This window comes from Idiomarina sp., assembly GCF_048265525.1.
Lineage (GTDB): Bacteria > Pseudomonadota > Gammaproteobacteria > Enterobacterales > Alteromonadaceae > Idiomarina.
Window position 1 is genome coordinate 1 of record NZ_JBLXBI010000002.1, and the last position, 57671, is coordinate 57671.

General features: G+C 46.8%; 51 protein-coding genes (1 of these 51 running past the window's edge). 16 read left to right on the forward strand and 35 right to left on the reverse strand.

Features of this window, described 5'->3' with window-relative positions; translation table 11 throughout:
* The first annotated feature begins 228 nt into the window (after positions 1–228).
* Positions 229–777 (forward strand): gamma carbonic anhydrase family protein, encoded by a 549-nt coding sequence (locus tag ACN0TF_RS05545; RefSeq protein WP_417441112.1) that lies wholly within the window; start codon positions 229–231, stop codon positions 775–777.
* A gap of 12 nt (positions 778–789) precedes the next feature.
* On the opposite strand, the gene ACN0TF_RS05550 is transcribed toward ACN0TF_RS05545, so the two are convergent.
* Genes ACN0TF_RS05550 through ACN0TF_RS05560 form a run of 3 tightly spaced genes read right to left on the reverse strand, consistent with a single transcriptional unit; the run spans position 790 to position 5895 of the window.
* Positions 790–3909 (reverse strand): error-prone DNA polymerase, encoded by a 3120-nt coding sequence (locus tag ACN0TF_RS05550; RefSeq protein ID WP_417441113.1) that lies wholly within the window; start codon positions 3907–3909, stop codon positions 790–792.
* Positions 3893–5251, reverse strand: a complete 1359-nt coding sequence (locus tag ACN0TF_RS05555) for a Y-family DNA polymerase (RefSeq protein ID WP_417441114.1) — start codon at positions 5249–5251, stop codon at positions 3893–3895. The genes ACN0TF_RS05550 and ACN0TF_RS05555 overlap by 17 nt, the downstream gene beginning before the upstream one ends.
* Positions 5252–5295: 44 nt before the next feature.
* Entirely contained in the window at positions 5296–5895 is a 600-nt protein-coding gene (locus ACN0TF_RS05560; RefSeq protein ID WP_417441115.1) for an ImuA family protein, read from the reverse strand.
* A gap of 118 nt (positions 5896–6013) precedes the next feature.
* Here ACN0TF_RS05560 and ACN0TF_RS05565 point away from each other — a divergent pair, with 118 nt between their 5' ends.
* Entirely contained in the window at positions 6014–6925 is a 912-nt protein-coding gene (locus ACN0TF_RS05565) for an acyltransferase (RefSeq protein ID WP_417441116.1), read from the forward strand.
* Positions 6926–6937: 12 nt separating this feature from the next.
* Positions 6938–8176 (forward strand): mechanosensitive ion channel family protein, encoded by a 1239-nt coding sequence (locus tag ACN0TF_RS05570; RefSeq protein ID WP_417441117.1) that lies wholly within the window; start codon positions 6938–6940, stop codon positions 8174–8176.
* A gap of 1 nt (position 8177) precedes the next feature.
* Here the strand turns inward: ACN0TF_RS05570 and ACN0TF_RS05575 are convergent, their stop codons facing one another.
* The 6 genes from ACN0TF_RS05575 to ACN0TF_RS05600 form a co-directional block, all read right to left on the reverse strand.
* A complete protein-coding gene (locus tag ACN0TF_RS05575; protein ID WP_417441118.1) occupies positions 8178–8795 on the reverse strand; it encodes a thiol:disulfide interchange protein DsbA/DsbL in 618 nt (205 codons plus the stop codon).
* A gap of 38 nt (positions 8796–8833) precedes the next feature.
* Positions 8834–9838: a serine/threonine protein kinase gene (locus ACN0TF_RS05580; RefSeq protein WP_417441119.1), complete on the reverse strand. Its 1005-nt coding sequence runs from the start codon at positions 9836–9838 to the stop codon at positions 8834–8836.
* Positions 9831–11261 (reverse strand): cytochrome c oxidase accessory protein CcoG, encoded by a 1431-nt coding sequence (gene ccoG, locus ACN0TF_RS05585; protein WP_417441120.1) that lies wholly within the window; start codon positions 11259–11261, stop codon positions 9831–9833. The genes ACN0TF_RS05580 and ccoG overlap by 8 nt, the downstream gene beginning before the upstream one ends.
* 66 nt (positions 11262–11327) lie before the next feature.
* A complete protein-coding gene (locus ACN0TF_RS05590; RefSeq protein WP_417441121.1) occupies positions 11328–12560 on the reverse strand; it encodes a Zn-dependent hydrolase in 1233 nt (410 codons plus the stop codon).
* 127 nt (positions 12561–12687) lie between these two features.
* Positions 12688–13215 (reverse strand): carboxymuconolactone decarboxylase family protein, encoded by a 528-nt coding sequence (locus ACN0TF_RS05595; protein ID WP_417441122.1) that lies wholly within the window; start codon positions 13213–13215, stop codon positions 12688–12690.
* Between the two features lie 85 nt (positions 13216–13300).
* Positions 13301–13846 carry a peroxiredoxin gene (locus ACN0TF_RS05600; protein ID WP_011235799.1) on the reverse strand — a complete coding sequence of 182 codons (546 nt, stop codon included), beginning with the start codon at positions 13844–13846 and terminating at the stop codon, positions 13301–13303.
* Between the two features lie 149 nt (positions 13847–13995).
* Here ACN0TF_RS05600 and ACN0TF_RS05605 point away from each other — a divergent pair, with 149 nt between their 5' ends.
* Entirely contained in the window at positions 13996–14910 is a 915-nt protein-coding gene (locus ACN0TF_RS05605) for a hydrogen peroxide-inducible genes activator (RefSeq protein ID WP_417441123.1), read from the forward strand.
* Between the two features lies 1 nt (position 14911).
* Here ACN0TF_RS05605 and ACN0TF_RS05610 read toward each other — a convergent pair whose 3' ends face one another.
* A complete protein-coding gene (locus tag ACN0TF_RS05610) occupies positions 14912–16423 on the reverse strand; it encodes an FMN-binding glutamate synthase family protein (RefSeq protein ID WP_417441124.1) in 1512 nt (503 codons plus the stop codon).
* Between the two features lie 131 nt (positions 16424–16554).
* On the opposite strand from ACN0TF_RS05610, the gene ACN0TF_RS05615 reads away from it, so the two are divergent.
* Together ACN0TF_RS05615 and ACN0TF_RS05620 are read left to right on the forward strand one after the other, a co-directional pair.
* Positions 16555–17688 carry a PQQ-dependent sugar dehydrogenase gene (locus ACN0TF_RS05615; RefSeq protein ID WP_417441125.1) on the forward strand — a complete coding sequence of 378 codons (1134 nt, stop codon included), beginning with the start codon at positions 16555–16557 and terminating at the stop codon, positions 17686–17688.
* A 2-nt stretch (positions 17689–17690) separates the two neighbouring features.
* The gene (locus ACN0TF_RS05620; RefSeq protein WP_417441126.1) at positions 17691–19724 is read left to right on the forward strand and encodes a TonB-dependent receptor family protein; all 2034 of its coding nucleotides are present in this window, start codon (positions 17691–17693) and stop codon (positions 19722–19724) included.
* A 5-nt stretch (positions 19725–19729) separates the two neighbouring features.
* On the opposite strand, the gene ACN0TF_RS05625 is transcribed toward ACN0TF_RS05620, so the two are convergent.
* The 3 genes from ACN0TF_RS05625 to ACN0TF_RS05635 all read right to left on the reverse strand — a co-directional run bounded on the left by ACN0TF_RS05625 (position 19730) and on the right by ACN0TF_RS05635 (position 23304).
* Complete coding sequence (locus ACN0TF_RS05625) at positions 19730–20416, reverse strand: type 1 glutamine amidotransferase domain-containing protein (protein ID WP_417441127.1); 687 nt, start codon at positions 20414–20416, stop codon at positions 19730–19732.
* Positions 20417–20479: 63 nt separating this feature from the next.
* Entirely contained in the window at positions 20480–21820 is a 1341-nt protein-coding gene (locus ACN0TF_RS05630) for a sigma-54-dependent transcriptional regulator (protein WP_417441128.1), read from the reverse strand.
* Positions 21817–23304: an ATP-binding protein gene (locus ACN0TF_RS05635; RefSeq protein WP_417441129.1), complete on the reverse strand. Its 1488-nt coding sequence runs from the start codon at positions 23302–23304 to the stop codon at positions 21817–21819. Before ACN0TF_RS05635 ends, ACN0TF_RS05630 begins: the two co-directional genes overlap by 4 nt.
* A 168-nt stretch (positions 23305–23472) precedes the next feature.
* Here ACN0TF_RS05635 and ACN0TF_RS05640 point away from each other — a divergent pair, with 168 nt between their 5' ends.
* The 3 genes from ACN0TF_RS05640 (at position 23473) to ACN0TF_RS05650 (ending at position 28451) form a co-directional block, all read left to right on the forward strand.
* Positions 23473–23856 (forward strand): DUF4168 domain-containing protein, encoded by a 384-nt coding sequence (locus ACN0TF_RS05640; protein ID WP_417441130.1) that lies wholly within the window; start codon positions 23473–23475, stop codon positions 23854–23856.
* Between the two features lie 236 nt (positions 23857–24092).
* Positions 24093–26663: a TonB-dependent receptor gene (locus ACN0TF_RS05645; RefSeq protein ID WP_417441131.1), complete on the forward strand. Its 2571-nt coding sequence runs from the start codon at positions 24093–24095 to the stop codon at positions 26661–26663.
* A gap of 129 nt (positions 26664–26792) precedes the next feature.
* Complete coding sequence (locus tag ACN0TF_RS05650) at positions 26793–28451, forward strand: acetolactate synthase large subunit (RefSeq protein ID WP_417441132.1); 1659 nt, start codon at positions 26793–26795, stop codon at positions 28449–28451.
* On the opposite strand, the gene ACN0TF_RS05655 is transcribed toward ACN0TF_RS05650, so the two are convergent.
* Complete coding sequence (locus ACN0TF_RS05655; RefSeq protein WP_417441133.1) at positions 28448–29020, reverse strand: glutathione S-transferase family protein; 573 nt, start codon at positions 29018–29020, stop codon at positions 28448–28450. The two genes, ACN0TF_RS05650 and ACN0TF_RS05655, sit on opposite strands and share 4 nt — an antisense overlap.
* 12 nt (positions 29021–29032) lie before the next feature.
* On the reverse strand, positions 29033–29911 hold the full coding sequence (locus ACN0TF_RS05660; protein WP_417441134.1) for a cation diffusion facilitator family transporter: 879 nt from the start codon (positions 29909–29911) through the stop codon (positions 29033–29035).
* A gap of 190 nt (positions 29912–30101) precedes the next feature.
* Between ACN0TF_RS05660 and ACN0TF_RS05665 the strand changes: the two genes are divergently transcribed.
* Both ACN0TF_RS05665 and ACN0TF_RS05670 read left to right on the forward strand, forming a co-directional pair.
* Positions 30102–31241, forward strand: coding sequence for a hypothetical protein (locus ACN0TF_RS05665; RefSeq protein WP_417441135.1), 1140 nt, complete (start codon positions 30102–30104; stop codon positions 31239–31241).
* A 6-nt stretch (positions 31242–31247) separates the two neighbouring features.
* On the forward strand, positions 31248–31646 hold the full coding sequence (locus ACN0TF_RS05670; protein WP_417441136.1) for a phosphate ABC transporter substrate-binding protein: 399 nt from the start codon (positions 31248–31250) through the stop codon (positions 31644–31646).
* A 31-nt stretch (positions 31647–31677) separates the two neighbouring features.
* Here the strand turns inward: ACN0TF_RS05670 and ACN0TF_RS05675 are convergent, their stop codons facing one another.
* Both ACN0TF_RS05675 and ACN0TF_RS05680 read right to left on the reverse strand, forming a co-directional pair.
* On the reverse strand, positions 31678–32619 hold the full coding sequence (locus tag ACN0TF_RS05675; RefSeq protein ID WP_417441137.1) for a GGDEF domain-containing protein: 942 nt from the start codon (positions 32617–32619) through the stop codon (positions 31678–31680).
* Entirely contained in the window at positions 32612–33604 is a 993-nt protein-coding gene (locus ACN0TF_RS05680) for a response regulator (RefSeq protein ID WP_417441138.1), read from the reverse strand. Before ACN0TF_RS05680 ends, ACN0TF_RS05675 begins: the two co-directional genes overlap by 8 nt.
* Positions 33605–33778: 174 nt before the next feature.
* Here ACN0TF_RS05680 and ACN0TF_RS05685 point away from each other — a divergent pair, with 174 nt between their 5' ends.
* Genes ACN0TF_RS05685 through ACN0TF_RS05695 form a run of 3 tightly spaced genes read left to right on the forward strand, consistent with a single transcriptional unit; the run spans position 33779 to position 37372 of the window.
* A complete protein-coding gene (locus tag ACN0TF_RS05685) occupies positions 33779–35860 on the forward strand; it encodes a TonB-dependent siderophore receptor (RefSeq protein WP_417441139.1) in 2082 nt (693 codons plus the stop codon).
* A complete protein-coding gene (locus ACN0TF_RS05690; protein WP_417441140.1) occupies positions 35850–36995 on the forward strand; it encodes a DUF1624 domain-containing protein in 1146 nt (381 codons plus the stop codon). Before ACN0TF_RS05685 ends, ACN0TF_RS05690 begins: the two co-directional genes overlap by 11 nt.
* A 17-nt stretch (positions 36996–37012) precedes the next feature.
* Positions 37013–37372, forward strand: a complete 360-nt coding sequence (locus ACN0TF_RS05695) for a MerC domain-containing protein (RefSeq protein ID WP_417441141.1) — start codon at positions 37013–37015, stop codon at positions 37370–37372.
* Here the strand turns inward: ACN0TF_RS05695 and ACN0TF_RS05700 are convergent.
* On the reverse strand, positions 37363–38595 hold the full coding sequence (locus ACN0TF_RS05700; RefSeq protein ID WP_417441142.1) for a permease: 1233 nt from the start codon (positions 38593–38595) through the stop codon (positions 37363–37365). The genes ACN0TF_RS05695 and ACN0TF_RS05700 overlap by 10 nt on opposite strands.
* A 196-nt stretch (positions 38596–38791) precedes the next feature.
* Here ACN0TF_RS05700 and ACN0TF_RS05705 point away from each other — a divergent pair, with 196 nt between their 5' ends.
* Entirely contained in the window at positions 38792–40564 is a 1773-nt protein-coding gene (locus ACN0TF_RS05705; RefSeq protein ID WP_417441143.1) for a hypothetical protein, read from the forward strand.
* A gap of 5 nt (positions 40565–40569) precedes the next feature.
* Here ACN0TF_RS05705 and ACN0TF_RS05710 read toward each other — a convergent pair whose 3' ends face one another.
* A complete protein-coding gene (locus tag ACN0TF_RS05710) occupies positions 40570–41472 on the reverse strand; it encodes an endo alpha-1,4 polygalactosaminidase (protein WP_417441144.1) in 903 nt (300 codons plus the stop codon).
* A gap of 514 nt (positions 41473–41986) precedes the next feature.
* Between ACN0TF_RS05710 and ACN0TF_RS05715 the strand changes: the two genes are divergently transcribed.
* A complete protein-coding gene (locus ACN0TF_RS05715) occupies positions 41987–42469 on the forward strand; it encodes a hypothetical protein (RefSeq protein ID WP_417441145.1) in 483 nt (160 codons plus the stop codon).
* A 112-nt stretch (positions 42470–42581) separates the two neighbouring features.
* Here the strand turns inward: ACN0TF_RS05715 and glmS are convergent, their stop codons facing one another.
* From glmS to ACN0TF_RS05795, 16 genes are all read right to left on the reverse strand, one after another.
* On the reverse strand, positions 42582–44414 hold the full coding sequence (glmS, locus tag ACN0TF_RS05720; protein WP_417441146.1) for a glutamine--fructose-6-phosphate transaminase (isomerizing): 1833 nt from the start codon (positions 44412–44414) through the stop codon (positions 42582–42584).
* A 3-nt stretch (positions 44415–44417) separates the two neighbouring features.
* On the reverse strand, positions 44418–45788 hold the full coding sequence (gene glmU / locus ACN0TF_RS05725; RefSeq protein WP_417441147.1) for a bifunctional UDP-N-acetylglucosamine diphosphorylase/glucosamine-1-phosphate N-acetyltransferase GlmU: 1371 nt from the start codon (positions 45786–45788) through the stop codon (positions 44418–44420).
* Between the two features lie 121 nt (positions 45789–45909).
* A complete protein-coding gene (locus ACN0TF_RS05730) occupies positions 45910–46326 on the reverse strand; it encodes a F0F1 ATP synthase subunit epsilon (protein WP_011235841.1) in 417 nt (138 codons plus the stop codon).
* A gap of 17 nt (positions 46327–46343) precedes the next feature.
* A complete protein-coding gene (atpD, locus tag ACN0TF_RS05735; RefSeq protein WP_417441148.1) occupies positions 46344–47729 on the reverse strand; it encodes a F0F1 ATP synthase subunit beta in 1386 nt (461 codons plus the stop codon).
* A 42-nt stretch (positions 47730–47771) separates the two neighbouring features.
* The gene (atpG, locus tag ACN0TF_RS05740) at positions 47772–48635 is read right to left on the reverse strand and encodes a F0F1 ATP synthase subunit gamma (RefSeq protein WP_417441149.1); all 864 of its coding nucleotides are present in this window, start codon (positions 48633–48635) and stop codon (positions 47772–47774) included.
* Between the two features lie 54 nt (positions 48636–48689).
* Positions 48690–50231, reverse strand: coding sequence for a F0F1 ATP synthase subunit alpha (atpA, locus tag ACN0TF_RS05745; RefSeq protein WP_011235844.1), 1542 nt, complete (start codon positions 50229–50231; stop codon positions 48690–48692).
* A 14-nt stretch (positions 50232–50245) separates the two neighbouring features.
* Positions 50246–50779, reverse strand: a complete 534-nt coding sequence (gene atpH / locus ACN0TF_RS05750) for a F0F1 ATP synthase subunit delta (RefSeq protein WP_417441150.1) — start codon at positions 50777–50779, stop codon at positions 50246–50248.
* Positions 50780–50796: 17 nt separating this feature from the next.
* On the reverse strand, positions 50797–51267 hold the full coding sequence (atpF, locus tag ACN0TF_RS05755) for a F0F1 ATP synthase subunit B (RefSeq protein ID WP_417441151.1): 471 nt from the start codon (positions 51265–51267) through the stop codon (positions 50797–50799).
* Between the two features lie 37 nt (positions 51268–51304).
* On the reverse strand, positions 51305–51562 hold the full coding sequence (gene atpE / locus ACN0TF_RS05760) for a F0F1 ATP synthase subunit C (protein ID WP_011235847.1): 258 nt from the start codon (positions 51560–51562) through the stop codon (positions 51305–51307).
* Positions 51563–51626: 64 nt separating this feature from the next.
* The gene (gene atpB / locus ACN0TF_RS05765; protein ID WP_153849330.1) at positions 51627–52424 is read right to left on the reverse strand and encodes a F0F1 ATP synthase subunit A; all 798 of its coding nucleotides are present in this window, start codon (positions 52422–52424) and stop codon (positions 51627–51629) included.
* Between the two features lie 12 nt (positions 52425–52436).
* A complete protein-coding gene (locus ACN0TF_RS05770) occupies positions 52437–52823 on the reverse strand; it encodes an ATP synthase subunit I (RefSeq protein WP_114981839.1) in 387 nt (128 codons plus the stop codon).
* A 169-nt stretch (positions 52824–52992) separates the two neighbouring features.
* The gene (locus ACN0TF_RS05775; protein ID WP_153849331.1) at positions 52993–53868 is read right to left on the reverse strand and encodes a ParB/RepB/Spo0J family partition protein; all 876 of its coding nucleotides are present in this window, start codon (positions 53866–53868) and stop codon (positions 52993–52995) included.
* A 19-nt stretch (positions 53869–53887) separates the two neighbouring features.
* On the reverse strand, positions 53888–54679 hold the full coding sequence (locus ACN0TF_RS05780; protein ID WP_417441152.1) for a ParA family protein: 792 nt from the start codon (positions 54677–54679) through the stop codon (positions 53888–53890).
* Between the two features lie 48 nt (positions 54680–54727).
* Complete coding sequence (gene rsmG, locus ACN0TF_RS05785; RefSeq protein WP_255801546.1) at positions 54728–55348, reverse strand: 16S rRNA (guanine(527)-N(7))-methyltransferase RsmG; 621 nt, start codon at positions 55346–55348, stop codon at positions 54728–54730.
* Between the two features lie 9 nt (positions 55349–55357).
* Positions 55358–57253 (reverse strand): tRNA uridine-5-carboxymethylaminomethyl(34) synthesis enzyme MnmG, encoded by a 1896-nt coding sequence (mnmG, locus tag ACN0TF_RS05790; protein ID WP_153849332.1) that lies wholly within the window; start codon positions 57251–57253, stop codon positions 55358–55360.
* A gap of 393 nt (positions 57254–57646) precedes the next feature.
* Positions 57647–57671: the final stretch of a flavodoxin domain-containing protein gene (locus ACN0TF_RS05795; protein ID WP_011235854.1), read on the reverse strand. 425 nt of this gene lie beyond the right edge of the window; the window shows 25 of its 450 coding nt (coding positions 426–450); its start codon lies off the right edge, out of view — the gene reads right to left on this strand; the stop codon is at positions 57647–57649.

Below are 57671 nucleotides of genomic sequence, written 5' to 3' on the forward strand. Positions count from 1 at the left end.
GAAAACTTAGGTTTTCGGCGGCTTCGTTGCCTGCCTTGAACGTGGAGCGCATTTTAGAGATTTAACTCGTCCCGTCAAGCGCTTTTAGCACCTTTCTAACTGTTTCTTTACTGACTGCGTAAAGTTTCAGCAACACGCTGCTTTTCTCGCCAAACTTAGGCCAGACATGACCTATTTACCTCTATCTGCTATAAAGGTTGTAACAGCTTTTAACTCAGGAGCACACTTATGGCAGATATCCGTAGTTACTGTGAATATGAACCAGTTATCGGTGAACGCGTTTACCTGGACCCCAGTTCGGTCATTGTCGGTAATATTACAATAGGCGATGACAGCAGCGTATGGCCTATGGTCGCTGCAAGAGGCGATGTTAACCGTATTACTATTGGTAAGCGTAGCAACATTCAGGATGGAACCGTTCTTCATGTTACGCGTAAATCCAAAGCCAACCCTGATGGGCATCCCTTAGTTATTGGGGACGAAGTTACCGTAGGCCACCATTGTATGTTGCATGGTTGCAAACTAGGTAACCGCATATTAGTAGGCATGTCTGCCGTTATAATGGATGATGTCGTAATAGAAGATGATGTCATTATTGGAGCAGGTAGTCTGGTTCCTCCAGGCAAACGCTTAGAAAGTGGCTACTTATATGTCGGCAGCCCGGTTGAAAAGAAAAGACGCCTTAATAGTGGTGAGACGAGCTTTTTAAGCCAATCGGCACAAAACTACGTTGATTTGAAAAACGACTACCTTTTACAGGTGAGTCCAGTTTCTTAAGTTAATGGAAGCTTAGTGGAAACGACGGCTTTCCAGTCGAGAGAAACTTAACAGGCCGGATAAGTCCTTTAACCGGCCTGCAATAACATGCACCACACCGTCGTGAATTTCGACAATGCCTTTTACCCAAAGTAGGTTGCTGGTCAGGAAGCATTGTCGAAATTGGCGGGCGGTATTCGCCCAGACCACCACATTGCTGTTTCCGCTTTCATCTTCCAAAGTTAAAAAAGTGACGCCGCTACGGGTTCCAGGCCTTTGCCGGCAGGTGACTAAGCCGGCCAAGGTCAGCACTTGTCCTGAGCGGCAGGTCATTAGGTCGCTGGCCATGACACAGTTTTTTAATTCGGGGGTATTTCTCAGCAAAGCTAATGGGTGGCGGCCTAAGGTCAATCCGGTCGATTCATAATCTGCTCTTATATTGTCCGGCTCATCAGGCGCGGGCAGTTGGCGGGCAGGGCGATCCTTAACATTCTCAAACAACGGCATTTGCTGATCGCTCATAGACAAGCTTTGCCAATGTGCCTGATGCCGGTGTCCAGCAATGCTCTTTAATGCGTCGGCGCGGGCGAGGGCGTTGATATCAGAATCCCGCAATCCGCTTTGTCGCAACTCATGCATGCTGGTGAAACCGTCCTCCGGTCTTTGCGTCAACGTATGCTTTATTCTGCTTTCGGATAGGCCCTGAATTTGCCTTAAGCCCATGCGTACAGTCTCATCAGAGTTCGTATCTTCTTTAGGCAACCAACAATAGTCCCAGTCGCTAGCGTTAATATCCGCGGCTAAAAACGCTACGCCGTGGCGTTGTGCGTCCTGTACCAACTGCGATGCCGAATAAAACCCCATAGGTAAACTATTCAGTAAGCCCACATAAAAAGCTGCCGGATGGTAGGTCTTAAACCAGGACGACACATAAGCTAAATTAGCAAAGCTCGCAGAATGCGACTCAGGGAAACCATATTGTCCAAAGCCACAAATTTGCCGGAACAAGCGTTCGGCAAACTCCTGCTTATAACCCCGCTCCAGCATGCCGTTAATAAGCTTATCTTCAAAGCGGGTTAAATGTCCGTTTTGCCCCCACGACGCCATTGCCCGGCGAAGCTGATCCGCCTCACCACCGCTAAAGCCAGCCGCGACCATAGCCAGTTTAATTACCTGCTCCTGAAAAATAGGTACGCCCAGCGTTCTTTCTAATACCGACTTTACTTCGTCGCTAGGGTAATCAACCTCTTCCAGACCTGCGCGGCGACGTAAAAAGGGATGTACCATGTCGCCTTGTATGGGGCCGGGCCGGACTATCGCAATTTGAATGACCAGATCATAGAAGGTTTTGGGCTTTAGTCGCGGTAACATGTTCATTTGCGCCCGCGATTCTATCTGAAAAATCCCCATAGAATCGGCGGTTTGTAGCTGCTGATAAACCCGGCTGTCTTCCTGCGGAATGGTTGCCATGGTCAGTTGCTGGTCATAGCGCGAATTAATAAGCTCCAGCATTTTCCGCAAGGCTGTCAGCATGCCCAGCGCCAGCACGTCCACTTTTAATAAGCCCAGGCTTTCGAGATCAGTTTTGTCCCACTGAATAACGGTTCTGTCCGTCATCGAGGCATTTTCTACCGGAACCAACCGTGACAAGTCATCGGCAGCAATAACAAAACCACCGACATGCTGCGACAAATGCCGGGGAGTACCCATCAATTGCTCAGTAAATTGTAAAAGGTGCTGGCCCCGTACTGAATTTGTGACTTCGGGGTGTTGTTGCGCTAGCTGTTGCTGCCAGTTTTGCTCTTTGTCCCGCCGGTCTAAATTGCGACGAAAATACTGCATTTGCTGTTCACTAAAACCCAGAGCTTTGCCAACATCGCGAAAAGCACTTTTAAAACGGTAGGTAATAACCGTTGCAGCCAACGCTGCGCGCTGCCGACCGTACTTGCAGTAAATGTACTGAATGACTTCTTCGCGGCGCTCGTGCTCAAAGTCCACATCGATATCGGGAGGTTCGTTCCGTTCCTTAGAAATAAAACGTTCAAACAACACCTGAATTTGCGTCGGGTTAACCGCGGTAATGCCCAGACAATAACAGACTACCGAGTTTGCTGCCGAACCACGCCCTTGAAATAAGATTCCCTGCTCACGGGCAAAACGAACTAAGTCATGAATGGTTAAAAAGAAAGGCTCGTAGCTTTGCTCTTTTATCAGGCTAAGTTCTTTTAAATAAAGCACTTTTACCGACTCGGGCACACCTTGCGGATAACGCCAGCGAGCGCCTTGTTCAGTTAACTGCTTTAAATAGCCGGAGGCACTCATACCTTCAGGAACCAGTTCGGCGGGGTATTCGTAACGAAGTTCCGACAGACAAAACTGACACTGCTGAGCAATAACCAGTGTTTCGGCTAGCCACTTTTGCGGGTAGCACTGTTGCAACTCACTCAGGCTTCGCAGATGATGCTCCGCGTTGTTACTGGCTAACCCGGGCTGATGCGCTAAAGAGCCACCATGTTGAATCGCGTTCAGAATATCATATAGCGGCTGTTGTTCAGTGGTTGCCATGCGAACGCCACCAGCGCAGGCGACTTTCACTTTAACGGCCTGTTGAAGCTCAACCATAGCCTGAAAAGCCCTTTCGTCGTCAGGCTGGTAATGCCGCTCGTATAATAACCAAATGCGCTGTTGCCATACCGATTTCAACTTTTCACCAATGGCCAGAAGCTGAGTCTGAGAAAAGTCTGGCTGCCACAATAAAAGACACTGAGAAAATCCTTCGAAAAAATCATCGATATTGGCCTGATAATGTCCTTTTTCGCTGCGACTACGGAACAATGTAATTTTTTTACAAAGCTCAGCATAGGCCTCTCTGGTTGGCGCCAGAACAACCAGCGTACCCACTTCGCTCACCCTGAATTCACTACCCACAATGAGTTTAATATCCCGCGTTTTTGACTCCTGATAGGCTTTTACAATACCTGCCACAGAGCATTCGTCAGTTATTGCTATGGCGTTATAGCCCAACTCATCTGCGCGCATCACCAATTCCTCCGGCGAAGCGGCTGAGCGCAAAAAACTGTAATGGCTTAAACTGTGTAGCTCAGCAAAGGGCTTTCCACTGGAGTCTTTAAACATATCAGCTGAACCAGCCATGCAAATACCATTGTCCGGATTCAAAATAGAGCCAGCCCACACGCTGAAACTTGTCCCGGGCAATCCAGTAATCGCGCGCTATGTCACCGGCATCCCACCAGCCACAGACTTTGCGTTCCGGCCCGTGCCGTAGCTGCCATAAGTCGATTGAGATTGGCTGCGGAGGCTGTAACAGCCAAAGAGGCCGCTTAGGTGTCGCAGATAAGACCTGAGGCTTTTCTCCCGCCGGGCGACGAAATTCGTTATGACCTGGGCGTGGGTCGTCATTCATGGCCGGCGAGAACACGGCATTGTTGCCAAGCTTTGCCTGTAATCGGCCAATGAGCTGCAGTGTTTCGTGCCGGTGTTGCTGCCCCCCAAAAAAGTGACTGTTGTGCTGTTCAGACTGCAATAGCTCGTTAGCCACCAGCGTAATTTCCATAACCGCTTCAGGCAAAGGTATGGATTCCATTTTCAACTGCAGTAACGACAAAAAACTCTGCCCCCGCCAGCCGGGCTCCGCTAAAGCGACGGGAACAACGGAAGGAGGTTCATTGCGGTGATGCAGTTCAATACTGACCTGCTGGGCTATTTTTTGTCGCTGGTAGAGAAAATCTTCCAGCTCACCGAACAGCCTTTTTAACGGGAATAACAACCCTTGCCAGTGAGGAATTTCAGTGACCAGATCCAGACTTTGCCGGAAACGTTCCGGTGGAGTGAAAAAATTATAACTTTGCTGCTGGCGACCCTGAATTTGCTCCAGATATAACTGTGTTTCCAACCCCAACTGCCGGCCGACTTCATCTCCCGATAACTGTATGAGCTCTCCCAGCTGACGAAAACCTGCGGCTTTACAATGCTTCTGTGTTTTTGTTCCTAAACCGGCAGCACCTATAGGCAGCTGAGCCAGCATCTGTGCAGACTCTTTGGGGTTTAACGAAACCGGACAGTCATATTCTGCTAATAATTGAGCTGCTAAAGGGTTGTCTGCGACTGCCAGATGAGCCTTAATTGGCAGCGCATGAATCTCGCGGGATAAAGTATTAAATACCGCATCCATCCCGCCATATAACTGCACCAAACTACTCAACTCAATTGCCAGACCTTTGGGTGGATACAAAACTAACTTAGCTGCCCACTGGTAAAGTCGGGTGGCTAATTGCTGCAATACCTGCTGCTCACGCTCCGGAATATATTCAACGAGTTGCAGTTGCTCACAAAGCGATATTGCCATAACCGTCTGGATAGAGGGTTTGACCCCAGCCTCCCGCGCCAAGGTGTTGCACTGTACTATAACCGACTGGTTACCCTGTAACTGGTAAAGTGCCAGCGGCAGGGTGTTGCTGTCAGGCTGTAAGCGCACCCGATTATCCAGTAGCAGTTGGGGAAAATGACAATATAACCACATTAGTTCAGAGCAACGTGTTCCAGTGGCCAGCCCACTTTGCGTTTTAGTATGTCGAGCGTGACTCCCGCTTCACCAAGCTTTAACCGTACGCGGTTAGAATAAGCCCGCGCCTCTTCATTTAAAGCGGGTTCGCTCAAGACCACGCCCATCTGCCCGGTTTGGGCAGCTTTATACCAACGCCGAACAGATTGAGCTGTCGTCTCTTTTTGTGCAAACCAGCCTAAAACCAGCGCATTTTTTGTCTGCAATATCTGCTCAAACGCCCAGGCAGCTTTCTCTGCACTGGTCTGAACAACCACCTGCATAGACTCATTAAGTCCATAATGATGTAGGCCAGCAGCCGACAACCAGGCCGGAGGGTTTACCCAGAAAACCGACAGCTTTTGTTGCACCGCATGCTGTATTAATGGCAACAATAGTGCCTGTTCCGAAAACGGAGTTTGCAACTGCCACTCATGCAACCCCGGGTATTGCCAGCCGCCGCCCAACGCAGTATCTAACGACGAAAAACCGGAGCTTAAGGTAGCTGCCTGACTGTCGGTAACCTGACCATGCCAAACAAGCCCTTGCTGAATAAGAGCCTGAAGCTTTGTCTGCATAAAACCTCCAAATACTGTACATATATACAGTATCATTAATTTTTACTCGTTACCAACAGACATCATTACTGGCTTCAGTTATCATTTATCTCATTGTTTCTAATTAGGATAGGGCAGCATGCTGACATCAATACTCATTCCCTTCAGAGTTGTTATTAACTTTTCATGGGGATTAATCACCACCGCTATTATTGGTGTTTCGATTATTAGTATTGGTATTTTCAAAGTGTTACTGCCTTTTAAAACACCTCAGCGCATTTGTTCTTTTCTGGGGAATGCTCTATTCAGAGTCTGGGCGTATTGTATGTCAATGATGTTCCAGCTGACTCAACGTATGGAATGGCACATTAAAGGTGACCTCAATATCCACGAAAAAGGCTGGTATATGGTTATGGCAAACCATCGCAGTTGGGTCGATGTGCTGGTGTTAATGCATTTGACTCGTCGCCACATGCCTATGCCGCGCTTCTTTTTAAAGTCACAACTTATGTGGATACCCATTATTGGCTGGGGCTGCTGGGTACTGGATATGCCTTTTATGAAACGCTACTCAAAAGAGTTGCTGGAGAAAAAGCCACACTTAAAAGGCAAAGACATTGCAACGACGACACGTTCTTGCGCCAAATTCCGCCACATTCCTACAACTGTGGTGAATTTCTGTGAAGGCACGCGCTTTACCCCAGAGAAACACGCAAAAAAACAGAGCCCTTTTCGCAACCTGCTGCCACCTAAGGCAGGCGGTACCGCTTTCTCTTTGCAAATTATGGGCGGTCAGTTTGAAGCCATTTTGGACATTACCATTGTCTATCCGGGAACCGATAAACGCCCGGTAGTCTGGCATTTATTAAGCGGACAGTTGAAAAACGTCTATGTTGATATAAAGACGCGGCCTATTACAGATGACTTAATTGGTGATTATGCCAGTGATGAAAAATTTAGAGCCCATTTTCAACAATGGCTGAATCAGCGCTGGCAGGAAAAAGATCAAACCATTGACGAAATGCGTAAGGAAATTCACAGCACCCGATAAGGGAGTTTTATAATGAACTTTGAGTTCGTAAAAGAATGGCTAGCAAAGCTCGGCATTGAAGGGAAATTACCAGAGCTTGATCTGATTGTTAGTTCATTATTGGTTTTAATTGGCTGTTACATTTCCTATGTTGTCGCGCGCTGGGTTATCAATCATGCCATCGACCGAGTATTAAGCAAAGCACCGGAGCGGTGGTATAATTCTTTGGTCAACAGTGGTTTCTTCAAGCGCTGTGCCAACCTGGCTCCTATTATTGTCATTCACAATTTCATCCCGATTCTTTTTATTGATGACTTTGAGAGTTGGCAGTCGCCGCTGCGCACCGTTGTTGGTGTTTACCTCACCTGGGTTATTACCAGTATTCTCACGGCTTTAGCTAACGTCGTTTCCATTGCCTACGACTACTCTTATAAAGCTCGGGAAGTGCCTATTACCGGTGTAATACAGGTGGCAAAGTTAATTCTGGTATTAATGGCCATTATCATTACCGTCGCCATTATTATGAACAAATCCCCCATGTATTTACTCAGCGGCTTTGGGGCAATGACAGCCATTCTCATGGTGGTTTTCAGAGACACTTTAATGGGCTTTGTTGCCGGGGTACAACTGGCTACCAACCGTATGGTCGCCATTGGTGACTGGATAGAGCTGTCCGACCACGGCGTTGATGGCACAGTGCAGGAAGTAGGACTCATTTCCGTAAAAGTTCAGAACTGGGATAAAACCATTGTTTTCTTACCCACCTATATATTGATTCACGAATCATTTAAAAACTGGCAGGGCATGGTTAATACCGGTGGACGCCGCATGCGTCGGTCATTAATGATTGACTTGGACAGCTCCAGAATTCTGTCCGATGAGGAACTGGAAGAAGTTGCCGAAAAGCACTTTGATCAATCGGTTGAGGATTGGCTGAGCGAAAACGAACTGCAAAAGCCCGTCAGTAATTTAACGGTATTTCGTGTCTTTGCTAATAACTACCTGAGAAACCACAAGCAGGTGAGGGAAGATCTCCTGCACATGGCACGTCTGATGCAGCCGACAGCGGCCGGCATACCATTAGAAATTTATGCGTTCGCGAAAGAAACCGAATGGACAAAATATGAGGCAATACAAAGCTCTATTCTGGAGTATTTATACAGTGTTATGGCGGACTTTGGACTGAAGAATTATCAGTATATGAACAATAATCAGGCCTTCTCCGAGCAAAGCGGAGAAGGCACTCATTCTCAAAGTAATTCAGGGCACTGAGTTATTTTTCTAAAAGATAACCAGCTAAATCAGAAAAGTCTTCCTGGAAATTGTCGCTGTCACGGAAACCCTGTGGCAGCATTTTGTATTTACCATTAACGATAAAAGTTGGTGTTGAGTTAACTCCTAAGTTACTTGCCCGACGATCCATGTTGGAAGCCGCTGCACGAACAGTGAAGCTCGCCATGGCTTTATCAAACTCATCACCGGATACATCGTTTACAATAAACACATTACGAATGTCTTCTTTGCTGGTCAGCATGCTATTTTTATTAAAGTTGTAATCAAAAATAGCCGCGGCAATTTCTTCTTCCTTATTCAGTTTTTGCGCAACGACAAAAGCCTGAGTCATGGTCTCGCCCACGTTACCGCGAGGACTAATGAACGACACGTGAGCCTTCTTAAAAGCATCCGGATATTCAGACTTCATTTCTTTTGCAATAGGTTCAAAGCGGTAGCAATGGACACAATAAAACGAAAAGAACTCGGTAATTTCCGGTTTACTGGTCGCTTCATCGGCTATCACTTCGTAATGAACATCTTCTTCAAAATTCTGAGCCTGAGCAAAACCCGCTGCAACCATTAATGCTCCGGCAAAACCCATTAACCACTTTTTCATTATCATTTCCTGTTATCTGTTAAAACTATCTATTCAAATTAGCCATTAAAGCCAAGGTTCAGCGGCGCTTCATCCAGCCCCGCCAGTTGTTCTTTCAGTGCCAGAATCTGCTGCTCCCAATATCGGCTTTCTGCAAACCAGGGAAACGCTCGCTGAAAGGCACTATCCTGCCACCGGCGTGATAACCATGCCATATATTGAATGATTCTGAAACTGCGCAAAGGTTCAATTAATATCAATTGCGCAGTATCGAATTCGCAGAAATCTTCGTAGCCAGTCAGCAGGGCATCCATCTGTAATGTTTGCTCCTGATGCGATCCGTTCAGCATCATCCATAAGTCCTGAACCGCAGGCCCGGAGCGACAATCATCAAAATCGACAAAAGTCAGTTGCTCTTCATACTGCAGAATATTACCAATATGGCAGTCGCCATGCAGACGCTGATACTCGAAGTCCTGCAAAGGTGTAGAACGTAAGCGTTCACTTAAGGGATCAAGAATGGCAAAAAAGGCGTCTTTTAATTCCGCGGGTAATAAAGCGGACTGGTGTAGCTCGGCCACGGACCGTTCCACAAAACCTTCATAGTCAATGGTTTCCCGGACTTTAAACTTGCCCGCCTGAGCCACCGCATGCATACGGCCTATTTGACGTCCCAACCGCTCAAGCTCGTCCAGGTCATTCGGCTCAAAGGCTCTGCCGCCAATGCTTGTATACACACAAAAACGATAGCCTTCAAACTCGTGCAGACGCTTTCCCTGAAGCTTCAGAGCCGAAACCGCCGGAACTTCGGCTTGCGCCAGTTCCTCAACAAATTCCAGTTCTTCGTTAATTTCCTCTGTGCGCCAGCGCTGCGGACGATAGAATTTTGCCACGTAACGTTTGCGATCATCGTCAGCAAACTGATAAACCCGGTTTTCGTAGCTGTTAAGTGCCAGCAAGCCCGATGCGGGATACAAACCGACACTTTCTAAGGCATTAACAACCAGATCCGGCGTCAGTCCCTGAAAAGCAAAGTCCGACGCGTTCTCTGTAAAATCATTCATATAAAAAGCGGCTCTGATGCGTATTAGTTATATCCGCATTATCAACCGCTGTGACCACGAAGTAAAACTCTGTGACCTGACCTTCTAATAATGATGGTGGAACCGCTACCGTTACCGGCAATGTTCCGACTTCACCTGCAGAAACCTGTTTTGTGGAATCGCCAATTAACTCGAACTCGTCAAAGCCTTTAACTTCCACGCGGTAAGTCATGTCCTGTTGCGACTTATTGACCAGCTTTAAGGTAAAGACGTTTTCAATTTGTCCTTCAATGTTTTCTCTGAACAGCTGGTTACGATCACGTAATACATCGACCTCCAGAGGCACACGAGTTGCGACATCCCATACCAGTACACTACTCACCACCAGAACCATAATAAAGTAGCCGATGCTCTTCATCCGCCACGGATTGGTTTTCTCTTTTTTGTTTTTCGCGGCTAAATTACGTTCGGTGGTAAAGCGGATAAGTCCTTTTGGATAATTCATTTTATCCATAACGTCATTACAAGCATCAATACAAGCACCACAGTCAATGCACTCATATTGCAGACCGTTTCGGATATCAATACCGGTTGGGCATACCTGCACACACATATAGCAGTCAATGCAGTGACCTAAGCCTTTTTCAGCAGGGTCGGCCTTGCGCGAACGAGGGCCACGAGGCTCGCCTCGTTCAGCATCATAAGACACGGTGTAAGTGTCTTTATCGAACATAGCCGACTGGAAACGCGCATAAGGACACATGTGCGTACACATAATTTCCCGCATATAACCGGCGTTACCATAGGTACAGAATGCGAAAAAAAGCACACTGAAGGTTGCCCAGAAGCCGGCGTCCAGAGTAAAGAAGTTCAGGAAAAGTTCGCGTATGTCGGTAAAGTAACCAACAAAGGTCATCGCGGTTAATAAAGACACCAGTACCCAGCCGGTCTGTTTACCGGTTTTGCGCCAGAACTTGTCAAAGTCCATTTTGCGTTCATCCAGTTTTATACGCTTATTGCGCGGGCCTTCGAACTTTTTCTCAAACCACATGAAAATAAACGTCCAGGTGGTTTGCGGGCACATAAACCCACACCAGACCCGACCAAAAACGGTTGTCACAAAAAATAACGCAACGGCGGCCACAATGGCGAACCAGGCAACAACAGTGAAGTCCTGCGGCCATAAAGTTAAGCCGTAAATACGGAAGCGCTGCTCCATAATATCGAGCAGAACCGCTTGTTCGCCCTGATAAGTCAACCAGGGAATGAGAGCAAAGACGGCCAGCAGCAGAAAGCCAAACCCTCGTCTAAAATACTCCATGGCACCTTTGGTATCACGCACATAAATTCGGCTACGGGGGGAATAATTATCGTTGTGTTTCTGTCCGTCTGGACGTTGAATTTTGACTTTATCGGCAGACTGAACCGTTATTTTTTGTTCCATGAGCAATACCACATAGTGTCACGGCGAGGTGCGCACAGTATAACGGATCTTAACTGTTTGCGCAGCTCACTGGGCTGAATTAATAATGCAATCTAAAAGTATGTTACAACCAGCTTCCACGTCATGCCAGTGCGACCACTCATCGGGTGCGTGACTGACCCCATTTACAGACGGGATAAATATTAGCCCGGACTCCGTAATCTCTGTAAAAAATTGGGCATCGTGTCCTGCACCACTGGGCATTTTAAGACACGAATAATTTCGAGCTTTGGCTTTCTCTTCTATTTGTTTTGTCAGCTTTTCTGAACAGGCCTGAGGGTTCAGCCAACTGACTTGTTCGTATTCAAACTTCAAACGGTGCTTACGAGCTATTGCTGACAACGCTTTGTTGCAAGAGTCTGCCAGCTCTTTCATTACATCAAGATTCATGTCTCGACCAACAATAGTAAACACCGCTTCACCCGGCACGGTATGCGGGCTACCAGGTTTCAAGTCCACCTTGCCCACGGTAATGCGCGTTTTATCGGTGCCATCTTCGGCAATAATGCGCTCAATTTCGTGAGCAAAATCTGCCAGCCCCATAAAAGCGTCACTGCGCATATTCATTGGTGCTGTACCGGCATGGTCGGCTTTGCCTTTTAAGTGAACTATCCATTTAAACACCCCGGAAATACCTTCCACTGCGCCAATGGTTATCTCTTTTTGGAACAGCACAGGGCCTTGTTCAATGTGCAGCTCGTAAAAGGCTTTTAGCCGTTCCGGAGGCCAGGCAGCGTCCAGCGCATTCATAACGTCCATGCCATGGGCGGCCATTGCGTCCTTTAAGTACACATTATCGGCATCGTGAGCTGACATAAGCCAGTCCGGATTCAGCACACCCGCAATAGCCTGAGAACCCATCATGCCGCCAAATCGACCTTCTTCTTCGGCTGTACCAACCACCCATACAGGATGCGCTAATTTGACGTCATTTTCTTTGATCGAGCGCAAAACTTCGAAGCCTGCTAAAACCCCGAGTGCGCCATCGAATATCCCCCCGGCGGGAACGGTATCGAGATGTGAACCGGTAAGAATAGCCGGTTTTTTTAAGTAGTCGCCAATACCAAAAAACACATTACCGGCGCCATCCATAAAGGTTTTGAAACCTTCGGCTTTAGCTTGCTCCATCATCCAGCGGCGGGCTTCCATATCGGCATCGGTAAAACCCCAACGGTACATACCATGATCAGTTTCGTTATAACCAATTTTGGAGAGCTCCAGCACGGATTTTTTTAAACGGTCAGCATTAATGCTCAGCATAGTCACCTCTTTTGCATTTATTATTAAGCGTAGGACATAAACTAAGGAGCACCAAAAGCGTAAAAAAAAACCCGCACCAAAAGGTACGGGCAAAGGTTGCATGGGGCAAAGGGGAGCCCCTAGAGGGTTACGACAGTTTGCGTGCAGTTAAGGCTGCATTAAGTACCGCCGCCAACTTAATTGACGATTGAATCGCTTGAGCTGAAACGTCGTGTTTCAGCAGAGTTTGTACGTGCGAATCAATACACATACCACAACCATTCAGTGCCGATACCGCCAGTGAGAACAACTCAAAGTCGGCTTTATCCACACCCGGGTTAGCCATTGCGTTCATGCGGAGCCCCGCAGGAAGCTTAGAAAATTGTTTATCGCTAGATAAATGCAGGAAGCGATAGTAAATGTTGTTCATAGCCATTAACGACGCTGCCGTTTTCGCTGCTGTCTTAACGTTTTCTTCAATTTTGCCTTCGGCTTCTTCTTCCACTGCCTGAGTCAGCTCGTCGTTCGACAAGGTGTAAACCAGCGAAAGTGCTGTGCCATAGAACTGGTCGTTCGTTAAACCGGACTGCTCAACGTTTGAGAACAAGCTCGACAGGTTAAGTTTGGTGTCTTTACTGTGATCACCCAGTAACTGTTTGTAGTCTGAAATTGCCATACTTTACTCCTGAAATCCTTTGAAAGTGCGGAACAGGCGCCGATGGCATTGCCATCAGCGCTTAGTTTTGGGGAATAAACACCGATTAAAGGGTGTCGCCGCCCAGTGCACGGTTACAAGGGCACAGTTCATCGGTCTGTAAGCCGTCTAAAATACGAACGATTTCTGCCGGGTTACGACCTACGTTCAGGTTGTTTACCGATACATGCTGGATAACGTTGTGCGGGTCAACAATGAACGTAGCACGCAGAGCAACATTCTCAGCTTTGTCACGAACACCTAATCCGTCGACCAAAGAACCGTCGTCAGCAAAAGAGTACTGGTTCAGGCGGTCAAGGTCAGGGTGCTCACGGCGCCATGCCAATTTCACAAATTCGTTGTCGGTGCTGCCACCCATAACAACTGCGTCACGGTCAGCGAAGTCTTCGTTCAGTTTTGCGAACTCAACAATTTCAGTTGGGCAAACAAAGGTGAAGTCTTTCGGGTAGAAGAAAATGATTTTCCACTTACCTTCAAAGCTGTTGTTGTCGATAGTTTCAAAAGCGCTTTCGCCATTCTCTTCTGGCATGTTGAACTTAGGTTTTGCCGCAATTACGCTGAATTCTGGTAATTTATCGCCTACTGTTAACATAAATTGTCTCCTTGATTGGGATTTAAAATGTATTCGTTCCTTAACGAGTCGAAAGCTAGTGTACGGACGGAGACAGATTGGATAAAACGAATAAAACGGATTATGATAATCGGAAATACCAATTAAACAGATAACGCGACGGATAACCTATGAGTAAATTGCCGAGCCTGAAAAACCTGAGCTACTTACTGGCACTGCACCAGGAACAAAACTTTAATCGTGCGGCAGCGGAATGCAATGTCAGCCAGTCAACACTGAGCAGTGGCATTCAAAATTTGGAAGAACAACTCGATTGCCAACTTATTGAGCGTGACCATAAATCGTTCCTCTTTACCGCTTTAGGCGAGGAAATTGTGGAGAAAGCGCGGGACATTATCAGCGCCTCAGAAGAATTACTCCATTACGCTCAGGGGCAGGGCAATATTATGGAAGGTCCGTTAAGACTCGGTATTATTCCGACCATAGCCCCGTTTGTGATTGGTGAGCTTAGTAAAAATTTACAGAACAAGTTCCCTAAACTGCTGCTGCAACTTTCTGAAGATACCACACAAAACTTACTGCATCGCCTGCGTAACGGCGAACTGGATATTCTTTTGCTGGCGCTGCCTATGGATATTCAAGGGAATCAGAAGTGGATACTGGGTCGTGACCCGTTCAAGTTAGTGGTGCATAAAGAGCTGGCAGAAACCGTCGGCGAACCAGTCGATTACGATAAATTGCCTGATCGCAGTATTTTCCTGCTGGAAAAAGAGCACTGCATGACCGGCCATGCGGTCGCAGCCTGCCAGCTAACCGACTCAATTAAGATGAACCCTTTTACAGCAACAAGCCTGCACAGTTTGGTACAAATGGCTGACGCTCGCTTAGGCGCTACTTTTATTCCGCAAATGGCGATTGATCAAGGGATTTTGGAAAATACCGACCTTGTTGCATTAAAACCCACCGGGCAGGAAGCTTCCCGCGATATTGGCCTGGTATACCGCCCGACCACCAGCCGCCGGCAGACCTTCCGTAAAGTTGCGGAAGAGGTTGCCAGGCTGCTGCCTATCAATACCCTGAACTAAACTAACGACGTCTGGCCGGCGGCAACGGATAACGGTCGGCCAGACTAATGCTTTCCCCGTCGGGCTTAATGACCCGGGCATGACGACGGTTCAACTGACGAGGATCGGTGACACCGCAGGAGTGTGCAATAATATTAACGCCATATTCCATGTATTTATGGTAGTTGGCGACACGTACCGATTTATCTTCTGGATCAAGCCCTCTCATTAACTTAGGGTCGTCGGTAGTGACTCCTGTTGGGCAAGTATTTTTATTACACTGCATAGCCTGAATGCAACCCAACGAGAACATAAAACCTCGCGCCGAGGTGACAAAATCAGCTCCCATTGCAATGGCCCAGGCAACATCAGCAGGTGTGATCATTTTACCGGAGACAACCACGCGAACGCGGCCATGCAACCCCGCTGCGGTGAGCTTATCAATAAGCATAGGTAAGCTTTCTGTCACTCTCAGGCCCACATAATCCATTAACGGCTGTGGTGCTGCTCCGGTTCCTCCATCGGCGCTGTCTAGTGTAATAAAGTCGGGAGCGTATTCTTCTCCGCGAGTCAGGATGCAATCGATCAACTCATCAATCCAGGACGGGTCACCCATAACAAATTTAAAGCCGGCGGGTTTGCCGGTAATTTTGCGCACTTTTTCGATGAAATCGAGCAACTCTTCATTGTTGCTGATTTCCGGGTGCCGGTTCGGACTAATGGCATCTTCGCCTTCTACAAGGCCACGAATTTGTGCTATTTCCTTATTGACTTTTATGCCCGGTAAAATACCGCCTTTGCCCGGCTTAGCGCCCTGACTCAGCTTTATTTCAAACATTTTCACATTGTCGTGGCGGCCCAGCTCAGCAAGACGATTTTCGTCCAGCCGCCCTTCTTTATCCCGTACCCCAAACTTCGCGGTGCCCATTTGGAAGACAATATCGCAATGCCCCATCAAGTGGTAAGGCGATAAACCTCCCTCGCCGGTATTGAGCCAGCAGCCAGCCTTCGCCGCGCCCTGAGACAATGACTTAACTGCAACCGGTGACAAAGCGCCATAACTCATTCCGGACACATGAAAGTAGGAAACCGGAGAATAGGGCTTCTGACAATAAGGGCCGATAATAACAGGCTCTGGAGATGTCGCCTGCTCAGCCATAGGGGGATAAGGAGCGTTACTGAAAATAATGGTACCGATGCGGCTTAAATCGCGGGTGGAGCCAAAAGCGACGTTACGGTCAGCATTTTTTGCAGCGCGGTATACCCAGCTTCGTTGGGCTCGGTTAAACGGCATTTCTTCGCGATCCATAGCAAAGAAATACTGGCGCATGAATTCTCCCATACGTTCGAATAAGTAGCGGAAGCGCCCCACGACTGGATAATTATGGCGAATGGTATGCTTGTTTTGGGTTTTATCGACGACATACATAACGCCAATAGAAATCACCAGCGTAATAATAGCCAAAACAAAAATTGCGGCTAACCATTGTGCTAAAACAAGTAAGGAGTCGGTGCTAAAAACGTTGCCGCTCATGGGTACCTAATACATTTTTAATAATTGATATGAGTATTAACGGTCAAAGCGACAAACAGATCAAGCACAGTGTCATCAAAATTCTGAAGAATGACGTATACTCTAAATAATTCAATAACAAGGAGAGACCTATGTTCAATCCAAAGTTTGTTTTAACGGCAATGTTAACGGCGTCAGTAAGCACTGCAGCCATAGCCGAAGACGTCGAAACCGAACGCCATAAAGTGAGCGTTAGTACACTTGCTGATGGCTTTACTAACCCTTGGGGTATGACCTTTCTTCCTGACAAAAGTATTTTAGTTACCGAGCGCTCCGGCGACATCTACTGGGTATCTGCCGACGGCAGCTATCGCGAAAAGATAAGCGGAACACCGGAAGTAGTCGCACAAGGCCAGGGTGGTATGCTGGATATTACCATTGACCCTGACTTTGATGAGAATAACTGGATTTATATTAGTTATTCTGAAGCCGCACAGGACGATGGAAAAGGTAACAGTACCGCCGTTATGCGTGCGAAACTTGACGATAAAGAATTTACTGATAAAGAAGTTATTTTTCGTCAGGCACCTAAGTACGAAAGCAATAACCACTTCGGTTCTCGGTTAGTTTTTTCACCTGAAGGGCACTTATATATTACTTTAGGTGACCGCTATTCACGCATGGATGACGCGCAAACACTGGATAACCATCACGGTAAAGTGGTTCGTATCTGGCCTGATGGCAGCATCCCGGAAGACAATCCTTTTGTTAACGATGACAACGCTCTGGATGAAATCTGGTCGTACGGTCACCGCAATGTACAAGGTGCCGATATTCATCCTGAAACGGGCAAGCTGTGGACTGTAGAGCATGGCCCACAAGGCGGTGACGAAGTAAATATTCCGGAAGCTGGCAAAAACTACGGTTGGCCAGAAGTCACCTACGGTGTTGATTACGGTGGTGGCATTATCAGCGAAGATGCAGTAAAAGAAGGCACTGAGCAGCCGTTTTATTATTGGGTTCCGTCCATTGCAACGGCCGGTGCAACCTTTTACACCGGTGACGCGTTTCCCGAGTGGAAAGGCGATTTCTTTGTCGCAGCTTTGAAAAGCTCACTGGTTGCTCGCCTGGACTTATATGAAGGCCGCATGATGCATGAAGAGCGTTTATTTGAAGATGCTGTTGAAGCTCGTATTCGTGACATTAACCAAGGCCCTGACGGTTACCTCTATTTATTAACCGACCAGTCTGATGGCGCCATTATTCAAATAAAACCGGCGGATTAATTATGTTGTATTCAGCTGTATTAAAAAAACTCACTTACACGGGGCTGCCTTTATTGGCGGCCTCTTTCGTTGTTCACTCCGCAGACGTAGATGAGACCGTTGTTGTTACAGCGACACAAAGCGAAACCCCATGGCTAACCACCGCGGCCAGTATAGACCGGGTAAGCGTGGAAAATACCTTACCTTCTATGAAAATTGACGCTGGCGATGCTTTAGCCGGTGTGGCCGGTATTCAGGCGGACAGCCGCTACAACTACGCGCAGGATACACGCCTGGTGGTCCGCGGATTTGGTTCGCGTGCAGCCTTTGGGGTGCGGGGTTTGCAGTTAAATGTCGATGGTATTCCATTATCTATGCCGGACGGCCAGGCACAAACTTCGAGCATTTTTCTCGACAGCATTGATTCGCTGGAAGTATTGCGCGGCCCGTTAGCGACGCTTTACGGGAACTCCGGTGGCGGTGTGGTTGAATGGTTCAGCCGCAAGCCAACAGAAACTGCGTTGGAATGGGGTGGACAGTTCAGCGAGAATGATACTCAACGGTACAATGTTAATGCCCAGTGGGCAACCAACACCAATCAGCTTCAAATTCTAGCCTCAGATTTTCAGACCGACGGCCCGCGCAGGCACAACTCTGCCGAGCGCCAGCAGCAGGCGATACGCTGGTATCATCAGTGGGACGACCAGAACCGTTTTGTTATTCGTTACGACAATAACGATGCGCCATTATTACAGGACCCCAGCGCACTAACGCCCGAAGACTGGCGCGAAGACCCAACTCAGACGGTACAGCGGGCGGTTGATTTCAACACGCGGAAAGATATTCACCACCGTCAGGGATCTTTTAGCTGGTTCCACGAACGCGATAATGGTGAGGGCTTATTATCACTGTGGCAGGGCGATCGCGATATTGAACAGTTTCTGCCGTTTGCCGGTGACGGGAACACCAGTTCTGGTGCCGTAATTGACGTTTCCCGTCAGTTTGAAGGTGCCCATGCGCGCTGGCGTCAGCGCGGTGTCAACTGGTCAGCTACCGTGGGGGCGCAATTAGAACGCCAGCAAGATCACCGCTTTGGTTATGTGAATGACAACGGTGAAAAAGGTGACTTGCGCCGCAACGAATTTAACTGGATTGAAAATGCATCAGCTTATCTGCGTTTTCAGTGGCAGTTGTCGGAAGAGCTTTCAGCAACAGGCGGAGTTCGTTACAGCGACATCAATTATGAGGTAGAAGACTATTTTACCGAACTGGATAATTCCGATGACAGCGGCAGCAGCGACTTTAGCGAGACCACGGCAGCAGTTTCAGTTACCTGGCAGTTTCTGCCTACCTCGGCGACTTATCTGAGCATCGGGCAGGGGTTTGAAACGCCGACACTGACTGAGCTGGCATACCGGAATCAGGGATCGGGTCTGAACCGCGAACTGGGCCCTTCGACAAATGATCAGTGGGAATGGGGTATCAAACACCAACTACCACAAGACTGGCGTCTGCATTTCGCTTTCTTCGGTATTAAAAGTGAAGACGAAATACTGGTGGATCAATCAAACGACGGCCGCACGACCTACCGCAACGCGTCGGAAACCTCGCGCGAAGGTGCTGAACTCAGTATTAACGGCGCATTAACGCAACAGTTAGACTTACTGCTTTCATACAGTTACATTGATGCGACCTTTGATAATGGTCCGTTGCAGGGGAATCAGTTGCCCGGCGTAGCAAAAAGTCAGGGGTATTTACGTCTTAACTGGCAGCCCACAGAGCAGTGGCTGGTTCAGTTAGCTGGTCAGTACCGTAACGAGACACCGGTTAATGATGCAAACGATACCTTTGCACCCTCTTATACGACCTGGGATATCGCCGTAAGCCGCGATTGGCAATGGGCTAAGAGCGAGCTGGATGTATGGGCTCGGGTTGATAACATTACGGACAAAGACTACGTCGGAGCTGTTGTGGTTAATCAGGGCAGCGGACGTTCATTTGAACCTGCAGTAGGCCGGCAGGCAAGCGTCGGCATTAGTTGGCGCCGACGCTTTTAAGCCAATTACAGGCTGGCTCTTAACACATCGAGCAGGCGCTGTGCGGTCTGCTCAGATGAAGCAGGGTTCTGACCGGTAATTAACATACCGTCCTGTACAGCGTATGCCTGCCAGTCATCCACCTTACGATAATGGCCGCCTTTGGCGGTCAACTCGTCTTCCAGCAAGAACGGAACCACGTCGGTCAGTTCTACTGCGGCCTCTTCGCTGTTACTAAAACCAGTAACAGTACGCCCCTGAACGAGCGGGTCACCACTTGGGGTTTTCACATTTAGAAGCACAGCCGGTGCGTGGCAAACAGCAGAAACTGGCTTACCCTTGCTCCAGAAATGCTCAATCAACTTAATAGAGTGCTCATTGTTGGTTAAATCCCACAATGGTCCGTGACCACCCGGGTAGAAGATTGCGTCGAAACCCTCAGGATCAACTTCATCAAGCTTACAGGTGGTCTCTAATTTTTGCTGAGCCGTCTCGTCTTTTTCAAAACGCTCGGTTGCTTCAGTTTGCGCATCGGGCGTTGTGCTGTTTGGATCAATCGGTGGCTTACCGCCCTTAGGCGATGCCAGAGTCACATCCACACCAGAATCGGTAAAAACATAGTACGGAGCTGCAAACTCTTCTACCCAGAAACCCGTTTTATGGTCTGTGTCACCGAGCTTATCGTGTGAGGTTAATACCATTAATACTTTCACTTAGTACTCCCGTTAGATGATTCAAAAACTTAGTATAGACTACGTGCTTAAACGCGCGTTTGATCACTCGCCATGCTGTTCCAGCCAACGGTATAAGGTGCGCCTTGTGACTCCGAGAATTTCGGCCGCTTTAGATTTATTCCCCTCGGCATGAGACAGTACCTTACGAATGTACTGATTCTGATATTCATCCAGAGTCGGCCACTCGGTGCCATACTCCACGTCGGGCTCATGCTCACTATCCAGGATCCTTTGCGGTAAATCTTCAACCGCTATTTTATCGTCTCTGGAAAAGGTAAAAGCACGCTCAATAGCATTTTGTAGTTCACGTACATTGCCCGGAAAGCGGTAGCTATAAAGTTGTTCCAGTGCAGCCGGAGAAATACTGCGAACCGTTTTATCGCTGTTCTTCTGCAACTGCTGTAAAAAGTAATTAGCTAAGCGCTCTATGTCCTCACCGCGCTCGCGCAAAGGTGGCACTCGTAAACTAAAGGTTTCCAGACGGTAAAATAAATCCTGCCGAAAGCGCCCGTCTTCTACCTGTTGCTCTAAGTCCTGGTGGGTTGCAGCCAGGATCCGGACATTCACCGTTTCTTCTTCGTCGCTACCCACAGCGCGAATCGTGCCCTCCTGCAAGACACGTAGCAGTTTGGCCTGCAACGCCATTGGCATTTCGCCAATTTCGTCCAGTAACAAAGTACCGCCATCGGCCTGCTTAAGCAGCCCCTGACGTTTTTTCTGAGCACCGGTAAACGCGCCGGCTGCGTGACCAAAGAATTCGCTTTCCATTAAATCGGCAGGAATGCCCGCGCAGTTCACCGCCTGAAAACTCTGCTCAGCACGGTCACTTAACTGATGCAGTGCCTTGGCCACCAACTCTTTACCCGTACCGCTTTCACCGGTAATTAACACGCTACCGTCTGCCGGAGCAATGCGCTCTATCTGGTCATACAGTTTACGCATTGAAGGGCTTTGTCCAACTAATCCCCCGGGGCCTTTTTGTTGCTGGCGATACCGTTTAAGCTCACGCTGCAATGACCGATGTTCTAAGATCCGTTTGACGCTAAGCAATAAATGCTCAACATCCAGCGGCTTGGTTAGAAAGTCATCGGCTCCTTGTTTTAGTGCATCAACCGCCTGATCAACCGTACCAAAAGCGGTGATTAATAACAGCGCGGGCGAGTTATCTTCATTTTTTAAACTTTCTAGTAAAGACAGACCTGACAACCCAGGTAAGCGGATATCGCTAATAACCAAATCCAATGGCGTTACCGATTTTTTAAAGGCTTCAACACTTCCCCAGGCCGTAACTTTATAGCCTTCGGCCTCCAGTTCTTCAACCAATAGCTCCTGCAGAGCAGGATCATCCTCAATTACGCCTATCATGGCTTTTGCTGCGGTCATTCACTACCTCCTTTGGTAACTGCTTGCCGAAGGCATTGCGCAGGTAAACTCAGGGTGACCCGACAGCCACCATTAGGGTTATTTGTTAAAGACAATTCCCCGTTATGATCATTTAATACGTGTTTAACTATGGTTAAACCAAGCCCGGTACCTTTGCCCTGAGGTTTATTGGTTTCAAAAGGCTGTAAGGCTTTATCTTTCATCGACTCGGGCAAACCTTCGCCGTCGTCATCGATGGTGATAATAACGCCCTCATCAGCAAACTCAGCTGCCACTAAAACTTCCGATTCAGCGGCCTGCAAACCATTGCGAAGAACATTCACCAACGCCAGTTCCAGTCGCTTGATATCCACTTTCAGAATAACGTCGACAAGCTCCTTAATGACCACTTTGGCCGATCCTTTATCCTGCTCAAACTCGATGCTGGTCATGGCTGTTGCTATCAGGTCACGTAGAGAAATGGCTTCGCGCTGCTGTACCGGCGTGCGAGAGAAAGCCAGCAACTGGTTTACCAACCCGGTTAACCGCTGCACCTGGCCTCTTACTGCCTTTAGCTGGCGCTGACTGTCTTCGTCTTTATGGTTGCGTAATAATCGGCTTGCGCGTCCGTCAATAACGGTAAGCGGAGCACCTAACTCGTGCGCAACACCACTGGCGACACTCCCAATAGCTGCCATTTTTTCCTGCTCTCGTAATGCCTGTTGCAGAGAGGCCTCGTGCTCCCGACGCTGCTCCAGCTCTTGCTCAGCCTCAGTGATACTATCAAGCATACGGTTGAAACCCTGAGCAACCTCCTGCAATTCTGACGGGCCAGCCGGTGTAACCCGTGTACTGCGATTCCCTTCAGCTACCCGCAACATCGCGTCTTTAAGTGCAACCACGTGCCGACCAACACCGCGATAATGACCAAACACCAACACCGCAATGGTAATTAAGCCGAACGCCGCCCAGCTGAGCCAAGCGTACTGACTCAGTGTTTTAAAGGACTCATCAAAATCACTGGCACGCCGGTTTATTTGTAATAAACCAATAATTCGACCACCACGGTCAACAATAGGCAGGAATTGAGAGAAAACATCTCGCCCTTCTACTCGTCGGTAGTCGTCTTGCTTGACGCCTGTCTGGACGGTTTGCAGCGCCAGCTGACTATTACTTAAATCGGTTTCAGTAATACCTGCTTCCGCTACCTGCTGACCATACACGTTATACACCGAAGCGCCGTAAACCCGGCCAATATTGAACACCGAGTCCAGGTTAGCCTGGACTGTGGACAAATCGTTATTCAGCAACGCATCACTAATGGGTAAGCTAATGGCTCTACCGAGAAGCTCCAGGTCGCTCTTTAAACGCTCATTAGCTTCATCTGATGCAACCTGTAAACCGACACTTATTGCCACGCCGGAAATCATTAGCATAGGCACAACAACATAAATAAGAAGTCGCCGCTGCAGGCTGGATAGTGACCAACTGTATCTTTTTGTCACACTGCCTCCTTTGACTGTGTACTAAGGATACACATTTTTAGGTAGATTTTCTGGCCAAAAACCGCCCATAAATAAAAGTACATATAAATCAGCAACTTGAAAAATTGGCACAGTCTTCGCTTTAGTTAGAGCGTAATTAAAACTGATAAATTCATTTAGGAGATTATCATGCAAAAGACAATTATCGCATTAGCAACTGTATTCGCACTGGGTAGCACTGCCGCAATGGCTCAAGAGCAACAAGCTCAAGACCCAATGGCTCAGCAACAACAGCAGCAAACTCAGGAAATTACTGAAGGTATGCTGGTTAAGTTTGCAACCGCTATGGAAGATGTTCAGGGCGTTACTGAAAAATACCGTGACCAGTTCCAGGAAGCTGAAAACCAGGAAGAAGCTCGTGAGATTCAACAATCTGCACAGGAAGAAATGATTGCAGCAGTTGAAGACGCTGGCCTGACTCCACAAGAGTACAACATGATTATTCAGCAAGCGCAAAACGACGAAGAACTTCGTGGTCGCTTAGAAGAGCTGACTGGTGACGAAAACTCTTAATCGACTCATTGATAAGAACACCAAGACCCGCGACTCGTTTAAGTTGCGGGTTTTTTATTTTTAGCCCGCCAATAACCCATAAAATTACAGTTTCGACTAAAGTCGAATATGTCTTGTTTTAATCCCCGGTATTTACAGTTAATACACTTGACCAAGTGTTACTATAATGTAATAAAAGGCTGTGCCTTGTTCATTTTGCACACAGTTTAATAGTGAAAAACCCAGGGAGAACAATAATGACAACAAGTTTTAAATATTCTCTTTGTGCATTGGCTATAGGTGCAGCTTTCACCGCATCTCCCAGCTTTGCACAACAAGGAAACAGTCAAGCAGACGATGACGACCTTGAACGTATTCAGGTTACTGGCTCAAGAATTTCACGAACCGATATGGAAGGCGCTTCTCCGGTAGAGGTAATTGACAGAGAGAGCATTGAAGCTTCAGGTTTTAACAACCTACAACAGCTATTAGAGCGTTTACCATCGGCAGGTGTGGGAACCTTCTCTACACAAGGCAACAGTCAGGACACCACAGCTAACGGTGCAGCGGCTATCAGTTTGCGTGGCTTTGGTGCGGACTCAACACTGGTTCTGCTAAACGGACGCCGAGTCGCTGTGTCATCATTTGCAGAAGGCGTAGCCAATTCCTTTGTTGATATCAACTCAATTCCGGTAGCTGCCATTGAACGAATTGATATTCTAAAAGACGGCGCGTCAGCAATATATGGGTCAGACGCCGTAGCTGGTGTGGTTAACATCATTTTAAGAGATGACTTTGTTGGTACAGAATTAACCGCCAGTCACGGTGGCACCACTGGTGATGTTAACTACGAAGAAACCAGTATGAGCCTGGTCTGGGGTACTGGCGACGACGACAGTAACACCACAATGATTCTGGACTACTGGAAAAATACCTCAATAACCGGTGCAGAATTTGGCCGGAATGGTACGGCAAATCAGAGCCCATGGGGCGGTAACGATTTCCGTTCATCGCGAGGTTTCCCAGGAAGCTTTATTGTAGACGGTGAAGAGCAAGCGGATCCGGACTGCCCTTCAGACTCATTAGTTGGAACACGCTGTGTTTTCGATTACGGGCCTTATGCTCAAATTTTTCCGGAAGCTGAACGCGTGGGTGCAATTGTTCAATCTCGAAAAGAGTTTTCAAGAGACGTAGAAGGCTATATTGAAATCGCAGCTCAGCACAACCGTTCGAAAGCAGGTGGAGCACCAACTCCTCTCGATGCTGACGCCGGACTCTATGTGCCAGCCGACCACCCTAATAACCCCTGGGGCGAACGTGTTGATATTAACTTTTTTAGAACAGTTGATGCAGGTCCCCGTATTTGGGACGTCGAGTCTGACACCCTCCGCTTTATTGCTGGGCTAAGAGGGAACTTAGGCGGCTGGAACTGGGATGTTTCCTATCAAAAAGGACGTAGTGAAGGTATGCAGACTGGCTCTCGTGAGCAGGGTTGGGTGCGTACCGATTTCTTACAAGAAGAAATTAACGAAGGTAACTACAATCCGTTTGGTGGTACAGTCAATGATCCCGATGTAATTAACGATATTACTACATCACTTGTGCGCCGTGGTAAGTCACACTTGACTGCCATTGATGCCAGTATCGCGGGCGAAGCTTTCCAGTTGGGTGAACGTTGGGTCTCCATGGCCGCCGGCCTTGAATACCGTGAGGAAGACGTTTTCGACCAGCCGGATGACCAGTTTCAGCGTGGTTTAATTTTTGGTACTGAGTCTGTACAAGCTGAAGCCGAGCGCGATCAATGGGCAGCCTATGTCGAATTCCTAATTCCAATTACCGATCAACTAGAAGCAACGGTTGCTGGACGTTACGACGACTACAGTGACTTTGGCTCAACCTTTAATCCACAGTTTAAGTTACAGTGGCGTCCAACTGAAGACGTAACCTTACGTGCATCATACGGTGAAGGTTTCCGTGCCCCATCACTTGCACAAATCGGCCTTGGTCCGTCACAAGTGTCAACTTTCTTCACTGATACCTATCGTTGTGAAGCGGATCAAGAAAGCTGCGTACCACTTGACTACACTATTGTTTTCTCAGGTTCTGAAGGATTAGAGCCAGAAGAGTCTTCGAACTACAACATCGGTGGTGTCTGGCAGGTTAGTGACGCTTTTGATCTCTCTGCCGATTACTGGTCAATTGAACAAGATAACAAAATTGTTCAAAACGACTTTGAGAACGTCTACGCGGAACATTGTAATGACCAAGACAGTGAAATCTGTGAGCGCCGCGACCCATTACCAGGCGATGAGTTGGGTGAGCTAGCAACCCTTTACAATACCTATGTTAACCTTTCCAGCCAAGAAGCTGCAGGGGTCGATTTTTCTGCTAACTATAATTGGGAACTACAAGACATTGGCGATGTTCGCTTAGGGCTTGATTGGTCTTATATGAGTAAGTTTGAAAAAGACGGTATTGATTACGCCGGTGAGTACGAGTATCCAGAACACCGTTGGACTGCCCGCGCGGAGTGGTCTCGTGATGCGTTAGGCGTTAATTTGAACCTGAACTACATTGGCGAGTTTGAAGACTATCAGGCACCAGCTGAAGTTGAAGCGAGTAAAGCTCGTACCGTTGATAAGCAGCTGCTTGTAGATTTACAAGCTTATTACGATGTAACGTCAGAGCTTCGTTTAACTATAGGTGCAACTAACCTATTCGACGAAGAACCCCCAGAAGCATTTAACGATGACCTTTACGGCTATGCATCAAGCGTTCACAACCCTCGTGGTCGCTTTGTTTACTCGAAAGTCAGTTACTCGTTCTAAAATCTGACATTTAAAGTTCTGTAAAATCCGTAATCAGTTAACTCTGGTTACGGATTTTTTTGATCATCTCTCCTATGCTTTACGTAGGCCTAACTAGAAGAATATTCTTTAACGCAAGGAGAAAGCGAAGTGAAAGCATCCGATTTATTCGTAAAAGCACTTGAAAACGAGGGTGTGAAGTACATTTTCGGCATTCCCGGCGAAGAAAACCTGGACTTACTTGAGTCCCTCTCAAAATCCAGCATTGAACTCATTTTAACCCGGCACGAACAGGGTGCTGGCTTTATGGCTGCCACCTATGGTCGACTGACCGGCAAACCCGGGGTGTGTCTTTCTACCTTAGGGCCGGGGGCAACCAACTTAGTTACACCGGTGGCCTACGCGCAACTCGGCGCTATGCCTATGGTTGTTATTACCGGACAAAAACCCATAAAGGAACGTCATCAGGGTCAGTTCCAGATCATTGATGTGGTCGACATGATGACTCCCATTACCAAATACACTCAGGCGATTATTAGCGCCAGCAGTATTCCGGCGCACATCCGTGAAGCTTTTCGCCGCGCTGAAGATGAACGCCCCGGCGCTTCTCACCTGGAGCTCTCGGATGATATCAGTCGTGAAGAGGTCAGCAGCCTTCCGATAGAAGCCAGTCATTCGCGCCGCCCCATTACCGAGCACAAGTCGGTTCGTCACGTACTCAATCTGCTGCGTGAGGCCAAACATCCGGTGCTACTGATAGGAGCTGCTGCCAACCGGAAAATTACGGCGAAAATGCTGCGCGCGTTTGTCGATAAAACCGGTATTCCTTTTATTACCACTCAAATGGGTAAGGGTGTTATTAACGAAGACCACCCACGCTGGCTTGGTAATGCGGCGGTTTCCGATGGCGATTACCCACACCGCGCCATCGAAAAGTCTGACCTGATTCTTAATGTCGGGCACGACGTGGTGGAAAAGCCGCCCTTTATGATGAAAACCGGCGACAACGATAACCGTAAAGTCGTACACATTAATTTTCAGGGTGCTCAGGTTGACTCGGTTTACTTTCCTCATGCCAGCATGATCGGCGATATTGGGAATAGCATTTGGCAATTGAAAGAAGGGATTGAGCCGCAGAGTCACTGGGATTTCGACTTTATGCTGAAAGTTCGCGATCATATGCGCGACCACACTGATGAAGGCGCCCATGATGGCAGCTTTCCGGTGTTACCCCAGCGTCTGGTAGAAGACGTGCGTGAAGCGATGCCAGATGACGGTGTCATTGCGCTGGATAACGGCATCTACAAAATTTGGTTTGCCCGTAATTACCCAGCCCGTCAGCCGAATACTGTGCTACTGGATAACGCTCTTGCCTCTATGGGCGCGGGCTTACCGTCTGCAATGGCCGCTAAGCTGGTTAATCCGGAAAAGAAAGTCATGGCAATATGCGGTGACGGCGGTTTTATGATGAACTCTCAGGAGCTTGAAACCGCTGTGCGCATGGGGCTGGATATTGTTGTCGTTATCTTAAACGACAGTGGCTATGGCATGATCAAGTGGAAACAGCAGCATATGAAACTGAGCGACTACGGCTTAGATTTCGATAACCCGGATTTTGTGAAATATGCAGAGTCTTACGGCGCTAACGGCTACCGCTTAGATAAAACCGAAAACCTGATACCGCTGTTAAAAGACTGCCTGAACAAACCCGGCGTACACCTTATTGATGTACCCGTGGATTATTCACAAAATGACCGGCTGCTGAACGAGGAAATACCCGAACGCAGCCGCGCCATTAAAGATATTTAAGAGCGGCCAGGATCAGTATCCGCGAAGTAAGGATAGTCGTTTAACTTATCGACAAAAGCCTGAAGTCGCGGATACTTATCCAAATTAAAACGCTCGCGGAAAAGCCCCCAGCTTAGGAAACAACCCAACCTCAGTTCACCATCACTAAAAGGATGCGGACCTTCATACGCCACCGCATGGTCTTTATCTTCCATTAACTGCAGTATGTCATCAATACGCTGCTGCTGGCGCTTAACATACTTAACACTGTCCGCTGTTACGCCTTCTCTCTCCAGCAAAAACACGTTAATTGCCGAATCCATCGCCGTATTGACCAAACAATACTGGTCAAAATCTTTTACATCGGCAAAGAAGCGCTCATCCGCCTTGTCCCGCACGTATTTTAGAATGCTGGTAGAGTCGTGCAAGCGTAAGTCATTGTGGTGAAGAAAGGGAACCTTTTTCGCCGGGCTTAATTTGGCACTGGTTTCAAAATCCGTTTCGGTAAATGAAAACTTTGTCTTGGTCTCAAGTAAAGCAATACGGCAATGTCTTACGAACGGCGAGGTATAACTTCCGAACAATTCCATGATCTTCTCCTGTTAATGGTCTCGACAAGCTTCGTCAGGGTATTCCAGTTCAATGGTGGTATGAGCTAACTCAAACACGGCCAACTTTTCCGATATTTGCTGCTTTAAAATTGCGCGCTCTGAACATTCCAGTCCTTTTGATACCACAATATGCGCCGTTAATACATGACGCTCGCCATCCAGTGACCAAAAATGCAAATGGTGGGCGTCTTCAACCAGTTCCAGCGAGGTCAGTTGTTCACGTATTTTCCGGTACACTTCAGGGTCTGGAGAGGCCTGCACAAAGAGCTTCACGGTAGAACCCAGGTGACGAATAACGTTAACCAGAATGAACAAAGTGAAGCCAATAGACAGCAAAGGATCAAGAATAGGCCAGTCGACAAACATTAAAATAATCGACACAATTAAAACCGCCACCCAACCCAGAACATCCTCTAATAAGTGCCAGTTAAGTACGCGTTCGTTTAACGATTTACCATGGGACAACTTAAACGCCGCATAGCCATTCACAATAACGCCGAATACCGCCAGTAACGCCATACCTTCCGCCATCGGCATTACCGGATCCCATAAGCGAGGAATGGCCTCAAATAAAATCCAGATTGAGCCTGCAGTCAGTACAACCGCGTTAATAAAAGCGCCAACCAGAGACAAGCGTTGATAGCCATAGGTAAAGGTCTGCGTGGCATCTTTACGACTGAATTTATCCAGCAACCAGGCCATGCCAATGGAAATACTGTCGCCGAGATCGTGCACCGCGTCAGCTAAAATGGCTGTACTATTGGTTAATATTCCACCGATAAATTCAATCACGGTAAAGCACAGATTAAGGAAAAACGCCCAACCAATTCGCTCCGATGAGCTCTCGTGGTGATGATGGTGATGGTGCATAACGACCTTAATTGTTGATTAATTGCGCTTGTGAAGAATAAAAAATACGCAAAAATGACAGTTTGATTATAATTTAACACTTTTTCGTAGGGCAAATGAACTATTGCCTATAAAAACTTAAACGTGCAGAATCCCGCCAAATTTAGATTTCTCTAAATTACGAAGATGTAAACTTTCTCAGGAGCTTTAAATGAAGTATTATTTATCGGCTTGTATAGGTGCAGCAGCACTGCTTACTGGCCTCCCGTCTCAAGCACAAGATAAAATTAAGTGGAGTGGTTTTGGTAATATTGCCGCGGGTATGACGACCGGCAGCGATGACCAGCTATTCGGCTACGACAATGATCTGGATTTTAATCCGGAAACCCTTTTTGCACTCCAGGCAAAAGCAAATTTGTCCGATAAACTAACCGTTACAACACAGCTTATGTCCCGCGGTTCCGACGACTTCGACCTTGGCGTTGAATGGGCTTACCTGCAATACCAGTTAACCGATTCTACCAGCGTCAATATGGGTAAGTTACGTTTACCACTTTACATCTATTCAGATTCACTGGATGTAGGCTACAGCTACCACTGGCTGCGCACACCGCAAAGCGTTTATCGCGTGGCCTTTGATAATTACACCGGAGTCAGTGTCCAACATAACGCTTTTGTTGGTGACTTCATTTTCAACACGCAAGTTATTGCCGGTACAGTAAAAGACGATGTTGAAGCAGGTGGTAGTGAGCTGTCTCAAGCAGAGCTCAACAACCTGATTGGTTTTAATGCCAGCGCCATCTACAACAATCTGACCATGCGTATTGCGTATTATCAAACCAACGATACCAATGTTCATCTTCAAGAGATTGATACCTTATTAACATCGTTGGAACAAATTGGTGCCGGTGATGTTGCTTCGGAACTGGAAGCTTCTGAAGATAAAGGCTCATTTGCCGGCGTCGGTTTTATGTACGACAACTTCAACTGGTTTGTTGGTGCAGAGTACACACAACTTGAAGTTGAAAACAGTTATATACCCAAACAGCGTTCAAGCTACATCACTGCCGGTAAACGCTTTGAGAATTGGTCATTACACGCCACCCTTGGCCAAACAGACGATGAGATAGTTGACGCTGAGCAACGGTTCACAGTGCCTGCTCCACAATTACAAAACATTGTTAACCAAGTACTAGGCGGTGTTGTGAACGAAGCCACTTATAGTTCCGTTGGTGTTAACTTTAACGTCGCTCCTGGCGCGGTATTTAAATTTGACGTCACGCATTCCGATGACAAGCGCACAGATGCGTCTGACGTGTTGGTTTCCGCTGCTGTTCAATTTGTATTTTAAGGAATTATGATGAAAAAATTAGTCGTACTTCTCATCTTGGTAACGGCATCAATATTCAGCGTTCCAGCATCCGCCCAAAACGGTGTGGTTGTCTCGCAGACTGAAATCGACGATGCCTCTGTGCCACGTATTTATCTTGGTCAGTCTCGTGTATTAAATGGTGTGAACCTGCCGGAAGATTCTGCTGTTCGTAAAGCCTTTGAAGAGAAGCTTTTAGGGCAAAGCGGCGAACAACTGAAGCGTCACTGGGCTAAGTTAAAATTTACCGGTCGCGCTACGCCACTTAATGAATTAAACGGGGACGACGCAGTTCTTGAGTATGTTTTAAACAACCCTCAGGGTATTGGCTATATCTCTGATAAAAGTAAAGTGACAGATAAATTGAATATTATTGCCACTTTCTAACTTCCTGAACCTCCGGTTTTTGCCGGAGGTTTTATTTTGCCACTTGATTTCGCCCATTCTCTTTAGACTTATACAATGCAGCGTCTGCCTTTTCCAACCAATTTTCTGCAGTCGAAAATTCATCCGAAAACTCCGCAACTCCAGCACTAATCGTTAACTGTAATTGTTCATTGTTATGCTCTTTACCCAAAGGCAGTAACGTGTTCTCTACTTTCTCTCTCAGACGCTCGGCCACTAAGACACCTTCATTTACTGAAGTGTGCGGTAAGAGTATGACAAACTCCTCGCCACCGTAACGGCCACAAATATCGGTTTCCCGCTGACTGTCTAATATGATCTTCGCTATCAACTGAATAGCCTTATCACCCAGTTGGTGCCCATAGGTATCATTAACGGCCTTAAAGTGGTCAATATCCATCATGACAACCGAAGCGGTGTCGTCATAACGCTGACAACGAAGAAACTCTTGCTCGAACATATTTTGCCAATGCCCGCGATTAAACAACTGAGTTAAAGCGTCGGTTTGACTGATTGTTTTCAGCTTTAATAAGTTATTGGCTTCATCGCTCACATCGTAAACCAGCGCACAAATGTGGTTAATCTTCTTATCTGTGGAGAACAACGGAAATAGCGTCACGTTCTGAAACATGAGATCAGATTTTGCGGTAAAAGGCCTGGTATTTTCAAAGTTCAGAATATGAGGTTCCTGTTGCCAGTTACAGTGCGCCTGGATCCCCAGCTTTAGTACAGACTCAACTTTGTATTCGAACCAGCTTTCAGGCAGGGTTGGTAGTAACTTGAACAAATTTTTGTCTTTGGCAGCGACGCTGCTTATACCACTGTGGTTTTCCATAAAGCCATTCCATACTTTGACTTCATAATCCCTGTCAAAAACCACCAAACCCACTTCGATATTCTGAAGAATTTGTAGTACCCAATGTAAGTTGCTGATATCTAGTTCATCTTTACTCATCGATAAAGTACCCAGCTCTTTCTTCAAGTGCGGCAATTGAAGCTTCAGTAAAAATAACAAAGAGATCGCAATTAAGATTATAATCAGGGATCTCGTAATCGATGGTGATAATTAAAACCTGTTTATCCTTAACGTCCTCTTTAAAGACATTATTGATCGTTTCGCTCATTCCCAGAAAAGCAGGCTGACTAATGTTTAGCTCTAAATCGAGTTGAGAAGAGAAGCTTTTCAAAAAAGCCGCTATAAGGGTTGAGGCCACATCCAAAAAGACACTTTGGCTATCGTCCTGAAATTCATAACCGTGGTAGTCCGAGAGTTTAGATGGCAAGTCATTAAACGTGCGGTTGTCGACGCATAAAATAGCTTCTCCCGCGATAGCATTACCAACAAAGCCTTCAGACACCATATTAATCCGGTAATTTTCGTCATGAAGTTCATGAATGAGTTGATCGTAAGGCTGCTTAGCGACATCAGGGACCGGCAGTTGAATAAAAGAACCCAACATATCACCAAGCAGCTTAGCGGCATCACCAAGGGCGATATTGCTCATTTCTTTTAAAATATCGGTAGGTTCAATGTGCCCGGTCTTAGCTTCTTCGCGTCGATAATTTTCGGGTGACAGTTCTTTAATGAGCCCGTAGCGCTCAAGTAAACTGTGTAACTCCTCAATTACAATCGGTTTTTTAATAAAGCCTAAGGCGCCTAACTTTTCAACCTCTCGCTGGGAGGCTGCTTGTATATCACCGGAAACGACGATGGTGAGACAGTCCAGCTGCTTTTCCTTAATCCTCCGCAATACCTCAAAACCATCCATTACAGGCATGGTTAAGTCCAGGAAAAGCAGTTCTGCCAAACCCTTTTCTACTAAGTCGAGTGCCTCTTGCCCATTCTCAGCAAAGCGCACCTCAATATTCCAGCCCTTCGGCAGAGCAAGCTCAATACTTTTACGAGCAACTTTCGAATCATCACAAATAAGAACTTTCATAGTCTAAACATGGCATATGAGAGCCAAATGGTTAAGTTATTTTATGGTTTTCTTACCATTAAGTTTTTAGAAAGCTCATGCCTCACACCAGTTTAGAACTGTATAAGGGGCTCGACACGAAAAACTAACTGTTATAATATAACATTACGTTTTTAATTGAGTTGTGTTGCACCCATGAAATACCAAGCAGTTACCCTAAGTTTACTCTCTATCATGAGTACAGGCTCGTTCGCGCAAGAACAGGAGTCTTTCGAACACATTGAAGTCAATTATCGTCAGGCTTACCGCGGAGATGTTCCTGTTTCAGAAATTCCTCAGGCAATTACTACGCTGGACCGCAGCCTGGTGGATGATATTAATATCTCCCGTTTTCGCGATGTTTTGCTGTTTTCTCCGTCAATTGCTTTGCAAAACGACGGCGGTAACTTATGGGATAGCTACTCCATGCGCGGATTCCCGGGTAACGAAAATGTGCCGACCGGTTATTTAGTTAATGGTTTCTCCAGTGGTCGCGGATTCGGCGGGCATCGGGACGTTTCCAATATTGAGTACGTAGAAGTTCTGAAAGGCCCGGGCTCTGCTTTGTATGGCCGCTCGGACCCGGGAGGAGTTATTAACGTGGTTACCCGTAAACCACAATACGCCCCGGAAGGGTACTTGAAGACCTCGCTTGGCAGTGATGATCGCTATCGCCTTGAAGGTGACTACACCAGCGGTCTTAGCGATAGCCTCTCCATGCGGATAAACGGTGCACTACAAGATGACGACAGTTTCCGGGATCATGTCAGCAGTAAGAAAAAGGTGGTTAACCCGTCGCTACGCTGGCAGCTAGATAAAGACACTTCCATACTTTATGCCTTTGAGTTCATGCAGCAGGAGCAGCTGTTTGACCGCGGCATTGTAGTTTTAGATAACAACATTAAAACCGTTCCACGAGACCGTTTTTTGGGTGAACCAAGCGATGACCCGACTAAAATCAGTTCACAAGGCCACCAGTTAACCTTTGAGCACTATCTGCAAAACGACTGGTTTTTAACCGGTGGTATTAATGCCAGAAGCACAAAGTTAGACGGCTACTCGTCGGATGCCGAGCTGTCCGGCTCGCGCCAGAAACTGTTTGAAGACGGTCGCACTCTGACCCGTCAGCACCGCCGTCGTGACTACGACTCCGATGATTTATCATTAAGGCTGGAATTAAGCGGTAACGCGGAATTATTCGGTATGACCCATCACTTATTAATGGGAGCCGACGCATACCGTTATGACTTATACACCTTACTGGCTCGTGCTCGTCCGGAACCCGGTACTTACGAGCTGGATATTTTTAACCCTCAGTATGGTGCAGCTAAGCCAGAACTTCAGACTCAGTACATTAACGATGAGAATCAAAAAGGCTTCGGTTTGTACCTGCAGGATCAGCTTGAGCTTAATGACCAGTGGCACCTACTACTGGGATTAAGACTGGATCAATACACACAAGAAACCTTAGAGCTGGTGTCAGGTACGGAATCTGAACAGGATGAAAGCCGGGTTAGCCCGCGCGTGGCACTGAGCTACCTGCCAACAGATAACCTAACCCTGTACGCCAGTTATTCAGAAGGCTTTGTTCCTATTAGCGGCACCGACTTCGAAGGTCAGGGTTTTGACCCGGAAGAGAGCGACTCGGTAGAACTGGGCATGAAATATTCCGCTAATGGTTTTCGCTTAAACGCCGCTATTTTCGATGCCACCAAAACCAACATTCTTACGGATGACCCGGCTCACCCAGGCTATCCGGCTACGCTGGGCGCTGCAACCAGTAGCGGGTTTGAAATAGAAGGGGGCATGTCGCTAGGCAGTTACACCGACTTACGGGTTGCCTACAGCTACATAGACAGCGAAACAAAAAATGATATTACCGTTTACGACTGGGGCGTGAATGTCCCTGCCGGTAGCGACCTGGTAAATATTCCTCAGAATACCTTTAACGCCATGGTTAAACACGATCTCAGGCACTGGCAAATTAATGCTGATATAGGGCTTACCGCTCGCTATGTGGATGACCGTTTAGGCGCTACGGTCGATCAGTCGTATCGTCTGCCCAGTTATCAGGTGTTCGATTTGTTCTATACACACCGGTTAACCGACAACACCGAATTACAGATAAACGTTGATAACCTTTTTGACGAGTATTACATGTCGAACGCCTACTCTGCGCTTTGGACAACACCAGGAGCCCCAAGACAGTTTTCAATGAGTCTGACTTATGAATTCTAAAACTATCACGCAAAGAATTAACAGTATTGATGCGTTGCGTGGCCTGGTCATTATATTGATGCTGCTGGACCACGCACGGGAACGGTTCTTTTATAACCACCCGGTTGCTGACCCAATGATGCTGGAAACTACGGAACCCGGTTTATTCTGGAGCCGTTTTGCGGCACATTTTTGTGCACCCATATTTGTGTTTCTAACCGGCCTTTCAGCCTGGCTATATCAACAAAAGCATGACGGTTCAGCTAGTGTCGCTCGCGAGTTTTTATGGAAGCGCGGACTGTTCCTGGTGATCTTAGAAGTTACGGTCATTAACTTTTCCTGGTTTGGCGCCTACGAAATACTGTACCTGCAGGTGATATGGGTTATTGGTCTGTGCATGCTCATTCTGGGTGCCTGTGTCAATTTACCGTACCGGCTTCTGTTTGCGCTGGGCCTGCTTATTGTCGCAGGGCACAATGCACTGGACTTTATCCAGCTGAACCCCGGTGAGTGGGGTTATACCGCCTGGACCATTCTTCACGACCGCGGCTATATTTTGCAGTCCGACGCATTATCAATACGAGCCAGCTACCCATTATTGCCGTGGATAGGCGTTATTTTGCTGGGTTACGCAGCCGGACCTTTGTACTCCAAATCCTTCTCGTCCGAGCGCAGAGCCTATTGGTTATTGGGGCTAACAGCCTTTTGTCTCGCCAGCTTTCTGTTGCTGCGTGGTTTTAATATCTACGGCGAGACGCAACTCTGGTCTCAGCAAGAGAGTTTAGCCGCCACTGTGCGGGCTATATTCAATGTGACTAAGTACCCGCCATCGCTGAATTTTCTGCAAATAACCTTTGCCGGCATGTTCGCCATGTTGTACCTAATGGAGCGTTTACAGGGAAAATGGACAGAAGTTCTGACCGCTTTCGGTGGCGCACCCATGTTTTTCTACATAGTCCACCTTTACGTTTTATTGCTGCTTTATACTCTGGCTACCGCAATTTTAGGGGCGCCGGAGGAAGGCTTTATGAGTCTGCCCAACATTTATTGGGTGTGGTTAACCACCATTGTGCTGGCCGCCTTACTGTACAAGCCGACGCAAGTGTTTAACCGATACAAACGTCGCAGCAATAAAGCCTGGGTGAAATATTTATGATGGTTAAGGAGAAAGGAATGAGTGATCGACTCGGTATGTTTTTCTCTGGCCTGTGTTTTGTCCATTGTCTGGCAACGCCAGTAGTGCTTATTTTTCTGGGAGCCAACTCGTTAGTAAGTACTCTGGAAACGCCTTTGTTTCACCGGTTACTATTGCTCCCGGTGTTAACCATGGCGATATTTCAGGGGTACTATGCCTGGAAAAACCCGCAGGCTAAGCTCAGTCGGGTACTACTGCCGCTTGGTTGCTTAGCGGTCGTTATTGCCCAGTTTTTTCATGGCCCAGTTGAAATTTTACTCACTGTTATTGGTTCGCTGACCTTAATTAGTGGTCACTTTTTTCATTTAAAGCACGAGCACTGCGCGGATCAGAACTGACCCGCGCTACTTGTAAGATAAAAGCCCATTCCGCCTAGCAGCCAAAGAACACTGATACCACACAGCCCATTCATAACCTTGTCGCTCAACGAAGAAGAGCCGCCATGGTCATGGTGATGATGATGTTCGTGTTCTTTTTGCTTCTGTCGCCAAAGCACAACCATAACCACGCTCAGCAGTAAGAAAATAAGGTTCAGAACAAAGCCATAGTCCAACTTAAAGTGCTGTTGTTCAGCCGGAGAGGACCACTGCGAGGCTTCCGGTAGTAGATCAAACGCCAGTAAACCATAATGCATAGCTAAAGACGCCGCTACCAGGCAGGTAAATAGCATTAAGGTAATATACAGTGCCATTTTCCAGCCATAATAACGCGCATTAATTTTAACCACCGGCAGTACAATTAAATCGGAGAAAATAAACGCCATAACCCCGGCAAAGGCCACACCTTCACCAAACAAAACGGCCGCTAATGGAATGTTGCCCATAGAACCAATAAAAGTGAAAAATGCAGCCACCGGACCCACTACCGCTTGTTGAAGTAACGACCAGAAACCCGGGTCACCCTCTGTACCCACACCAATAAACAACCATTCAAAAAACGCACTAGGCACAAAGGCTGAAATAACGCCGGCAACGGTAAAACCAATTAGTACGTCTTGCCAGACCATTTGCCATTCCATTACGTACTTTTGGCCAACTTTCTGCCAGGTATCCTTACTGAAAAGATCCGATAATGTGCTCTCGTGTTGATGTTCGTCGTCCTCTTCGTCTTCTTTTCGCGCATTCTTAATCAGGTTTTGAGGGTTGGTTAGCGTAATAAAGAGCCAGACGAATAGAATCAGCAACAACCCGCCAACGTATTCACCCACCACAAACTGCCAGCCAAGGAAAATAGAAATAACAAAACCCAGTTCAATAACCAGGTTCGTGGAGGCCAACATAAAGGCCATTGAAGCACTGAACGCCGCTCCTTTGTTAAACAAAGCCCGGGTGGTTGATAACGCAGCAAAACTGCAGGAACTGGAAATAAAACCAAAAAAGGTGCCAAGCGACACCGACTTCAAGTCATTACCGCCCATAGCCTTGCGCATTCGCCGCTTGGTGATAAGCACTTGGATTAAACTACTGATCAAATAGCCTAATACAAACGCCCACAACGCCATCCAGAAAAATCCCAGGCTGGTGTAAGCCGATTCGCCCCATAGCGATAGAAAGTTCTCCATGCTGGCTCCTTGGTCTGGTTAAATTATTTTAGAATTCAGGCTATTAAAATAAAAGTATGACTACATTCAAAATAGTAGCTTACGTTAAGCCTGTCCAAAATTGATCAAAGCCATTTTCCATAGCAAGCAGATTTTATTCAACTTATTGCTATGCCGGCCGTTAACCTTTATAAACCTTGTTAAAGTGGCTTCTCACGTGACACATATTTCAATGAATGCCTTAAACACTATGCAGCTTAGTGGCAAACTAAAAAGCATGAACCAAAGCAGTTTCGTGGCACCGTCGCCAAGCCCAGCACCTTTGCATGAGACTTTAACAACGCTAGCGCAAGATCAGGCGAAATCCGCACTCAATACGCCTGCTGACCACTCAGAATTTACTCTTAATCGCCCAAAAAGCGACCCTTACGAGCTGTATCAAAATGACCCTGAATTAAGAGCGAAAGCGAAAGTGCTGGCCGAGCGTCTAGATGGACCGATTATTGAGTCCAACAATAATCACTTCTTTTATCAGGGCGGCATGCGAGATTTCTTACGCGCAGGCTTACTGACCAATACTGACTTTATTGATATGACATCTTCTTTAAGCGATAAGGCTTTAGAAGACTTTGCACAAACGATAAAAACTCTATATTTGCCGGCCACAGAGAACTTCACTTCCCACAACGAAGCCAAGCGCACCTATCAGGATAAAGTCGCCCAGTTTACTGACGTTTTATTGAACAGCAACGAAACGGATCGTAACGCCATACTGGAAAAAGCAGCTAGTTATGCTGAACAAGTGGACAAAGGCCATCTGAGGGCGTTTAAAACAACCGTTCTGTCGCAAGATTTTAGCCAACTCAGTAAGCTGCAACGTTATCGTGACGACACCTCTGCGAACAACCTGCACAACTATATCACTGCGGTAATTGATTCGGATAACCCGGTAGCCCTGACTAAACAGCTCGGAAAAATGAGCGATGAGGCACAAGCAGGGCTATTGAGTGTTTCTGGTTTAGATACAGGCCTGGGTGAGCGCTTAGCAAAACTCATGGGCTCAGACGCTAATCAGGTTCCGGAAAGCCTGTTAACTGCGCTTGCCGAAATTATTGGTGAGATAAAAGTGCCGATGATACCACTGAAAAATTATGGCCGTGCATTAACGGGTGATAAAGCCCTATTAAAGGATAACTGGCAAAGTCAGGGCCGAGACTTTGCACTGGACTCTGTCACGAACATGATCTCGATGATGGAGAAATATGATTTCTCGGATAAACAGCTCGAGAGCATGGGCACGGATCTAAACGCGCTCTCCAACCCGGAAAAACGTGCTTATATAGAAATCACCACCACCGGTTTAGATTCCATGCTTAAACAAAAGGTATTTAACCGGATCAACAAGCCAAACCTTGATGAAGCGATGCATATTGTAGACACCCTGCGCCAGGATAAAGACGTTATTTCTTTAGTTAATCGTGCTCAGTATCATGATGTAACCCTGGTTGAGCGCCCATATATTGAGGAAGGGCTGACAGTCGTTGCATTGGAAGGCGCTGCGGTTTTCCAGGATATGAATACCGCGATAGATAATTCGCGGGTACTACTTGGAGCGACAAACAACGTTAAAATGGAGAACGGTCACTCAGTAAAAGGGCATGAGTCTGAAAACCTATACAGTGCCAAAGCCTTTGCTGATTACAAAGCCGATGTTGGCAACTTGGTCACTACATTGGTCGCCTTTGAAGAAACTCGACATGACAGCACAGCTGAAGAGAAAATGACCCTTACTGAGTTTACCGAATCGCTTACAGATATGCATTCCGGCATTCGTGATGAAATGACAGAGCGTGTTAGCACGCAATTCGCTTCTGACGAGTTTCGCTCAAAAATGACAGAAAACACACAATTTGCGTTTTTCTCTAGCCTAGTTCAGCAAATGGTTTTTGAAACTAGGCGCGACTTCGGAGAATCCTCTGGCGTAGAATAACGGTTTTACTCGCCGCAACTCAGAACGTTTTCCCCGTTAAGGTTAAAGCCCTCTTTCCATAAAGCAGAAATTCCAGCTTCAAGGAAGTAAGGGCAGGCATTGTTTTCGAATTCCTGCTGGCTGATTTCGCCCTCAGAGCCGTCTTCATAGTACTCTTGCACAAAAACCGCTTTGTTATTTTTCAGGAAAGTGTCTTCGTAACTGACGCATTCATTCCCGTAGGCATAACACTGTTCGTTTACGGCAAAATCAAAGTCATTAACCAGTTCATTCAGTTGGTCTACATCGTTCTTTAAACCAATGCTTAACCCCCGCGAATGTGCGGCATTTGCTAACCATTTATTGTAATTTAGCTGATCATCGTAAGTGATAATGCCCTTTGTCTCGTCAGTGTTGATATAGCCGTCAACATTGTCAGGTTCAACCGCATCACAACCTGCAGATTGAGCTAGGTCCAGACGCGATTCCATAATAGGTTTGATGTTTTCATTCAGGACAGCTTCGTTATTTATGTCCAGCCATACCTCACCCGGCCAGTCCGCCATTTCACCATCGGCAATAACTGCGTCTTCCGAAAACTCATTGGCATCGGTCCGCCAGTCTTCTCGGGTTCCGGCACTGAAATAACAAATAACCCGTTTACCGTTGGCCTTTAATGAACTGATAATGCTTTCGTCGCCACCCTCTGAACCTTCAAATAAGTCGATATCGAATGCCTCGACGTCCTTGTTTATATTCAGATTGTCGTAGTTCTCGAGCTGCCAATACCAGCTTGTTCCTGGCTTGGGTTGCCATATGCCAGATTCCCCATTATCCGTATTTTCTGACGACGAATCGGAGTTACAGGCGGTCAATTGCGAACAGGCTAAAACCAATAAACTTACAGCAGTCCAGTTTCGGTTAAACATTGGAGTGTTTCCTTAAGTGATCACTCGGGGATTATCAGGCTTTGTCGGGTGGGCGGCAACTCTATTCGCACAACTCTGCCAGCAATTTAATTTATCCTAACGGAACGAGAGTATTCAGAGAGACGACGATAACCTCGAAGATGACAACTCGAGAAACCAAGCATGTCGTTTAAGAGAGTTCGTTGAAGGTATTAGTGATTCAGCTTCCTGAATTAAAGGCACAATGCAGATGCTGGTCGTCTGCTATAAAAAATAGAGCCGGACGATTCAGGTCGCTGGTGGCCATCAACGCTAAAAAACCTTAGCCTGCAAGGAGTTACATCAGATAGCCTAATCTTCTTGGCCTTTCGATTTCAGGATTACATATATAAAAACGAGCAAGGCAGAAATTAAAATAACTAACTGAAACCATAATGGAATTTCAAAAGTTTAGCCATTACATATAGAGTTAGAGTAAAAGGATTTTCAAAAAGGTGGGCCGATTTCCTCCTTAAATCAATTAAGGTATACCTGCATGTTAAGTAAAAAAAGCACCCTGTTTTTGTACGCTTTACCTTTTATTATTAGTTTACTTTCTTACTTTTTTCAGTTCAGTTTCATAAATGAAGTTACTGGAAATAACGGAATAGGGTTGATAGTAACAGGCATCTTGTCACTGTATTTTATCGTCATAACGTTACTCGCTTTTAGTTTAAAAGAAGCAGTCATCCCATTACTGTCGTTAGCTATACTGGCTCTGATGTTTTTACCAGTTAGACAAAATATTTCTGTCGTCAGCACTTTAAAATCAGATTCCAAAATCTATTGGGTAGAGCGCTCGTATTTCACGAGCTTTTTGAGTGTTCATAAAGCCAATAATGAAATTATAATGAAGCCTGAAAGAGTCCGTCTAATAGAAAATATTGTTTACGAGGCTCAGCTTAAAACCATTGAAGGGGAAGTTTACTTAGTCTACAAAGAAAAAAAGGATGACCCTGACATTTCAGAAAAAATCTAAAAATGACTAAATTACAGGTTCGAATCCTTGAAACATTAAAATTTAATAACTTTAATGTTTATTAAGAACTTTAATGTACGCCGACAAAAGGGCCTTTCGGCCCCTTTCTTATTTATTCGACTGTTACACTTTTCGCTAGATTACGAGGCTGGTCCACATCGGTGCCTTTTATCAGAGCTACGTAGTAAGACAGCAGCTGCAAAGGAACGGTATAGACAATAGGCGCTATCACTTCGTCGCAATGGCAGACGTTAAGTACGGTTAACGAGTCATCACCTTTGAAGCGGGCGTTTTTGTCAGCAAAAACGTACATCAAGCCGCCGCGGGCGCGAACTTCTTCAACGTTGGACTTCAGTTTTTCCAGCAAATCGTTGTTCGGTGCCACAACAATAACCGGCATTTCCTCATCAATAAGTGCGAGAGGACCGTGCTTTAACTCACCGGCGGCATAGGCTTCGGCGTGAATGTATGAAATTTCTTTCAGTTTTAAAGCGCCTTCCATAGCAATAGGGTATTGGTTACCACGCCCCAGGAACAGACTATGCTCTTTGTTGGCAAAGTCCTGCGCTAACTCTTCAATTTCATCAGCCAATGACACCGCTTCTTCCAGCTTGGTTGGTAAAGCTTGCAGGGCATGAACTACGGCTTCTTGCTGCTGCTCTGGCATGCCCCGGTATTTACCAATGCCTAAGGTCAGCATCAACAGGCCGGTTAACTGAGTAGTAAAGGCTTTGGTCGACGCCACGCCAATTTCCGCGCCGGCGCGGGTTAAAAACGCCAAGTCAGATTCGCGTACCATAGACGATGAACCCACGTTACAAATGGTCAGGCTGCCTTTATAACCAAGTTTTTTCGACAACCGCAGTGCAGCTAGGGTGTCCGCTGTTTCACCGCTTTGTGAAATGGTTACCAACAAACTATTCGGGTGAACATAGGACTTGCGGTAACGAAACTCTGAGGCTATTTCGACATTGCACGACACATTCGCCATCGATTCCAGCCAGTAGCGCGCCACCATGCCCGCATGGTAACTGGTACCACAGGCAACTATTTGAACGTGTTCAATGTCTTTTAAAATACTCGCCGCATCTTCACCAAAAGCGTTATCCAACACGGTGGTTTCGGACAAACGGCCTTCCAGTGTATTACGCACGGCAATAGGCTGCTCGTAAATTTCTTTCAGCATAAAATGCCGATACTGGCCTTTACCACCCGCATCGTAGCTAACGTCAGATTCAACAACTTCGCGCTCTACCGCGTTGCCTTCAGAATCGTAAATGTCGATATCAGTGCGGTTAATGTCTGCAACATCACCTTCTTCCAGGTAAATAAACTGACGGGTGACTGGCAATAGAGCGAGCTGATCGGAGGCAACAAAGTTCTCGCCAATACCCACACCAATAACCAGAGGGCTGCCAGAACGGGCAACCACTAAACGCTCCGGGTATTGGGTGTCCATAACCACGGTGCCGTAAGCACCTTCCAGCTGACGTACTGCTGATTTAACCGCAGCCAATAAGTCGCCATGAGTTTTACGTTCATGATGAATTAAGTGAGCGATTACTTCGGTGTCAGTCTGCGAATTAAAAACATAGCCTTCGGCTTGAAGCTCTTCGCGCAGGCGTTCGTGGTTTTCAATAATGCCATTATGAACCACCGCAATTTCATCTTCAGAACGGTGAGGGTGAGCGTTCGCTTCCGTAACCCCACCATGCGTAGCCCAACGTGTATGGGCAATACCAATAGTGCCGTCTAAGGGGTTCTTGTCTATGGCGTCTTTTAATTCCTGTACCTTACCGGTACGGCGTACGCTTTTAAGGTGATTATCAGCGTCGATAACAGCCACACCCGCCGAGTCATAACCCCGGTATTCCAGTCGTTTTAAACCTTCCAGCAAAATACCTGTTACCCGACGTTCCGACGTGGCGCCTACAATACCGCACATAAGTTAACTTCCTTTTTTCGACTGTGGACGTTGCCATCCGCTGATATTACGCTGCTTGCCCCGGGCAACAGCCAGTTCTTCGTCCGCCACCGCCCGGGTAATGACCGAGCCGGCGCCAACAGTTGCATTCTTACCAATGGAGACAGGCGCAACCAGAGAGCTGTTTGAGCCTATAAAAGCGCCATCACCAATTTCGGTCAGTGCTTTATTCACACCATCGTAATTGCAGGTAATGGTACCTGCACCAATGTTTGCGTATTCACCCACCTGGGTGTCGCCCAAATAGGTTAAATGGCTGGCTTTAGAGCCTTTACCCAGGCGACTTTTTTTCATCTCGACAAAGTTTCCGACCTGCGCTTCATCTGCAAGTTCCGCTCCTGGTCTCAAACGCGCGAAAGGACCGACTTTACAGCCTTTCGCCACTTTTGCGTCTTCAATATGGGAGTTCGCGCGAATAACGGTGTCATCACCAATAACAGAGTTTCTTATGACGCAATTTGGTTCAATAACAACCCGGTCACCCAGAACCACATTGCCTTCAAACACTGCGTTAATATCAATAGTGACATCACTGCCGGCACTCAGTTTACCGCGACAATCGAAGCGGGCAGGGTCAATTAAGGTGACGCCCTGGGTCATGAGCTCTTCAGCCTGACGCTGCTGCAGTGCTCTTTCTAAAGAGGCTAATTGCTGACGGTTATTGGCTCCTTCGACTTCCTGAGCGTTGTCAGGCTGTGCAGTGGCAATATTAACGCCTTCCCGCGCGGCCATTGCGACAATATCGGTCAGGTAATATTCTTTTTGCGCATTATCGTTACTTAAGTTTTCCAGCCAACTTTTTAGCTTGTCGCTGTCGGCAATCATAATGCCGGTATTCACTTCTTTAATAGCTAATTGCTGAGCGTTGGCATCCTTTTGCTCAATAATGCCGGTTACGCTGCGACGTTCATTACGCACGATGCGGCCATAGCCTGTAGGCTCGGCAAGCGTCATAGTCAGCAGGCCAAGCGAAGTGTTCGCGCTGGCTGTTACCAGTTTAATTAAGGTGGATTCGGTCAGCAGCGGCACGTCACCATACAAAATAATGACCTTTTCACTGCTTTTCAGGTGTGGAATAACCTGCTGAACCGCATGGCCTGTACCTAATTGTTCGCGTTGTTCAACCCAGGTTAAGTCATCACCTGCTACCGCTTGTTTAAGCTGATCGCCGCCATGGCCGTAAATTAAATTAATGGCGTCGGGCTTCAGTGACCTGGCTGTATCAATAACATGCTCTACCATAGGTTTATTAGCCACTTTATGCAGCACCTTAGGTAGCTCCGATCGCATGCGAGTTCCTTTTCCTGCGGCCAGAATAACAACGCGTAACTTCATATTAATGGATCCTTAATTCAGTATCGCTGGCGTAAGCCTTATGACATTAGCTTATTGTAACGACAAAAAAGGCCCTGTTGCACTAACAACAAGGCCTTTTACGTATTTTAACGCAGAAGTTTTAGCGCTTAAGCTTACGAATAATATCGATTTGAGCTAACGCACGCGATAGCTCAGCAATAGCTTCTGCATAGGTCACATCAGAACCTGAATCGGCAATGGCTTCTTCAGCGCGTTTTTTCGCTGCTTCGGCTTCCTGCAAGTCAAGTTCGTCACCACGAACAGCAACGTCCGCAAGAACAATAACGTGACCAGGCTGTACTTCTAACACACCACCGGCAACATACAGAAGCTCTTCGTCGCCCGCTTCACTGACATAACGAACCATACCTGGTTTGATTTTAGTCAGCAGGGGCGCGTGACCTGGGTAAATACCCAGCTCACCTTCGCTACCAGTGACCTGAACCGTTTGTACAACGCCTGAGAACAATTTGTCTTCAGCGCTGACAACGTCCAGATTTAATGTTTGTGTTGCCATTCAAACCTCCCGGTCGGTTACAGGTTTTTGGCTTTTTCTACCGCTTCTTCGATGGTACCAACCATGTAGAAGGCCTGCTCTGGCATATCGTCGTATTCGCCATCCAAAATGCCTTTAAAGCCGGCAATAGTATCTTTCAAAGATACATATTTACCTGGAGCACCAGTGAATACTTCGGCTACGAAGAAAGGCTGCGACAAGAAGCGCTGAATTTTACGAGCACGAGATACTGACAGTTTGTCTTCTTCAGACAGCTCGTCCATACCCAGAATCGCAATAATGTCTTTCAGCTCTTTATAGCGTTGCAGTACTTCCTGAACACCCATTGCTGTGTCGTAATGCTCATCACCGATAACCTGTGGGTCCAACTGACGTGACGTTGAATCCAGCGGGTCAACCGCAGGGTAGATACCCAACGACGCGATGTCACGGTTAAGTACAACGGTTGCATCCAAGTGAGCAAAGGTTGTTGCCGGAGATGGGTCGGTCAAGTCATCCGCTGGTACGTAAACGGCCTGTACAGACGTTATTGAACCTGTCTTAGTAGAGGTGATACGTTCCTGCAGAACACCCATTTCTTCGGCCAGAGTAGGCTGATAACCAACCGCTGAAGGCATACGGCCTAACAGTGCTGATACTTCTGTACCGGCCAAGGTGTAACGGTAGATGTTATCAACGAAGAAAAGCACATCGCGACCTTCGTCACGGAATTTCTCAGCGACAGTCAAGCCCGTTAAAGCAACACGTAAACGGTTACCCGGTGGCTCGTTCATCTGACCATAAACCAGTGATACTTTATCCAGAACGTTTGAATCGTTCATCTCGTGATAGAAGTCGTTACCTTCACGAGTACGCTCACCAACACCAGCGAATACTGAGTAGCCGCTGTGCTCGATAGCGATGTTACGGATAAGCTCCATCATGTTAACGGTTTTACCAACACCAGCACCACCGAACAGACCAACTTTACCACCTTTAGCAAACGGGCAAATCAAGTCGATGACTTTGATACCTGTTTCTAACAGTTCGTTCGTGTTTGATTGTTCTTCGTAGCTTGGTGCGGCACGGTGAATCGACATTTTCTCATCTTCACCGATAGGGCCCGCTTCATCAATTGGGTTACCCAATACATCCATAATACGGCCCAGGGTTTTCTTACCCACTGGAACCATGATTGATTCACCGGTGTTTTCAGCGGTGACACCACGACGCAGACCGTCAGTTGTACCCATTGCGATGGCACGTACGATTCCGCCGCCCAGCTGCTGCTGAACTTCAAGAACCAAACCTTCTAAGCCACCTTCGGTCACTTTTAGTGCGTCGTATACTTTTGGTACAGCGTCTTGTGGAAATTCTAAATCCACAACGGCGCCGATAATTTGTACGACCTTACCTTGACTCATGACGTTTCCTCTAACTCTTCAATTCTGTTAACCGTTGCCGCGTTATACCGCTTCGGCGCCGGACACGATTTCCGAAATTTCTTGCGTAATTGCTGCCTGACGCGCCTTGTTATATCGCAATTGTAATTGGTCAATAATGTCTTCGGCATTGTCGGTTGCAGCTTTCATAGCAATCATCCGAGCGGCTTGCTCACTAGCAAAGTTATCCACTACGCCTTGGTACACTTGCATTTCTACGAAGCGACGAATTAGCGTATCTAGAATACTTTCCGGACTCGGCTCATACAGGTAATCCCAGCTACCTGTCTGTACTTCTTCTTCCGATCCTGCTTGCGGCAATGGCAACAATTGATGAATGGTCGGCTCCTGGGTCATCGTATTCACAAATTTGTTGAATACAACGTACAAGCGATCGATTTTGCCTTCTTCAAAAGCATCCAGCATAACCTGGATTGAACCAGTGATTTCTTTCAGTTCTGGCTTATCACCCATACCTGAAAATTGCGCTTTCAACTTACCAAAGCGCTTGAAATAACTGGTTGCTTTGCTGCCTATAGCGGCAAAATCCGCTTCAACATCCTGCTCTTTCCACTCGTGAGCGTGTTTAACGACTTTCTTGAATTCATTACCGTTCAAGCCGCCACACAAACCACGGTCAGTAGACACAACGATGTAACCCACACGCTTAACCTGACGTTCTTCCATAAATGGATGACGATATTCGAGGTTACCGCGCGCCACATGACCAATCACCTTGCGAATGGTGTCCGCATAGGGGCGACTTGCCTCCATACGTTCCTGCGCCTTTTTCATTTTCGACGCAGCGACCATTTCCATAGCACTGGTGATCTTCTGAGTATTACCGATACTCGAGATCTGAGTTTTTATCTCTTTACCGCTGGCCATGACGATTCTCCTGTTAACTCAACGACAAATGGCCGCTACCGCGGCCAGGTGCGATTACCATGATTGCGTTTGCTTGAATTTCTCAAGCGCGGCTTTCAGTTGCGCATCAATGTCGTCGTTATAGTTGCCAGTTTTATCAATCTCAGCCATTAGCTCGGCGTATTCGCTCGCCATGAAAGATTGCAGAGATTCTTCAAAATCCATGATTTTGTCAATTTCTACGTCTTTCAAGAAGCCTTTTTCAACGGCATAAATTGATACAGCCATTTGAGCCACGCTCATAGGCTTGTACTGTTTCTGTTTCATCAGTTCGGTAACACGCTGACCGTGCTCTAACTGTGAACGAGTCGATTCATCAAGGTCAGATGCGAACTGAGCGAACGCCGCCAATTCACGATACTGAGCCAGGGCAAGACGGATACCGCCACCCAGTTTCTTGATGATTTTCGTTTGTGCTGAACCACCAACACGTGAAACCGAGACACCAGCGTTAACCGCAGGACGAATACCTGAGTTAAATAAGTCAGTTTCAAGGAAGATCTGACCATCGGTGATAGAGATAACGTTAGTCGGTACGAATGCCGATACGTCACCTGCCTGAGTTTCAATGATAGGTAAGGCAGTTAATGAGCCGGTCTGGCCTTTCACTTTACCGTCAGTGAATTTTTCTACGTAGTCAGCGTTTACACGCGCAGCACGCTCAAGTAGACGAGAGTGAAGGTAGAAAACATCGCCAGGGAATGCTTCACGACCCGGAGGACGACGCAACAACAGTGAAATTTGACGATAAGCAACAGCCTGTTTAGACAGGTCATCGTATACAATCAAAGCGTCTTCACCGCGGTCACGGAAGTACTCACCCATGGTACAACCAGAGTAAGCTGCCAGATATTGCAGGGCTGCCGATTCAGAAGCAGAAGCTGCAACTACAATGGTGTTTTCCATTGCGCCGTGCTCTTCTAACTTACGTACAACCGCTGAAATGGTTGAGTTCTTCTGACCAATGGCTACGTAAACACACTTAATACCAGAATCTTTCTGGTTGATAATAGCGTCTACTGCTAAAGCCGTTTTACCTGTCTGACGGTCACCGATGATAAGCTCACGCTGACCACGACCAACCGGAATCATCGAATCGATTGATTTGTAGCCTGTTTGTACTGGCTGATCAACTGATTGACGTTCGATTACGCCCGGTGCGATTTTCTCGACTGGCTCATAGCCGTCAGCTTCGATAGGACCTTTACCGTCGATAGGCTGGCCTAGTGTGTTAACCACACGACCCAACAGTTTTTCGCCAACCGGAACTTCCAGAATACGACCTGTTGATTTTACTTTGGTGCCTTCCTGCAAGTCTGCATAAGGGCCCATAACAACCGCACCAACAGAATCACGTTCAAGGTTTAGTGCGATAGCGTAACGATTACCAGGTAGCTCAACCATTTCACCTTGCAGACAGTCTGCAAGTCCGTGGATGCGAATGATACCGTCTTGAACAGACATGATGGTACCTTCGTTGCGAGCTTCGCTGGTGACTTCGAACTTCTCAATTCGCTGTTTGATCAGTTCTGCGATTTCATTTGAATTCAATTGCATGCTCAAGTCCCCAATTAGGATTGCAGTGCGTAAGCAAGTCTGTCGAGCTTGCCGCGCAAGGTGCCGTCAATAACGGTATCACCAGCTTCTATAACAAGTCCGCCAATAATGGACTTGTCGACACTGCAGTTCAGCTTAATTTTGCGTTGCAGGCGCTTCTCAAGTGCTTTAATCAAAGCCGTTTGTTGTGCTTTCAGCAGTTTAACTGCTGACTTAACATCTACAGTGACTTCTTTGTCATGTTCAGCACGAAGCGTCTGATAGAGCTCACTAACTGCTGGTAGCACTGGCAGACGTTCATTTTCAGCCAGTACTTTAACGAAGTTCTTAGCGCTGTCGTCGAGCTCGTCGCCGCAAACACCCAAGAAAACCTCTGTTGTTTTCCCAACAGTCGAGGAGCTACTCAAAAATGAGGCAATAGTCTCGTCTTGCGCTACCGCAGCAGCGAAGCTAAGCATTTCTGCCCACTTATCGAGCGCTCCCTGTTCTAAAGCAAAATCAAAAGCTGCTTTTGCGTAAGGGCGAGCGACCGTAGTCAGTTCTGACATAAGCTCAAACCCCTTTATTAAAGTTCAGCGACCAGTTTTTCAACAATGTCACTATGAGCGTCTTTATCAATTTCACGCTCAATGATTTTCTGAGCCCCAGACACCGCTAATACGGCAACTTGCTTGCGCAGCTCTTCGCGAACGCGATTGCGTTCAGCAGCTACTTCTTCATGTCCGGCCGCAACGATTTTTTCACGTTCTTCGTGGCCACGTTGAGTTTCTTCCTCAACAATTTTAGCACCACGTTTTTTCGACTGTTCAATGATTTCAGCGGCTTGCTGTTTAGCTTCTTTGAGCTGCTCGGCAATTTCTTGCTGGGCTTTCTCTAAATCTTTTTGAGCACGTTCACCAGCATTAAGGCCGTCAGCAATTTTCTTCTGACGTTCCTCAATAGCCTTGATGATCGGTGGCCATACAAATTTCATGCAGAACCACACGAACACGGCAAACGCGATCGATTGTCCAATTAGAGTAGCGTTGATATTCACAACGGACCTCCTTCAGTTGGTGACCGTCGAATAACGATTAGCCTGCTACCTGGGTTAAGAATGGGTTCGCAAACGTGAACAGCAATGCAACAGCAACACCGATCATCGCGATAGCATCGATAAGACCTGCAACGATGAACATTTTAACTTGCAGCTGTGGTGCCAGTTCTGGTTGACGAGCAGCAGCTTCCAGGAATTTACCACCCAGAATACCAAAGCCCAGGGCAGTACCCAGTGCAGCCAGACCGATCATGATTGATACAGCGATAGCAGTAAAAGCAACTACAGTTTCCATTGATTTCTCCAGTTTTTCAGTAGATTAAAGTTAAAAGTAAAGCTAAAAACTTTTGTTTCGAACACTAGTGTTCAGATGACGCCATGCTTAAGTAAACAATGGTCAGCATCATGAAAATAAACGCTTGCAATGTAATAACCAGAATATGGAACACTGCCCACGCAAAGTGCGCCGGTAGCTGCCAGAATCCAATCATTGCAATTAGAATAAATATCAATTCACCTGCATACAGGTTACCGAACAAACGCAGTGCCAGTGACGCTGGTTTTGCCAATAACGTGATACTTTCCAGTACAAAGTTCACTGGTATTAATGCCCAATGATTAAACGGGGTGAAAGTCATTTCTTTAGCGAAACCTTTCACGCCTTTGTATTTGATTGAGTAGATAATAATTAGCGCAAATACGCTTAAACTCAATGCAAAGGTTGTATTCAGGTCTGTTGTTGGTACCACTTTCATGTACACGTCATGCGGGTCGTCAACAAAGCCTAACCAATAACCACCATACATAGCAGCTGTTGGTAACCAGTCAACCGGAATTAAGTCCATCAGGTTCATCAGGAATATCCAGACGAAGATGGTTAATGCCAGAGGTGCTATCAGTTTATCTTTACCGTGAAAGGATTCTTTGACGCTGTTGTCAACAAACTCGACAATCATTTCGACAAAGCATTGCCATTTACCAGGTACCCCAGCAGAGGATTTTTTAGCTACTCTGCGGAAACTCCACAGAAACAGCACACCCAGTAACACGGACCAGAAGATAGTATCGACGTTCACCGCCCAGAACCCTTCACCAACCGTCCAATTTTGGAGGTGATGCTGGATATACTGAGTCGGAGTTTGTTCTCCACTTATCATGTTGTTTCCCAGTTAGGTTGATTTTAAAAATAAAACCGGTGCTATCCACTGCATGGTGACGGCGATGACAAAACCGACCAATAACCACACAGGATATAAATTTGTTACCAGCAATGCGATTGTTAACAACACTGCTGTAAGCAGTAGCTTAACGCCTTCGCCTAAAAAGAAACTTTGTACAACTTTCTGATTAGCGCGCGCTCCTGCGTGTCTAAAAGCGATAAGTGCAAATAGAGCGCTTGGTATTACGGCGGTTAATCCGCCACACAGAATACCCAAAGCCGACTGTGTATTTGAAACTGCTATCGTGACAAGTGCGGCTATCAAAACCGCTATAAATTGTGTACCTACAACTTTTCCTGCCAGCTTTTTACCTACCGCATTAAGTGCCTGTGTCACGACTAAAACCTTTTAACTGGCGGCTATTTTTTTGAGGCTTTCAACCAGCCACAACGAAACTCGCGCTAGTATAAAGATCTGCCATGTAATTGCAAACAAATTTGCCTGTAGGCGACGGTTTCTATGCCATTTAACAAAAGTTCTACAACAATCAATGCATTGGAAATTATTATTTGATGTGAGTCAGAATTCCGTCCAGTTCGTCTAGGTTGGTGTAACTGATAACCAGTTTACCTTTTCCTTTACGACCATGATTAATGGAAACTTTGGCTCCCAGGGTCTCAGACAACTTGGTTTCTAAATGTTCAATATTAGCGTCTGGCTCTGGTTTTTCGGTTTCTTTGGGAGGGTCAATTGTACGTCTGACGAGTTTTTCTGCGTCACGTACGGTCATATCTTTTGCGACAATCTGTTGTGCTACATCGGCTTGTTGTTCACCTTCCAGCGCAAGTAACAACTTGGCATGACCAAGTTCAATATCACCACGCTCCAGTAAAACTTTAACGCCGTCCTGCAAGTTATTCAGACGCAGCAAATTGGTCACTGTAGTCCGTGATTTACCGACTGCCTGAGCAACGTCCTGGTGAGTCATCTGAAACTCGACCAACAAACGTTGTAACGCAGTGGCTTCTTCCATCGCGTTTAAATCTTCACGCTGAATGTTTTCAATTAACGCGATAGCCACAGCAGCTTCATCGGGCACATCTTTAATCAGGCAAGGGACCAGATCAAGTTTTGCCAGCTGCGCTGCACGCCAGCGACGCTCACCCGCAATAATCTCATATTCGTCTTTGCCAACAGGGCGTACAACAATGGGCTGGATTATCCCCTGAGCTTTTACCGAAGCGGCTAAATCTTCCAAAGCTTCGGGTGACATGTCTTTACGAGGTTGATAACGGCCAGGCTTTAAAAACTCAACCGGCAGCTTCTGTAACTCACCTTTAACTTCTTCCGTCACTTGCTCTGATTGACGGTCAGAGTTTTGCTGATTACTGGTCAGTAAGGCATCCAGACCGCGACCTAAACCTCGTTTTTTTGCCGACATGATTCGCTTTATTCCCTTGTTATGATTCTTTTGCTACTTCTTTACGATTTTCAGAACGTCGGATAAGTTCACCCGCTAAAGCCAAATAGGCCTTTGACCCGGTGGATGACTTGTCGTAGTACATAGCCGGCGCACCAAATGAAGGCGCTTCGGCTAAACGGACATTGCGTGGAATAACGGTCCGGTAAACTTTTTCACCAAAGTGGTTTTTAAGCTGTTCTGAAACATCGTTAGCAAGACGATTACGCGGATCGTACATAGTCCGCAAAATACCTTCAATTTCCAGTCCGGGATTAACCACGTCGGCCAGCTGGCGAATGGTTTCCATTAATGCGGTAAGACCTTCCAGTGCATAATACTCGCACTGCATGGGCACCAGAATCGAGTCAGCGGCGGCCATGCCGTTAACGGTCAGCATATTCAGTGATGGCGGACAATCGATAAAAATATAGTCGTAAGTATCCTGAACGGCTTTAAGCGCATTACGTAAACGCAATTCGCGCGCAAAAACTTCCATTAACTTAATTTCTGCAGCCGTAGCATCGGCATTAGCTGCAATTAAATGGTATTTACCGTTAGTGTCTTTTACGGCAACGTCGCCGACTGGCTTTTCTTCAATCAGCAATTCGTAAATAGTATTTTCGACATCGTACTTATCAACGCCACTACCCATAGTCGCGTTACCCTGAGGGTCCAGGTCAATCAACAACACTTTGCGACGGGTAGCAGCCATGGACGCAGCTAAGTTAACTGCTGTGGTTGTCTTTCCTACTCCGCCTTTTTGATTCGCAATAGCAATGGTTCTAGCCACGGGTTTTATAACCTCTTGTTGTTGTCGGATAGTCGACTGTCGGTTGTTTTATGACCGTTTGCTTATAATGACGATATGCCGGCTCGCGTCAATGCCGGGAACGTTAATTTGCTCAATACTTTCAATTTTATATTGCTCGGGCAACTGCTCCAGTTCGTCTTGCGGATACAGCCCTTTCAACGCATAAAACCGACCGTTTTCAGCCGGTAAATGTTCACACCACGAAAGCATATCATTAAGCGAGGCAAAGGCTCTACTGATTACACCATCAAACTGCTTTTCATCCTGATAGTCTTCCACCCGCGCCTGCACAGCCGTGACATTGGTTAGTTTTAGCTCATGACAAACCTGACGAATAAAACGGATGCGCTTGCCTAAACTATCGAGTAAAACAAATTCTTTATCCGGTTCGGCTATGGCTAAGGGTAAACCCGGTAACCCTGGCCCTGTGCCTACATCAATGAAGCGCTGCCCGTGTAAATACTTACGAACAGCCAGGCTGTCCATAATATGTCGGGGCAGCATATCCTTCGGATTTCTCACGCTAGTCAGGTTATAGGCTTTGTTCCACTTATCCAGTAACCCTACTAACGCCAGTTGTCGCTCAATCTGTTCTTCTGACAGGTCTATTTGTGCTTGATCTAATAATCCCTTTAACTGCTCTTTCACATCGCTTCCTTAAGCACTTTTACGTAATAAACCCTGTTTTTTCAGGTGAACCAACAACATTGAAACAGCTGCCGGAGTAATTCCGGAAATACGCGCGGCTTTACCAACGGTCTCAGGCTGATGGTCATTTAATTTAGCAACCACCTCGTTCGATAAGCCCTTAATTTTAGCGTAATCGAAAGGCGAGGGCAGTAAGGTATTTTCATGACGCTGTTGTTTTGCTATTTCTTCCTGCTGACGCGTTATATAACCCGCGTATTTAATTTGAATCTCAACTTGTTCTGCCGCTAAAGGATCGTTTAACCCTGGCGCAAAAAAGTCGGTTTTGGCTAAATCTTTGTAATGAATTTCCGGGCGGCGTAACAGCTCTTCGCCACTCACTTCTTTGGTGACAGGGCTTTTGACCAGCGCGTTAATTTGCTCTACAGATGCATGATCTTTATGCACCCAGGTAGTTTTTAAGCGTTGTTTTTCCTGCTCGACTGATTCCATTTTCTTATTAAACGCGGCCCAGCGTTCATCATCCACTAAACCGAGATTACGGCCAATTTCAGTTAATCGCATATCGGCGTTATCTTCACGCAGCAACAGGCGATATTCGGCGCGCGAAGTGAACATACGGTAGGGTTCCTGAGTGCCCAGAGTCGATAAATCATCGATCAACACACCCATGTAGGCCTGATCGCGTCGTGGTGCCCAGGATTCTTTATCCTGCGCCTGCAATGCGGCATTTAAACCAGCAATAAGCCCTTGTGCACCGGCTTCTTCGTAACCTGTTGTACCGTTAATCTGGCCAGCGAAGAACAAACCGTTAATGACTTTGGTTTCCAGAGATTGTTTCAGATCTCGTGGATCAAAGTAATCGTATTCGATCGCATAGCCGGGACGTGTGATATGCGCATTTTCGAAGCCTTTAATTGATTGAACCAGACGCTGCTGAACGTCAAACGGCAAGCTGGTTGAAATGCCATTAGGGTAAATTTCAAAGGTATCTAAGCCTTCAGGTTCAACAAAAATTTGATGCGAACCTTTGTCAGCAAAACGGACAATTTTATCTTCAATTGAAGGACAGTAACGTGGTCCAACGCCTTCAATCACACCAGAATACATGGGTGAACGATCAAGCCCTGAACGAATAATCTCGTGGGTATTTTCGTTGGTATGCGTGATGTAACACGGAATCTGCTGTGGATGATCAGAACGAGAACCCATGTAAGAAAATACCGGGGTCGGGGTATCACCCGGTTGTTCCTGCATAACGGAAAAGTCGACACTGTGGCTTGCGATACGTGGTGGTGTGCCGGTTTTTAAGCGCTCAACTCGTAATGGCAATGCACGTAATCGTTTAGCTAACGCGTTTGATGGAGGATCGCCTGCGCGACCGCCCTGGTAGTTATCCAGACCAATATGAATTTGTCCGCCGAGGAATGTTCCTACGGTTAGCACCACGGTTTTTGCCGTGAATTTAAGACCCATTTGGGTAACAACGCCAGTAACGCGATCGTTCTCGACGATCAAATCGTCACAACCTTGTTGAAATATTGACAGATTTGGCTGGGTTTCCAGTGCGTAGCGGATCGCTTGTTTGTAAAGCTGTCGGTCAGCTTGAGCTCTGGTCGCGCGCACTGCAGGGCCTTTGGATGAATTCAGTGTTCTGAATTGAATTCCGGCTTTGTCAGCTGCTTTGGCCATAACGCCGCCAAGTGCATCGATCTCTTTTACTAAATGACCTTTTCCTATTCCCCCAATGGCTGGGTTACAGGACATTTGCCCTAAAGTATCAATATTATGCGTAAGCAATAGGGTTTTAACACCTAAACGAGCGGCGGCTAACGCAGCTTCTGTTCCGGCGTGTCCTCCACCGACAACAATAACGTCAAAGTGTTGTTGGCTCTGTTGTGACATGCAAAGTGACCTTTGTTTGAAGAATAGGAAGTTAGCCGGTTATTTTAACGCGATTTCACTTAAATCTAAATGGTTAAATTTCGTTCAGTGCTGTTAAAGATCTTAAAGAAGATCAGTAAAGGATCTTATTTAGATCTTTTATTACTATTACTACTAGTCAGCGGATTTCTGTGAATAGATCGCTGAAGCCCTTTTTTTATATATCCTGGAGTAAGATCACTCTTTGTAGATAAGTGACCTTGAACCGGGATCATAGATCGTGGATAAGTAGGGTAGTTATACACAGATCAGTTTATCCCCAGTGTTATACCCACTTCACTGACAGTGCTTAAGTGATCTTATTCCAACCTTAGTCACAAGCTGAAATCCTTGTGCACAAGCCTGTGGGTATGATCACAGAGCCTTTACAGCATCAGCG

Coding starts and splice junctions, on each gene's coding strand:
- ACN0TF_RS05545 (WP_417441112.1), top strand. CDS start 229: ATGGCAGATATCCGTAGTTACTGTGAATATGAACCAGTTATCGGTGAA.
- ACN0TF_RS05550 (WP_417441113.1), bottom strand. CDS start 3,909: ATGGCTGGTTCAGCTGATATGTTTAAAGACTCCAGTGGAAAGCCCTTT.
- ACN0TF_RS05560 (WP_417441115.1), bottom strand. CDS start 5,895: ATGCAGACAAAGCTTCAGGCTCTTATTCAGCAAGGGCTTGTTTGGCAT.
- ACN0TF_RS05565 (WP_417441116.1), top strand. CDS start 6,014: ATGCTGACATCAATACTCATTCCCTTCAGAGTTGTTATTAACTTTTCA.
- ACN0TF_RS05570 (WP_417441117.1), top strand. CDS start 6,938: ATGAACTTTGAGTTCGTAAAAGAATGGCTAGCAAAGCTCGGCATTGAA.
- ACN0TF_RS05575 (WP_417441118.1), bottom strand. CDS start 8,795: ATGAAAAAGTGGTTAATGGGTTTTGCCGGAGCATTAATGGTTGCAGCG.
- ACN0TF_RS05580 (WP_417441119.1), bottom strand. CDS start 9,838: ATGAATGATTTTACAGAGAACGCGTCGGACTTTGCTTTTCAGGGACTG.
- ccoG (WP_417441120.1), bottom strand. CDS start 11,261: ATGGAACAAAAAATAACGGTTCAGTCTGCCGATAAAGTCAAAATTCAA.
- ACN0TF_RS05590 (WP_417441121.1), bottom strand. CDS start 12,560: ATGCTGAGCATTAATGCTGACCGTTTAAAAAAATCCGTGCTGGAGCTC.
- ACN0TF_RS05595 (WP_417441122.1), bottom strand. CDS start 13,215: ATGGCAATTTCAGACTACAAACAGTTACTGGGTGATCACAGTAAAGAC.
- ACN0TF_RS05600 (WP_011235799.1), bottom strand. CDS start 13,846: ATGTTAACAGTAGGCGATAAATTACCAGAATTCAGCGTAATTGCGGCA.
- ACN0TF_RS05605 (WP_417441123.1), top strand. CDS start 13,996: ATGAGTAAATTGCCGAGCCTGAAAAACCTGAGCTACTTACTGGCACTG.
- ACN0TF_RS05610 (WP_417441124.1), bottom strand. CDS start 16,423: ATGAGCGGCAACGTTTTTAGCACCGACTCCTTACTTGTTTTAGCACAA.
- ACN0TF_RS05615 (WP_417441125.1), top strand. CDS start 16,555: ATGTTCAATCCAAAGTTTGTTTTAACGGCAATGTTAACGGCGTCAGTA.
- ACN0TF_RS05620 (WP_417441126.1), top strand. CDS start 17,691: ATGTTGTATTCAGCTGTATTAAAAAAACTCACTTACACGGGGCTGCCT.
- ACN0TF_RS05630 (WP_417441128.1), bottom strand. CDS start 21,820: ATGACCGCAGCAAAAGCCATGATAGGCGTAATTGAGGATGATCCTGCT.
- ACN0TF_RS05640 (WP_417441130.1), top strand. CDS start 23,473: ATGCAAAAGACAATTATCGCATTAGCAACTGTATTCGCACTGGGTAGC.
- ACN0TF_RS05645 (WP_417441131.1), top strand. CDS start 24,093: ATGACAACAAGTTTTAAATATTCTCTTTGTGCATTGGCTATAGGTGCA.
- ACN0TF_RS05655 (WP_417441133.1), bottom strand. CDS start 29,020: ATGGAATTGTTCGGAAGTTATACCTCGCCGTTCGTAAGACATTGCCGT.
- ACN0TF_RS05660 (WP_417441134.1), bottom strand. CDS start 29,911: ATGCACCATCACCATCATCACCACGAGAGCTCATCGGAGCGAATTGGT.
- ACN0TF_RS05665 (WP_417441135.1), top strand. CDS start 30,102: ATGAAGTATTATTTATCGGCTTGTATAGGTGCAGCAGCACTGCTTACT.
- ACN0TF_RS05670 (WP_417441136.1), top strand. CDS start 31,248: ATGATGAAAAAATTAGTCGTACTTCTCATCTTGGTAACGGCATCAATA.
- ACN0TF_RS05675 (WP_417441137.1), bottom strand. CDS start 32,619: ATGAGTAAAGATGAACTAGATATCAGCAACTTACATTGGGTACTACAA.
- ACN0TF_RS05680 (WP_417441138.1), bottom strand. CDS start 33,604: ATGAAAGTTCTTATTTGTGATGATTCGAAAGTTGCTCGTAAAAGTATT.
- ACN0TF_RS05685 (WP_417441139.1), top strand. CDS start 33,779: ATGAAATACCAAGCAGTTACCCTAAGTTTACTCTCTATCATGAGTACA.
- ACN0TF_RS05690 (WP_417441140.1), top strand. CDS start 35,850: ATGAATTCTAAAACTATCACGCAAAGAATTAACAGTATTGATGCGTTG.
- ACN0TF_RS05695 (WP_417441141.1), top strand. CDS start 37,013: ATGAGTGATCGACTCGGTATGTTTTTCTCTGGCCTGTGTTTTGTCCAT.
- ACN0TF_RS05700 (WP_417441142.1), bottom strand. CDS start 38,595: ATGGAGAACTTTCTATCGCTATGGGGCGAATCGGCTTACACCAGCCTG.
- ACN0TF_RS05710 (WP_417441144.1), bottom strand. CDS start 41,472: ATGTTTAACCGAAACTGGACTGCTGTAAGTTTATTGGTTTTAGCCTGT.
- ACN0TF_RS05715 (WP_417441145.1), top strand. CDS start 41,987: ATGTTAAGTAAAAAAAGCACCCTGTTTTTGTACGCTTTACCTTTTATT.
- glmS (WP_417441146.1), bottom strand. CDS start 44,414: ATGTGCGGTATTGTAGGCGCCACGTCGGAACGTCGGGTAACAGGTATT.
- glmU (WP_417441147.1), bottom strand. CDS start 45,788: ATGAAGTTACGCGTTGTTATTCTGGCCGCAGGAAAAGGAACTCGCATG.
- ACN0TF_RS05730 (WP_011235841.1), bottom strand. CDS start 46,326: ATGGCAACACAAACATTAAATCTGGACGTTGTCAGCGCTGAAGACAAA.
- atpD (WP_417441148.1), bottom strand. CDS start 47,729: ATGAGTCAAGGTAAGGTCGTACAAATTATCGGCGCCGTTGTGGATTTA.
- atpG (WP_417441149.1), bottom strand. CDS start 48,635: ATGGCCAGCGGTAAAGAGATAAAAACTCAGATCTCGAGTATCGGTAAT.
- atpA (WP_011235844.1), bottom strand. CDS start 50,231: ATGCAATTGAATTCAAATGAAATCGCAGAACTGATCAAACAGCGAATT.
- atpH (WP_417441150.1), bottom strand. CDS start 50,779: ATGTCAGAACTGACTACGGTCGCTCGCCCTTACGCAAAAGCAGCTTTT.
- atpE (WP_011235847.1), bottom strand. CDS start 51,562: ATGGAAACTGTAGTTGCTTTTACTGCTATCGCTGTATCAATCATGATC.
- atpB (WP_153849330.1), bottom strand. CDS start 52,424: ATGATAAGTGGAGAACAAACTCCGACTCAGTATATCCAGCATCACCTC.
- ACN0TF_RS05775 (WP_153849331.1), bottom strand. CDS start 53,868: ATGTCGGCAAAAAAACGAGGTTTAGGTCGCGGTCTGGATGCCTTACTG.
- mnmG (WP_153849332.1), bottom strand. CDS start 57,253: ATGTCACAACAGAGCCAACAACACTTTGACGTTATTGTTGTCGGTGGA.